Origin of the sequence: Gordonia sputi NBRC 100414 (genome assembly GCF_000248055.1) — a bacterium.
GTDB lineage: Bacteria > Actinomycetota > Actinomycetes > Mycobacteriales > Mycobacteriaceae > Gordonia > Gordonia sputi.
In genome coordinates, this window is record NZ_BAFC01000097.1 from 1 (window position 1) to 56,748 (window position 56,748).

The following is a 56,748-nucleotide window of genomic DNA, read 5'->3' on the forward strand; positions in this document are numbered from 1 at the left end:
TCGATCAGCGGTGGGGGCTCGATCAGCGCGGGGTGATCTCGACAAGCTCGATCAGCGGTGGTAGCTCGATCAGCGGTGGGGGCTCGATCAGCGGGGGTAGCTCGATCAGCGGTGGGGAGCGCTCGATCAGCGGTAGGGGCGCTCGATCAGCGAGGGGCATACGATCGGAGCATGACCCGAATCACGCTCAACGGCTCGTCGGTTCTGCACGACGGCGGATTCCCCTACAGCGCTACGGTGAGCGCGGGGCCGCTGCTGTTCACCGCGGGAATCTCGCCGCTCGACGAAGAGGGGGTCGTCGTCGCGGCCAACGACGTTGTCGGGCAGACGCGTCGGTGCCTGCAGAACCTGTCGGCACTGCTGGCCGAGCGCGGCGCGACACCTGCCGATCTCGCCAAGCTGACGATCTATGTCGCCGAGCATCTGCAAGCCGACCTCGCCGTCGCGTGGGAGGCCGTCGTCGCAGAACTCGGCGAGTCGGTTCCGCCGGCCATGATGGTCGGCGTCACGGTGCTGCCGTACGACGAGCAGGTCGTCGAAATCGACGCTGTCGCTGCACTTCCCGCGTGATCGCGGCTCGATGAGCTCTGCGCTCCAGCCACACATCTCCGACGCCGAGCGTCGCGCGCGCCTGATGCGCAGGCACCGACTCGCCGACGACTCCGCGGCCGCGACGCCCGTCGACGTTGCCGAGTCGATGGTCGGGCTACACGCAACCACCTGGTCGACGGTCTACCTGTCGACGTGGGCGCGGATGCCCGACTTCGTGCCCGCCGACCTCGACGCCGCGCTCTACGACGACCGCAGCCTGGTTCGACAACTTGCCATGCGCCGCACCATGTTCGTGTTGCCGAGAGAGACCCTGCGCGACGCCGTCGGCGCTGTCGGCCCGCGCGTCGCGGCGTCGGAGCGTACCAACATGCTGCGAGACCTGCGGCGCAGCAGCGACTTTCCCGACCCTGACGGCTGGATTGACTCGGCGCGGGCGGCGGTGGCGCGGTTGGAGTCCGACGGCGTTCCGCGCAGCACTGCCCAACTGCGCGACGCGCTACCAGAACTCGAGGGTCGCGTGACTGTCGGTACGGGAAAGTCGTGGGGCGGAACGATTCCCATGGCACCGCGAGTGCTGAACATGATGAGCGCGGCAGGCGACATCGTCCGCGGCCCCAATGACGCTCCCTGGCATCGGTCCAAACCGCTGTGGGTCGGGATGGAGCAGTGGCTCGAAGAACCCCTCGATCCACCCGCCGTCGCGACCGGCCACGTCAAAATGATCGACCGGTGGCTGCGGGCCTTCGGTCCCGGCACCGAAACCGACCTCGTCTGGTGGCTCGGCAGTACCAAAACCGCTGTGCGTCAAGCGCTTACGCAGCTCGACGTCGTCGAGGTCAAGCTCGACGACGGATCGGTCGGCTACGTGCACGCCGACGACACCGAACAAGTTGGCGCAGTCGAGCCGCAGGCGGTGCTGCTCCCCGAGCTCGACCCGACGACGATGGGTCACAAGCAGCGCGCCTTCTATCTCGGTGAGCACGGCGCGCACGTCTTCGATTCCAATGGCAACGGCGGGCAAACCGCGTGGTGGGACGGTCGGATCGTCGGAGGTTGGTCGCGCCGGCCGGACGGATCGGTGCAGATCCACCCCTTCGAGCGGCTTCCGCGCGCCGCGACGCGAGCTTTGACATCGCGGGCGGACACACTGGCCGAATGGCTCGGTCACGTGAACCCGCGGCCCGCATACCCGGCGCCGTTCATGCGTGGGGCGCCTCGATGAAAACTGCGGGCCGCTGACCACGACGGGGTGGGTGCTCTCGAACTACACCCACTCGACGAACTGCACGATGATGCCGTTCGGGTCCTCGGTCTGGAAGTAGCGCTCGCCCCAGGGTTCGGTCTCGGGTTCGGTCACCACCTGCGCGCCCGCATCGCGGACGGTGCTGAACACGCCGTCGACGTCGTCGACCACGAATGCCAGGAGCAGTCCATCTCCCGCGCTCCCTGCGCGATGGGCGGGCTTGAAGGTCCCCAGACCGGTCTTGAGGAAGATGACGTTCGGTGTGCCCGCGGGGGCGTCGTCCGGTGCGGCGAGCGAGATGAAGCCGTCGGCCTGCATGGCGACGGTGTAGCCGACGTGGCGGGATAGGAAGTCGGCCGACGCCTGTGGGTTGGGCACGTTGAGGGAGATCGCGGTCGCTGTGACGGGCATGAGGGCCTTTCTCGTATGGGGTACGAGATCCAGTATCCGTATAGTGTACGAAAAGTCAAGGAACGGGAGATGCACTGGTGAGCACCATCGAACTGCTCTGGCGCAAGGTGGTCCCATTGCCTGCGCGGCAGGGAAGGCCGCCGCGATTCACCGCAGACGCTGTCGTCGACTCGGCGATCGTGGTTGCCGACCGAATCGGGTCGCGATTCACCCTTCGCGACGTCGCGCAGGAGCTGGGAGCACCGGTGATGTCGCTGTACTCCTACGTCGACAATCGCGAGCAGCTCGTCGAGCTCATGGTCGACCAGTGTCGTGCAGACATGACGCATTCTGAGTTGACCGGAACATGGCAGTCGCGACTACGACAGGTCGCGGCCGACAACCTGAGCTTGTTCGACCGCCACCCGTGGCTGGTCGACGTCGAGTCCGAACGCGCGATTCTCGGACCGGGAACCCTCGGCAAGTACGAGCGTGAACTCGGCGCCGTCGAGTCTCTCGAGCTCAGCGACGCGGCGAAAGATGCTGCGCTGCAACTGGTACTGAACTTCGTTCGGGCGTCGGCTCGTTCGCTGCATCATGCGATCGCGGAGAGGCGAGAAGAGACCCCCGAGCAGTGGTGGGAGCGGGAGGGCGCGCAGCTCGCGAAACTCGGTGTCGACGAGCGTTATCCGCTGGCATCCCGTATCGGCACGGCCGCGGGGCAAGCGACCGGGGCCGCCGAAAACGCCGATGCCGCTCGCGACTTCGGGTTGTCGGCGCTGATTCTCGGCATCGAGGCGATGGAGTCCTCGGGGGTGTGAATGCCGGGGTGTGAATGCAGCGAGGAGGCCCGAGCGCGACAAACTGCGTACACAATCCGGTCGTCAGCGCGAGGCCACGACAATAATTGTCGCGGCGCCCCGCTGACGTCACAGTTGTGTACGTACCCCATGGACATTCGGGTTCGTGTGTGGGCGTGACGATGAGTTTTCCCGGCCGCGGTGGTCGGTCTCTGTGACCGGACTTCTGCTCGGCCGAACTCGGCTGAAATTCGAGAACAGGGGAACCCATGTCTGAAGCACTCCCACCCGTCGTCGATGCCGACACCTGGCGTCGCGAGCTCGACGACCTGCGCACCCGTGAGAAGGCGGCAACTCGCGAACTCGATGCGATCGCGGCACAGCGTCGTCGAATGCCGATGGTCGAGGTCACCGATCACACGCTCACCGGTCCGGACGGGCCGATCGCGCTCTCGGACATCTTCAACGGTCGCTCGCAGTTGATCGTCTACAACCACATGTGGACCGACGGTGCCACCTTTCAATGCGGCGGTTGCACCGGGTACACCTCGCAGTTCACCCGGCTGGACTTCCTGGACAACTACGATGCGCGTTTCGTGATCGTCACCAACGGACCGATCGACGAGGCGCTGGACTACAAGCGGGCGGGTCGGTAACCAGATGGACTGGTACTCGGCGGCGGGCACGACCTTCGGCGCAGAGTTCGACGCGGCACCCGGCGAGGGCTTCGCCGTCAACGTCTTCCTCCGCGATGGGCAACGGGTCTTCCGTACCTGGCACACCGCCGGTCGCGGCACCGAGCAACTCGGTCATAGCTTCTCGCTCCTCGACATCCTGCCGTGGGGCAGGCAGGAGGAGTGGCAGGACGTGCCCGACGGCTGGCCGCAACGCCCGACGTACTCGGGGTGGGCCGGTTCGGCCGATATCGCGCGCCTCTACGGCGAGGCGTAGGCGAAAGCTCAGGCCGCTCGGCGCTCGGGCGCGGGGTGGATGCGCCTGAACGTGCAGGTCATCGCTCACAGGGAACTGCCAGCCTGTCTCCAGATCGATGGCAGAATCCTGGGGGAAGGTGTATCTGTGAACGAGATGGGTCAGGGAACACACCAGTTGATCAGCAAAGGCACCGGAACCGGGCCGCGAGTGCTCGTCGTCGACGACGAGACCAATATCCGCGAGCTGCTCTCGGTTTCGTTGAAATTCCAAGGGTACGACGTCGAGGTCGCCGCCGGTGGCCCCGAGGCCATCGACAGGTGCCGAACCTACAAACCCGACGTGCTCATCCTCGACGTGATGATGCCCGGCATGGACGGATTCGGCCTGCTGCGCCGGTTGCGTGCCGACGGCGTCGACGCCCCCGCACTGTTCCTGTCGGCGCGCGACAGCGTCGAGGACAAGATCAACGGCCTGACGATCGGCGGAGACGACTACGTCACCAAGCCGTTCAGCCTTGAAGAAGTCGTCGCACGCTTGCAGGTGTTGTTGCGACGCAGCGGATTCGACGCGCGGGCAAAAGAGGCGTCGCGGGTCACGTTCGCTGACATCGAACTCGACGACGAGACACACGAGGTCTGGAAGGCGGGCAAGCTGGTCTCGCTGTCGCCGACGGAGTTCACGTTGCTCCGCTACTTCATGGTGAACGCGGGCACGGTGCTGTCGAAGCCTCGTATTCTCGACCACGTGTGGAACTACGACTTCGGTGGTGAGGTGAACGTCGTCGAATCGTATGTCTCGTACCTGCGTCGCAAACTCGACTTCGGCGAGAAGCCGCTCATCCATACGCTGCGCGGCGTCGGATATGTGATGCGAGAGCCGCGTACCTGATGGTGGCAACGCACCCGCACTCTGCAGCGGCACGCTCCGCTCCGCGGGACGCCGAGTCTGTGGGCGGACTGTCCGCTGCGGTCGTCAGCCGCGCGAAACGCGGTGTACCGCTGCGCATCTCGTTGGTTGCGCTGACCGTTCTGCTGATGGCCATCGGCCTGCTGGTGTCCGGGATCGCCGTGACGTCGGCGATGAAGAGCGACCTGATGTCGCGCACCGACTCCGGCCTCGTCTCGGCCGTCGACACCTGGGCCAAGCCGCGCACACACGTCAGCGACCTGCCCGGTCCTCCGCCTGGGCCGCGCAGGCCGCCGTCGGCCTACTTCGTGGAGAACACGCTGACGAACGGGACGGTGATCTTCAGCAATGACTTCGACGACCAGCCCGCGATCTCCGGGCTGCCCCAAGGTGACTACGGGCCGGTGACGGTCAACTCCGCGGACGGCAACGGGCCGCAGTGGCGGGTGATCAAGCGTTCGAGTCCGGAGGGGCAGTCGATCGTCGCGCTCCCGCTGACGGATGTGAACAAGACCATCTCGCGTCTGCAGTGGCTCGAGTTCGGGATCGGCGCGGCGATCGTCCTCGTCATCGGGGTGCTGAGCTACCTACTCGTCCGCTCCTCGCTGCGGCCGTTGCGTCGCGTCGAGGAGACCGCGCATGCGATCGCGGCGGGCAACCTCAACATGCGTGTACCGTCCGCCGCGCCGAACACCGAGGTCGGCAGCCTGTCGTCGTCGCTGAACACCATGCTCGGCCAGATTCAGCACGCGTTCGCCAAGACCGCCGCATCCGAGCAGCAGGCCAGGGCCTCCGAAGAACAGGCGCGCGCATCCGAGGAGAAGATGCGACGTTTCGTTGCCGACGCCTCCCACGAACTACGCACACCGCTGACTTCCATCAAGGGGTTCGCCGAGTTGTCGCGCAGCGGCGCGCTCCCCGACACCGGAGACGCACTTGCACGCATCGACGACGAGGCAGGCCGAATGGCTCTGCTCGTCGAGGATCTGCTGGTGCTCGCACGTCTCGACGCACACCGGCCGCTGAACTCCGAGCCGGTCGACGTGTTGTCGCTCGCCGCCGACGCCGTGCAGTCGGCCCGCGTCGCGGCACCCGAGCGGAGTATCCGGCTCGAGATCGGCGAGTCCGACGAGCCACCGATGGTCATGGGCGACTCGCCGCGCCTGATGCAGGTGATCCGCAATCTGGTGAACAACGCGGTGGTCCACACACCGAAGGACGCGTCGATCACCGTCGGAGTCGCCGTCGACCGCTCCGGCACTCAGAGCAACGGCACGCCCGTCGACGACGTGGTGATCAGCGTCGCCGACACCGGTCAGGGCCTCGAAGCCGGCGAACTCGAGCACGTATTCGAGCGGTTCTACCGCGGCGACTCCTCGCGCTACCGCGGTGAAGGCGGCGGCAGCGGACTGGGCCTCTCGATCGTGGCAGCTCTCGTCGGTGCTCACGGCGGCCGCGTCGGCGTCGAGTCGACACCCGGCCAGGGCGCACGCTTCTGGGTGCGCCTACCCCGGCTCGCGGCCTGAGCCGCGCCTCGACTGGGCGTTCCGGACCGTCGACTGGGCGCTCGAGCGTGTCGACTGTGCGCTCGGGACTGCCGACTGTGCGCTCGAGACTGCCGACTGTGCGCTCGGGACCGTCGACTGTGCGCTCGAGACTGCCGACTGTGCGTCAGACGAGCCGGTGCAGCCGCGCGAACTCGGCGAGGTCGTCGCGGAATGTGTCGAGCGTTGCGAGCGTGTACATCCCGTCGATCTGGCGGTCGGCCCATAGCTGGTGGATGCGGCGGAGGTCGGACTGCCGCGACTTCCAGCCGATTCCGTCGATGACCGCCAGAACCACCTGGCGCGGAAGCCGAACTTCGGCCATCTCCTCGATCTCGCGCACGGCGTCGGTCAGCTTGCTGCCGGTCGAGTCGAAACCCTTTGCGGCGACGACGATGTCGGCGGCTCCCTCGTGTCCGACGATCAGGTCGGCGGGGGCGTCGCGCCCGCCTCGTCCGGAAAATCGGGAGCGGGTCACGTAGGGGAGTCCGAGATCGCGGGCGATCGCCTCGATCTCGTCCTCGATGTGTCTGCCCGACGCTCCCGCACGTGTGGCCGTCGCGCGCGTACCCGACCGCGCGACGAGGATGTCGGCAAACGTGTACGTCCGTGCCATCTGCACTCGCAGCATTCGGACCAGGTCGAACTCCCGGTCCATCCAACTGACCAGCTCGTACGGCTGTGTGCGCGCAACCTTCTGCCACGACGACGTCCCGAACTCGTGCCGCAGGTTGTTGCGCAACTTCTCCTGCGAGAGGCCGACGGCCAGCCGCAGGATGCTGTCTTCATCGGCATGATCGCGCGCCCAGACGGCGAGTCCCGTGAGGTCGGTGTCGAGTACCTCGGTCAGCGTCTCGACGGCGTCGACGATCTTCTCCGCATCCGGGGTCGACGCCGTCGGGTCGACATGAGCGGTCAGCCGACCCAGCGTCGACAAATAGTCGTCGAACTCTCCCGCGTCACTCATCGTCGTCGATCCCTGCGTGTGTCAAAGATGTTGTATTTCAATGATTTTCAGTCTCGACCGATGAACAGGTACTCGCTCACGTCGCGACGGGTCGCGGCGGCGTGGGTGCCGAAGCTGTACCTGTGGTCGATCGCGATGACCTCGACCGACGGCTTGACCTTGCCCAACAGGTCGACGATGCGGTCGGCGCCGGGCAGGGCGTTCGACGAATAGGACAGCACGATCGCGCCTGCGTCCTCGAAGTGCTCGAATGTGCGGACCAGAGCGTCGTCGATGGTTCGCTTGTAGGCGAACGGGGTGAACCGCTTCGGCAACTTCTTGGTCTTGGTGTTCTCCATGATGCTCATGCCCTCCCAGTAGACCGAGAGGCCTTCGAGAAAGTGGTAGCGCTTGATGTAGTCGTTGTCGTCGGTGGGCGGTGCGTAGGGAGGGTCGAGGTAGACGAGGTCGGGTGCGGCGTCGAACAGCGGTGTGACGTCGAGCTCGAAGACGTCGCCGCAACTGCTGCGATGTTTGCGTCCGTTGCTGAAGACCGTCGAGTTGTACTCCGACGCCGCGCGCAGCCGGAAGTGGTCGCGCAGCGACATGCGCAGGTCGCGGCGGCCGTCGGCGTAGCGGGTGGAGTCGGTGAACGTGAAGACGCCGCGTGGCTGCTTACGTGCTGCGGAGAGGACGAGGGCGGAGATGGCGAGGTCGCGGCGGTACCCACGCAGCCGCGCTATGTGTGACCACGCGGAATCGAGGAAGGCGCGGTCGGCGGCGTCGAAGTAGAGGCCGTCGAACGTGCTGCGGATGAAGTCGCGGTCGTCGAGGGGCGGTCCGCAGATCTCGTCGATCAACTCGGGCTCGAGGCGCACCGACGAATTCGCGACCGTCGCGCGGGCGATGATGCTCGGAAAGTTCAGAAAGTCGTTGCTCGCAACGGAGAAGCCCTGAGCTTTCAGCAGATACGACACCACGCCCGACCCGGAGAACGCGTCGACAGCGGTGGTTCCGCCAATCTCGGCAAACGTCCGCTCGAGGTGCGGCACGAGCCGGTACTTGGAGCCCATGTACCGCAAGCGGGGGAAGCGCTGCGCGCGCGCCACCACCTCTGCGGAACCGACCGGCCGCGTCCCGGACGACGATGCAGACTGCGTCGGGGGCGCGGCGTCGGTGAACTCTCGACGACTCACAGGAAAAGAATGTCACGGCCCACCGACAAGATCGCAGGCAACACGACCCGATCCCCGACAACACCCGCAGGATTGCCGACAACACCCGCAGGATTGCCGCCCGACCGCCATAGACTGTCCTCATGGCATCGGTATTCACCAAGATCATCAACGGAGAACTGCCCGGTCGATTCGTGTGGAAGGACGGCCAGGCGGTCGCATTCCTCACCATCGAGCCGGTGACCGAGGGCCACGTCCTGGTCGTGCCGCGCAAGGAGGTCGATCACTGGGAGCAGATGGACACGGCGTCGTTCACTCATCTGGCCGACGTCGCGCAGCAGGTCGGCCGCGCAGTCAAAGCCGCGTTCGACGCTCCGCGCATGGGTCTGCTCATCGCCGGGCTCGAGATCCCGCACGTCCACCTCCATGTGTTCCCCGCCAAGAGCATGGAGACGTTCGACCTCAGCAAGGCTCGCAAAGACATCACGCCCGAGGAACTCGACGCCGACGCGGAGAAGATCCGCGCCGCGCTCCGGGCCACCGGCTACGGCGAGTACGTCGCCGACTGAGCGTCCGCAGCGCACACTCGACACTCTCGAGCGCCCGCTCGGCAGTCTCGAGCGCCCAGTCGGCAGTCTCGAGCGCACACTCGACACTCTCGAGCGCCCAGTCGGCAGTCTCGAGCGCCCAGTCGGCAGTCTCGAGCGCCCGGTCGGCACCGGCCGGCCGGTCAGACGCTCCGGTGGATCAGCAGCGGCATGACCGCGGTGGCGCCAGCCTCACGCAGTGTGGCGGCGGCGAGTGTGATCGCCCACCCCGACCGCGACTCGTCGACGACGAGCAGCACGTTCTGACCCGCGACCTCCGGGGGCGGTTCGCCGAGGTGGTCGCGCCAGTAGGCGGCCTCGACGGCGCCGGGTGCGTCGCGATCGGGTGGGTTGCCCTGTCGCACCGGTAGATGTCCGCCCGGCCGCTTGCCGACGACGCGTAAATGTTCGGCGAGTTGATCGGCCAGGTTGGTGCCGGTCAGGCGCAGCGACATGATGATGTCGGGTCGCACTCCCGACTGCCGCACCCACGACGACAGTGTCGCCACGGCGGCGTCGCCGAGGTCGGCCAGTGCCTGCGGATCGGCGGCGCGAGCGGCGGTGAGGAGGTCGGTCCACTCCGGGGCGTCGGCGTGTGCCAGCACTCGTCCCGGTTCGGCGGCGAGGTCGGCGGCGATGCGGCCGCGACGTCCGAAATCGCCACCTGGCCACATCTTTCGTGGTTCGAGAATCTGCGCGGAACGTCGGAGGTCGCCGGTGATCGCCCGCACGATGGCGGGATCGACGTCGGCGGTCAGCGGCGGGGTCAGAGCTCCCGTGCACACGGAGCAACGTCCGCACGGTTGCGCCTGCGGGTCGTCGAGCGACTCGGTGAGCAACTGCATCAGACATTGTCGGCCTGCGATGTAGCTGCGCATGATGTCGGCTTCGCGACGTCGAACCGCGACGACGCCGTCGTAGTGGGCGGCGTCGAACGTCCACGGCGTACTCGTCGCCGACCATCCGTCCGGCCCGCGTTCGGTGGCGCCGTCGACCGCAAGCTGCTTGAGCATCAACTCGATTCGACCTCGACGCTGCCCGGTCGCCGCCTCCAGGGCAGGCACCGACATCGGCCCGTCGGCCTCGCGCAACGCCGAGAGCACGGACTCCATCTTCACCGGATCAGGGATGGTGGCGGTCGCGAAGTAGTCCCACACCGAGTTGTCGGTGGCCGACGCCAACAGCATCACGACGGCGTCGTCGAGTGCGCGGCCCGCACGCCCGACCTGCTGGTAGTACGACACCGGCGACGGCGGCGATCCGACATGCACCACGAACCCGAGATCTGGCTTGTCGTAACCCATTCCGAGCGCAGACGTCGCGACGAGCGCCTTGACCTCGTTGCGCAGCAGGGCGTCTTCGAGATGGTGCCTGCGGTCGGCGTCGAGCTGCCCGGTGTATGCCTCGACGGCCAGCGAATCGCCGTGTATCGCGCGAATCGCGTCGACGAGGCGCTCGGCGTCGGCGACGGTGAGCACGTACACGATGCCTGAACCGGGGAGTTCCGGCAGGTGCTGTGCGACCCATCCATACCGCCCGATCGGTGACAGTCCGTCGATCACGTTCAGGTGCAACGATTTTCGCGCGAGCGGACCGCGCAGCACCAGCGTCTCGGACTGCTCGCCGCCTGCGCTGAGTTGCGCGGCGACGTCGTCGGTGACCCGACTGTTCGCCGTGGCCGTGGTCGCGAGGACAGGAGTCTGCGGGTTGAGCGACTGCAGGACATCGGAGACCCGGCGGTAGTCGGGGCGAAAATCGTGACCCCAGTCGGAGATCGCGTGCGCCTCGTCGATGACGAGCAGGCCCAGTTCGCCCGACAGCGCGTCGAGCACACGCCTTCCGAATCCCGGATTGGCGAGACGTTCCGGCGAGACGAGCAGAACGTCGAGCTCGCCGGAGCGCAACGACGCCTCGATCGCCGACCAGTCGTCGACGTTCGACGAATTGAGCGTCGCCGCCCGCAGTCCCGCGCGCTCTGCCGCCGACACCTGATCGCGCATCAGCGACAACAGTGGCGACACGATCAACGTCGGACCCCGCCGGTGAGACCGCAGGATCGCCGTCGCAGTCCAATACACCGCCGACTTTCCCCACCCCGTCGCCTGCACCACGAGTACGCGCGGCCCGCTCGCTTCGCTCCCGGCCCCCGAACTCCCGACCAACCCGACCACCGCGCTGAGCTGGTCGTCGCGCAGGCGCGCGCCGTCGCCCGCGAGGCTGGTGATGACCGCGTCGGCGACGGCTTGGTCGTCGTCGGACAGTCCTACCGATGTTCCCGTCATGCCCGCCAATCTAGTGACGTCCACCGACGAGGTTCTTTTCGCAGGCCAGACGCTCACAGGAAGCTGGCAGGTTCGACGCAGAGTTGCTGCAGTTTGGCACCCGAATCTGTACTCATGACGACAGAAGCCCTCCCGCAGGCCGCGGCACCCGTGACGATCGTCGCCGACACATCGGTCACCGCTCCGGTACTCGACATCGTCGTGCCGGTCTACAACGAAGAGAACGACATCGCGCGGTGCCTGCGCCGCCTCCACGACCACCTGCGCGCACACGTCCCGTTCACTGCGCGCATCACCGTCGCCGACAACGCGAGCACCGACGCGACCGTCGCGATCGCAGCGGAACTCGCGGGTGAACTCGGCGACATCCGGGTGGCGCACCTCGACGAGAAGGGTCGCGGTAGGGCACTCAAGACAGTGTGGACACGCAGCGACGCACGGATCGTCGCCTACTGCGATGTGGATCTGTCCACCGACCTCAACGCGCTGATGCCACTCATCGCGCCGCTGGAGTCCGGGCACTCCGACATCTCGATCGGCTCCCGACTATCCCGCGGCTCACGCGTGGTACGTGGCACCAAACGCGAATTCGTCTCGCGCTCATACAATCTCATTCTTCGTACGACGATGCGCGCCAAGTTCTCCGACGCCCAGTGCGGCTTCAAGGCGATGCGCACCGACATCGCCCGTCAGGTGTTGCCCTACGTCGAGGACACGGGCTGGTTCTTCGACACCGAACTGCTCGTGCTCGGTGAGCGAATCGGGCTGCGGATCGCCGAGGTCCCCGTCGATTGGGTCGACGACCCGAACAGCACCGTCGACATCGTGTCCACCGCGGTCGACGATCTCAAGGGCTGCGCCCGCGTGGGCTACGCGCTGGCCCGGGGCCGACTGCCCATCGCCGAACTGCGTTCGACGGTCGGCCGTGAGCGCGCGGCCGGTCCCGACATCGCGGGTGTGCCGCCGGGCATGGTCGGTCAGCTCGTCCGGTTCTGCGTCGTCGGGGTGGCGTCGACGGCCGCGTATACGGTGCTCTACCTGCTGCTGCACTCGATCCTCGGTGCGCAGGTCTCCAACTTCGTCGCACTCGCGGTGACCGCGGTGCTCAACACCGCGGCCAACCGCAAGTTCAGCTTCGGTGTGCACGGCCGCGAGGATGCTCTCAAACATCAGCTCTTCGGGTTCGGCGTGTTCCTGTTCGGCTGGGCGGTCACCGCGGGGGCACTCGCAGGGCTGCACGCCTACGCGCCGGGAGCGTCGAAGCATGTCGAACTCGTCGTGCTGATCGTCGCCAATCTGGTCGCCACGGCGACCCGCTTCGTCGGATTGCGGTGGGTGTTCCGTGCTCACCTGCGACGCACCGCAGAGGCAACGGAATGACGTCCCACCGCATTCACGAGGCCGGTCACACTGAGGTCAGACACACCGGGGTCAAACGCACCGGGGCCAGCCGCTCCACCGAGCAAGAATCGAGACGATGACCACCACAGCAGAATCGGCGACGGCCCCGGACTCCCGGGGCCGTGCGCCTGTCGACACCACGGCCGGTTCGACGGTACGCACGACGCTCTGGGAGCGCGGATCGCTCGCCGTCCTACTGATCGCGACGACGATCATCAACCTCTGGAACCTCTCGGCGAACGGTTGGGCCAACTCGTTCTACTCCGCGGCGATCCAGGCCGGGTCGCAGTCGTGGAAGGCATGGTTCTTCGGGTCGTCGGATATGGCGAACTCGATCACGGTCGACAAACCGCCTGCGTCGCTGTGGATTCCGGCGCTGTCGGTGCGGATCTTCGGATTGAACTCGTGGGCGATCCTGGTGCCCAACGCCTTGATGGGCGTGGCTTCGGTGGCATTGCTCTACTGGATGACGCGCAGGTACTTCGGGCACTGGGCAGGCATCCTCGCCGGTGCGACGTTGGCGCTCACCCCTGTCGCCGCGATGATGTTCCGGTTCAACAATCCCGAGGCGCTGCTCATCCTGTTGATGATCGCCGCGGTCTGGGCGTGTCTGAAAGCCGTTGAGACAGGCCGGCTTCGGTGGATGATCCTGGTCGGCGTGTTCGTCGGGTTCGGCTTCCTCACCAAGCAGTTGCAGGTGATGCTGATCGTGCCGGGACTTGCGATCACCTACTTCGCATTCGGTCCCGGCGGGTGGGGCAGGCGCCTCGCGCACTGCTTCGCCGCACTCGGTGCGATGATTGTCAGCGCGGGTTGGTGGCTGCTCGCCGTCGCGCTGTGGCCGGTGTCGTCGCGACCGTGGATCGGCGGATCACAGAACAACTCCGTGATGGAATTGACGTTGGGCTACAACGGTTTCGGACGCCTCAGTGGCAACGAGACCGGTAGCGTCGGGCCGGGCATGGGACGCGGTTCCTACGGTGGTTCGGCAGCGGGGCCCGGCGGAATGGGTGCCGATTTCGCGGGACCGGGCGCGCCCGGTGGCCGCGGTGGCATGTGGGGACAGCCCGGACTACTGCGAATGTTCCAGCCCGAGCAGGGTGGTCAGATCGCCTGGCTGATTCCGTCGGCACTGGTGCTCGGTATCGCTGCGCTGATCATCATCGGTCGGGCCAAGCGCACCGACACGCGACGCGCCTACCTCGTCGTGTGGGGGCTCTGGCTGCTCGTGACGATGGCCGTGTTCAGCTTCATGGCGGGCATCTTCCTTAGCTACTACACCGCTGCCCTCGCGCCGGCCGTCGCCGCCGTGCTCGCCGGTGGCGCCGCGGTGGCCTGGCGTGCACGCGACAAGGTGTGGGTCCGGTGTGTGCTTGCCGCCGCAGTGTGGATTGCTGCGATCTGGGGCTTCGCACTCCTCGCGCGGTCGTCGGACTTCGTGCCGTGGCTGCGCTACGTGGTGCTGTTCCTCGGGATCGTCGGGGGTGCTGCGATGTTGTTCGCGCAACGCGCCTACCTCGGTGCGCTCGCGATCGCGATGTCGGTGATCGCCGCACTCGCAGGCCCGTTCGCCTACACCGTCGACACCATCACCACGGCCAAGCAGGGCTCGATCATCAGCGCCGGACCGCGGGTCGAGGGCGGATTCGGTCCCGGAATGCGCGGCGGACCGGGCGGAATGCGCGGCGGCGGAGCCGGATTCGGCGGACAGCGTGGAGGCAGCCAGGGCGGATTCGGCGGCCCGGGTATGGGCGGGCAAGGCCATGGCCAAGGTCACGGCATGGGCCAAGGTCAAGGCCAGAGCATGGGTATGCCGCCCGGCATGGCCGCGGGCGCCGGGTACGCGGGAATGCGTGGCGGAATGGGTGGGCCGGGTGGCGGTCTGCTGATGGGATCGAAGCCAAGCGCCGAGATGCTCGCGCTGTTGAAATCCGACGCCGAGAAGTACACGTGGGTCGCCGCGGCGGTCGGATCGAACACCGCGTCGGGCTACCAGCTCGAATCGGGCTACTCGGTGATGCCGATCGGCGGCTTCAACGGCACCGATCCGTCGCCGACGCTCGCACAGTTCCAGAAGCTGGTGGAGCAGAAGAAGATCCACTACTTCATCGGTGGCGGTGGATTCGGTGGTGGCGGATTCGGTGGGGGTTCGGACAGCAGCAGGCCGTCGAGTCAGATCACCACGTGGGTGGAGCAGAACTTCACCGCGAAGACGGTCGACGGTGTGACGGTGTACGACCTGACCGCTCCCAAGTAGTCGCCCGGCGTCGACGTCGGGAACTCGAAAGGCGGGAGTGAATAGACAACCAGGCGTTGCGATTGCTCCGGTCTGGTTTGAGTGACCTGACGTCGACGCCCCTCGACGTTAAGGTTCTGATCGTGGCATTGACGATCGGACATCGACTGAGTCGGATGACGGGCCGGGACCCGCACGAGGAACGACGCTCGGCGACCAACCTCGAGTTGTTCTTCGACCTCGTTTTCGTGGTGATCTTCTCGGTGCCGGGTACGCAGGTGGCCCACTACCTCGCGGAAGGTCACTGGCGCACCGCCTTCTTCGGATACGTCCTGTGCACGTTCGCCGCGATCTGGGCGTGGATCAACTTCAGTTGGTTCGCCTCCGCATTCGACACCGACGACTGGTTCTTCCGTGTCATGGTGCTGGTGCAGATGGTCGGCGTCGCGATCCTCGCGTTGGGGGTCGCGCCGGTGTTCAGCTCGATCGACAACAACCAGCACGTCGACATCCGCGTCGTCGTCATCGGGTACGTGGTCATGCGTCTGGGGTTGGTCACCCAGTGGCTGCGCGCGGCGTCGCAGAGTCCGCGATACCGCAAGACCTGTCTGACCTATGCGTTGATGATCCTCATCGCTCAGATCCTGTGGGTGATCGTCGCGATCGTCGACCTGTCGCTGTGGCCGACGATCATCGCGATCGCAGTGTGCGCGTTCGTCGAATATCTCGGGCCGTACGTGGCGGAGACGCGTTTCACCTCGACGCCGTGGCATCCACATCACATCGCCGAGCGCTATTCGGCACTGACCATCGTCACCCTCGGCGAAGGTGTCGTCGGCACCGTGGCGATCTTGCAGGCGGTGGTCGAGGAAGAGGGTTGGACGACCGAGTCGGCGGTCTTCGGCCTCTCCGCGATGGTCATGATCTTCGCGATGTGGTGGATCTATTTCACCGTCCCGGTCGGCGACGCGCTGCATCTCAACCAGAGCAAGTGCTTTCAGTGGGGCTATGGACACACCGTGATCTTCATGTCGGCCGCGGCAACCGGAGCAGGCCTCGAGGTGGCAGCACTCTGGACCGAGCACGAGGCGAAGATCAGCGCGGGTGCCGTCGTGGCATGCGTCGCGGTGCCATTGGGTATCTACTGTCTGTCTGTTCTCGGCATGTACGACTACCTGGTGAAATTCGACCCGGTCTCGCTGCTGTGCGCGGTCGGGGCCGTTGCGCTACTCGTCGCCGGGGTGTGGATGGCCTTCGCCGGGGTCTCGCTGACGATCTCCGTCGTGGTGGTCGCGTTGGCGCCGGTCTTCATCGTGATCGTCGACGAGGCGTTTCGCGTGCCGCGGCGCGCGCAAGCGCTCGTCGACATGGGACTCGACGTCGTGGTGTCGTGACGTTGCTCGGCCGCGTCGACGCCGCCCCACCTGTGCTGCTTCGCGGGCACTGCAACCACTAGAGTCGTGGGCGTGCGCGTACTAGTCATCGGCTCGGGCGGCCGTGAACACGCCCTGCTCCTCGGCCTGTCCCGCGATCCGTCGGTCACCGAACTGCACGTCGCGCCCGGCAACGCGGGGACTGCGTCGATCGCCACCAATCACGCCGTCGACGTCGTGTCGTCCGACGGTGTGCTGGCCCTCGCGCGTCAGCTCGACGCCGATCTCGTCGTCATCGGCCCCGAGGTGCCGCTGGTTCTCGGTGTGGCCGACGCGCTGCGTGACGCCGGGTTCGCGACGTTCGGCCCCGGTGCACGAGCGGCACAGATCGAGGGATCGAAGGCCTTCGCCAAAGACGTCATGGCCGCGGCCGGGGTCCGTACCGCGCACAGCGAGGTCGTCGACAACCCTGCCAAACTCGACGCCGCTCTTGATCGCTTCGGCCCGACCTGGGTGGTCAAGGACGACGGTTTGGCCGCGGGCAAGGGCGTCGTCGTGACCACCGACCGCGCGGCCGCGCGCAGCCACGCGGCCGAATGCCTCGAGATCGGCCACCCGGTCCTGCTCGAGAGCTTCCTCGACGGGCCGGAGGTCTCGCTGTTCTGCCTGGTCGACGGCGAGACCGTGGTACCGCTGATCCCCGCACAGGACCATAAGCGCGTCGGCGACAACGACACCGGACCCAACACCGGTGGCATGGGTGCCTACACGCCGCTGCCGTGGCTACCCGACGAGATGACCACGCAGATCGTCGACGACGTGGTCAAACCTGTTGCCGCAGAGTTGGTTCGACGCGGCACGCCGTTCTCCGGATTGCTCTATGCCGGACTCGCGATCGGCAACGACGGACCGGCCGTCGTCGAATTCAATTGCCGCTTTGGCGATCCCGAGACCCAGGCGGTGCTCGCACTGCTGAAATCGCCTCTGGGACAAGCGCTCAACGCGACGGCAACCGGCACCCTGGCCGATCTGCCCCCACTGGAGTGGGAAGACGGCGCGGCGGTCATTGTGGTGGTCGCAGCGGAGAACTATCCCGGCAAGCCACGCACGGGCGACGTGATCATCGGCGCAGGCGGCGAGGGCGTGCTGCACGCGGGGACGGCAATCGACGCTTCGGGTGCGGTGGTCTCGGCGGGAGGTCGGGTACTCGGGGTGCTCGGTGTGGGTGCCGACCTCGCCGAGGCGCGCGCCCAGGCGTACGAGCGAATCGACGCGATCAAGCTGCCGGGCTCGCATCATCGCACCGACATCGGCAGGGCCGCGCTCGAAGGTGAGATCAGTATCTGATCTCACCGGTGCTCTAACGGGCCAGTTCGCGCCCGAGGAACGCCACCTGATCGGGAAGAACGCTGCGCCAGTAGCGATTTGTGTGTCCACCCGCCGCCGTGCCGAATGCTGCGGGTGGGTGCAGGCCCGCCGCCCACTGGCGTGTGTAGGTGAAGAACTGATCGCTCGACCCGATGGTGATCAGTAGGGGGATCTTGTCGAACGCGCGCTGCTGGCCGAACAGCGAGTTGCGCTGATAGTCGTCGAAGCTGTCGAAGGCCCGCTGCGGAAAATTGTTCGGATCTGCCCACAGCGCAGGCGAACTCACCGCGATCGCGGCCACGCGAGGTGCGCCGAGCAGCGCTCCGAGGCGCAGCGCCCCGTAACCGCCCATCGACCAGCCGAAAAGTCCGAGTCGCTCGGTGGACAGGTCGAGTTCGGGGTTGCTCGCCAGCATCGGGATGAACTCGTCGAGAACCATTGCGCCGCCATCGGTTCCGTCGACGCGCGCATGCCAGTAGTTGCGCGCGCCGTCGACAGCGGCAATCGCAAACGGTGCATTGCCCGCGTCGACGTACTCCTGCAGCACGGTCTGGATGCTGAGCTTGCTGGTGAAGATCGACTGCTCGTTGGTGTTCAACGCGTGCAGGACCACCACGACGGGAAGCGTCCCGGTCACACCCGAGGGACGTGCGACCGCCCAACGCGTCGGCCGACCACCCATCTTGGCGGAGACGAAGCTCCCGGTGATCAGCTTCGGGCCCTCGGCGATCGGCGCGGGCGAGGTCTCGACGGGCAGCTCGTCGTCGGCCGAACGAGGGGCCGCCGCTCGACGCTCGTCGACCGTCACCGCATCCGACCGCGAGCACGCCGACAGCGACAACGCAGACAGGGCTCCGATAGCTGAGACGCCCAGTGCGGACGCGAGAACAGCCCGGCGGTTGGGCTGCGCCGACGGTGCGTCGGAGGCGGTGTCGGCGCGCGAGGTTCGCTCGGTGGCCGGGTGATCGGTGCTCATCGAGTTCACAGGATAGTGGGCACCGGCTAGATTGCGGCGATCGCCGCCTTCAGTTTCGTCGACGCCTCGGCGGCCACGTCGGGCAGCCCCGGTGCATCGGCGACCGCGACCATGATGTCGGGGTTCATCGCTTCGACGATCACCTCGCCCGTGACCTCGGGATTTGCCCGGACGACCACATTGCACGGCAGCAGCAGACCGATCTGCCGTTCGACGCCGAGCGCGCGATGTGCGAGACCGGGATTACACGCACCGAGGATCAGGTACGGCTCGATGTCTTCGTCGAGCTTCTTCTTCAACGTCGCGGTGACGTCGATCTCGGTCAGCACCCCGAATCCCTGCTCGCCCAGTGCCTCGCGAGTGCGGGCGACGGCGTCGTCGAAGTCGGTGGTGAGGGTGGTGGAGTAGCCGAGTTGCATGGCGCTTCCTTTCTGTGTTGCTGATCTCAGGCCAGGGCGAGGAAGAGCTTCTCGAGCTGCTCTTCGGTCATGGGTTCCGTCGTCGCCTCGTCGCCCGTGAGGCATTCACGCAGGCCCGTGGCGACGATCTTGAACCCGGCGCGATCGAGTGCACGCGAGACCGCGGCGAGCTGCGTGACGACGTCCTTGCAGTCGCGGCCCTGCTCGATCATCGAGATCACGCCCGCGAGCTGCCCGTGCGCACGGCGCAATCTGTTGAGTACGACGGTGATTGCTTCGTCGTCGCCGACCATGTGCGCCTCCTCGGGTGGCTGGGTATGCCTTTCACTATACCCCTGGGGGTATCCAAGTAATCGTGGACCACCATACTCGACGGTGCACTGCGCAACGCTGTTACGGCCGCTGAACGGTGGATTCGCCTGCCACGCTTCGCAACTCGCCGACTGTGTCGAGGACGAGTGTGCCGAGTTCCGCATCGCTGCCGTCTGCGAGCCAGCGGTCGAACGCCGCGGTGAATGCCGCAATCGCCATGTCGGACGCCAGCCGTGCGCGCACGGGGCCGTGGCCGCGGGTTTCCAGTGCCACGGTCAGTGCGTCTGCGAGCGCGGTCATCTTGAGTAGTTCCCGTTCGTGTAGCTCGGGAGTCGCGTCGATGATTCGCTGCCGGGTTCGAGCGTGGTCGAGCCTGTCGACGAAGAACCGGCTGCTCGCCGCTGCGAGAGCGTGGGCTGCGGCGTCGAGCGGACCAACGCCCGCGGGAGTATCGGAGACCGCTTCGATCGTCGCCCGCTCGAGGGTGCGCTCGCGGTCGAACAGCACCTCGCGTTTGTCCCCGAAGTGCCGATAGAAGGTCCGCTCGGTGACGTCGGCACGCTCGGTGATGTCGGCGACCGAGGTCTCGTCGAAACCCTTCTCGAGGAACAACTCGATCGCGGCAGTCTGCATCCGCTCCCGCGATCCTTTCGGCCATCGACCCATCCGGCCAGGATAGCGCGATGACAGAATCTGACATCAGGCGTACCGTGAGTGATGTCAGATCATGTCATCACAACGAAGAGGCTTGTCATGCGCGTTTTTCTCACCGGTGCGTCGGGACATATCGGGTCCGCACTCATACCTGAGCTCATTGCGGCAGGCCACAGCGTCGTCGGACTTGCTCGCTCTGACGACGCGGCCGCGCTGGTGGCCGACCGCGGGGCGGAGGTCGTCCGTGGTGGACTCGACGACCTCGATGTCTTGAGTGCCGCCGCGTCGGACTCCGACGGTGTCATCCACCTCGCCTTCCGTCACGACCTCATGCAGGTCGGCGACATGGCAGGCGCCGCAGACTCCGACCTCGCGGCTCTCACGGCCATCGGCGACGCCGTGCGCGGCACCGGCAAACCCCTGGTGGGTACATCCGGAACACTTCTCTTGGCCGCTTTCGGCATCACCGGACGCCCCGGCACCGAGGAGGATGCGTTTCCTTCGGGGTACCGGATCGACTCCGAGAACTTCGTGATCGGACTCGCCGACGACGATGTGCGGTCGTCGGTGGTGCGGCTACCTCCGACCGTGCACTCCGACCTCGACCGCCACGGCTTCGTCCCCGGATTGATCGGATTCGCGCGTACCGCGGGCTCGTCGGGATACCTGGGTGACGGACACAACCGGTGGCCCGCGGTGCACACCCGCGACGCGGCGCGTGTCTATCGCCGTGCGCTCGAATCCGCGCCGGCGGGCACCCGGCTGCACGCGGTAGCCGATGAGGGTGTGCCGTTCCGGGAGATCGCCGCGGCCATCGGGCGGGGACTCGACGTCCCGGTGGTGTCGGTTCCCGCGGACAGGGCTGCTGACGTATTCGGTTATCTCGCAGGCTTCGTCGGCGTTGACAATCCGACGTCGTCGACGCTGACGCGTGAACTGCTCGGCTGGGAGCCGGAGTTCCCGGGTCTGCTCAGCGACCTCGCCGATGGGCACTACTTCACCTGATACGCAATGTGTGGCCAACGCGTGTGATCACGAGGTCGAGATTTGCGAAAGCCAACCGCGTAGTGAGATCGCTTGGCAGCATGGGGGCCATGACGGCGGCGACTACTCCCAAGGGAGAGCGCAGGCGGTCGCGTCTCATCGCGGCTGCCGGAGAGTTGTTGCTGGAAGGCGGCTTCGACGCCGTGCGTCACCGAGCAGTTGCCGATCGTGCGCAATTGCCACTCGCGTCGACCACGTACTACTTCGGCTCACTCGAAGACCTGATGGCCGAGGCCGCGGCGTTCGTCTCGCGGGCCGACGAACAGGCGATCGTCGATCGGGGCGAAGCGGTTGCGCGGCGTCGTCGAGGAGGGCACGCGACCGCGGAGATCCTCGCCGATGTCTTCGTCGGCGAGGACACCCCGCACGACGAGCTGGCGGCCCGCTACGAGATGATCGCGCTCACACCGAGATACCCACGGCTCTACGACGTCGTGGCCGCGCGACGTGCGACGCTCGCCTCGACACACCTCGTCGTGCTCGACAGATCGGGACGGTTGGCGCGGGCGGCGCACATCGAGAATCTCATCGCCATCGAAGACGGGGCCGTTCTCGGTGCACTCGGTAATGGATCGTCGCCGGTCGACGCGACGCGCGATGCGCTCGGTGAGGTCGTCGACGTACTGGCCCCGCGATTGGAGGATTCACAGTGACGGATCGGCAGACTGCCGCAGCGTGGCACCGCGTGATCGGTCGGGTTGTGGCGACCGTCGTCGTCGCGGTCGGCGTACTCGTCGGAGCGTTGTCGGCGCAGGGTGCGGCGTCGGCCGACCCGGTCCAGGCGCCCGATCCGGGAGTTCCGTTCTCATCGGTGGTCTACGGAACCGGATGCACGTATTGGCTGACGGGACTGGTGAACTCGCGCGGGACGGTCACGTTCTGGGAGGGCAGGAAGGGCTACACGCCACGGCTCATCGGGAGCGCCGAGCCCGCGGGTGGACAGGCCACGGTGAAGTGGATTCCGCGGCGGATCGGCGACAGATACCTCTACACGAAACAGAACAATGTGCGGTCGAAGCTGACGCTGGCACGGGTGCATCAGGGCTACGGCTCCGGTGGGACGTGCATCGCGATCTGAGCCGGTGCCCGTGGCCGGTGCGCGGCCATACGCCCGTGGACGGCGACTGCCGACCGCACGACTAGACTGTTGGCGTGTCGAAACCTGCCATCACCAATGTTCTGGCCAGTCGATATGCGTCTGCTGACCTCGCCGAGATCTGGTCGGCGACCAACAAGATCGCGCTCGAACGCCGCCTGTGGCTGGCCGTTCTGAAGGCGCAGCAGGATCTGGGGATCGACGTCCCCGCCGGTGCGGTCGCCGACTACGAGGCCGTCATCGACCAGATCGACCTCGCGTCGATCGCCGAACGTGAGCGCGTCACCCGCCACGACGTGAAGGCGCGTATCGAAGAGTTCAACGCGCTCGCCGGGCACGAGCAGATCCACAAGGGCATGACGAGCCGCGACCTCACCGAGAACGTCGAGCAGTTGCAGATCCTGCAGTCGCTGCGTCACGTGTACGCGCACGGCATCACGGTGCTCGCACGACTCGTCGAGCATGCTGCGCAGTACAGCTCGACGGTGATGGCCGGACGCAGTCACAACGTCGCCGCGCAGGCCACCACGCTGGGCAAGAGGTTCGCCTCCGCTGCCGACGAGCTCATGATCGCGTTGCAGCGCGTCGACGAAACCATCGACCGCTATCCGCTGCGTGGCGTCAAGGGTCCGATGGGTACCAGCCAGGACATGCTCGACCTGTTGGGCGGCGACGCGTCGAAGCTCGCCGAACTCGAAACGCGTGTCGCCGGGCATCTCGGATTCGCGCGATCGCTGACATCTGTCGGCCAGATCTACCCGCGCTCGCTCGATCACGACGTCGTGTCTGCGCTGGTGCAGGTGGGTGCGGGGCCGTCGTCGTTGGCGCACACGATCCGGCTGATGGCGGGCCACGAGCTGGTCACCGAGGGCTTCCAGCCGGGTCAGGTCGGGTCGTCGGCGATGCCGCACAAGATGAACACGCGCAGCTGTGAGCGTGTCAACGGCCTGCAGGTGGTGCTGCGCGGTTATGGCTCGATGGCTGCCGAACTCGCAGGCGCGCAGTGGAACGAGGGCGACGTGTTCTGCTCGGTCGTCCGACGCGTCGCGCTGCCCGACGCCTTCTTCGCCATCGACGGCATGCTGGAGACCTTCCTGACCGTGCTCGCCGAGTTCGGCGCATACCCCGCGGTCATCGAGAAGGAATTGGCCCGCTACCTGCCGTTCCTGGCGACCACCAAGGTGTTGATGGCGTCGGTGCGGGCGGGCGTGGGGCGCGAGACCGCGTACGAGGCCATCAAGGGGAACGCCGTCGCGGTTGCGCTTGCGATGCGTGAGGAAGGTCGCGAGCCCGACCTGCTCGATCGCCTCGCCGCCGACGACCGCATCCCCCTCGACCGCGCTCAGCTCGACGCGCTACTCGACGACAAGGAGGCGTTCGTCGGAGCCGCAGGCCGCCAGGTCGCCGACGTCATCGCCGCCGCCGAGAAGCTCATCGCCGACAACCCCGAGGCCGCCAACTACGTGCCCGCCCCCATCCTCTAGTCGCTAGTTGAGCTGCACCCCGCTGGTTGAGCTGTACCCCGCTGGTTGAGCTTGTCGAAACCACTCACTTCTTCTCGGAGTGCCCGAGTTGCCAGTCGGGCAGCGCGGTGTCGCGCAGGCGGCGCTTGAGTTCGGCGGCGTCGGGGAACCCGCCGTCGGCCTTGCGTTCCCACAGCTGCGTCCCGTCAACGTCGATGCGGAAGATGCCGCCGGTGCCGGGGACCAGGGTGACCGAGCCGAGGTCGGTGCCGAAGGTGCTCAGCAGCTCCGACGCCATCCAGCTCGCCCGCAGCAGCCAGTTGCACTGCGTGCAGTAGGTGATGGTGATCGCGGGAGAGGTCATCTGCCTACGGTCCCACATGATGTGCCGGGGGTCCGATGTCTCGGCCACCAACCCGAACATGTCTCCGCGCAGGCGCAGCATCTAAGGTCGAAGCATGCGTCCAGCTCTCGATTCGTACACCTTTGTGGCCTCGGGCAAGGTGCGCGAGATCTATCAGATCGATTCCGACACCCTTCTCATGGTCGCCAGCGACCGCATCTCGGCGTACGACTTCGTGCTCTCGCCCGAGATACCCGACAAGGGCCGCATCCTCACCGCGATGAGCTTCTTCTGGTTCGACGCGCTCGGCGTGCCCAACCATCTCGCCGGTGGCCCCGACGACGAGCGCATACCCGCCGAACTCGTCGGCCGTTCGATGGTGGTGCACAAGCTGCCCATGGTGCCCGTCGAATGCGTCGCCCGCGGCTATCTCACCGGGTCCGGTCTCATCGACTACAACAAGACCGGCGCGGTGTGCGGCGTCGTGCTCCCGTCGGGTCTGCGCGAGGCCGACAAGCTGCCGCAGCCGATCTTCACTCCCGCGACCAAGGCGGAGCAGGGTGATCACGACGAGAACATCACCTTTGAGCAAGCGGCAGATGTCGTCGGAGCCGAGCTCGCCGACTCCCTGCGTAGCGCGACGCTCGACATCTACGGCAGGGCAGCCGATCTCGCCGCGGATCGCGGAATCATATTGGCCGACACCAAGTTCGAGTTCGGGCAAACCCCCGACGGCTCGCTCGTCCTTGCCGACGAGGTGTTGACCCCCGACTCGTCCCGGTACTGGGACGCCGCCTCGTACACGCCGGGACATGTCCAACCCAGCTTCGACAAGCAGATCGTCCGCAACTGGCTGACCTCGGCGGCGTCGGGTTGGGACCGATCGTCCGACAATCCACCACCCAGCCTGCCCGCCGACGTCGTCGAGCGGACCCGCGCACGTTATATCGAAGCCTACGAACTGATTTCGCAGAAGTCGTTCGACGACTGGCCCGACCACGCATAGGAGACCTGTGACCGACGCACAACCCGGCAACGCTGCCACCCCGATCGCATCCGACACGGCGGTACCGCCGGTCGCGAAGAAGGTTCGTACCGAGCGCACCCACCACGGCGACACCTTCGTCGACGAGTACGAGTGGCTGCGCGACAAGGACGACGCCGAGGTGATCGCCTTCCTCGAAGCCGAGAATGCCTACACGGAGGCGAATACGGCGCAGCTCGCAGACCTGCGCGCCACCATCTTCGGCGAGATCAAGTCGCGCACCAAGGAAACCGACATGTCGGTGCCTGGCCGACGCGGCGGCTACTGGTACTACGGCCGCACGCAGGAGGGCAAGCAGTACGGCATCCAATGTCGTTGCCCCATCGTCGATGTCGACAACTGGACACCACCCGAGGTCTCCGACGACGCCCCGCTGCCTGGCGAAGAGATCCTGCTCGACGCCAACGTCGAAGCCGAGGGACACGAGTTCTTCAGCCTCGGGGCGCTCGCCATCAGCCACGACGGCAAGTGGCTCGCATACAGCACCGATGTCGTCGGTGACGAGCGATACACGTTGCGGTTCAAGAACCTCGAGACCGGCGACCTGCTTCCCGACGTCATCACCGACACCGCGGGCGGGGCGTCGTGGTCGCTCGACGCCAAGCACGTGTTCTATCAGACGGTCGACGCCGCGTGGCGTCCGGATACGGTGTGGCGCCACGACATCGGTGCGGGCACCGACGACGTCAAGGTGTTCCACGAGCCCGACGAGCGGTACTGGGTCGGCATGGGTTCCACGCGCAGCGACAAGTACCTGATGATCGTGACGGGATCGAAGATCACGTCCGAGTGCTTCGTGCTCGACGCCGCCGATCCGACGGGTGAATTCCGCAGTGTCGCACCGCGCGTCGAGGGCGTCGAATACTCGGTGGAGCACGCCGAGATCTCCGGTCGCGATTACTTCTTGATCGTGCACAACGACATTCGCGACGGCGAGAAGGCCGAGGACTTCGCGATCGACATCGCGCCCGTCGACGACCCCTCTGCCCGAACCGAATTCATCGGCCACTGCCGCGGCGTCCGCATCGAGGACATCGACGCCTTCCGCGACTACCTCGTCCTGTCGTATCGCGCCGACGCGCTGCCGCGGGTCTCGATCGCGGATCTCCGTCGGATCGACGGGATGCCGGTGGCGGAGGACTTCATCGAAGTCGCAGTCGCGCAGGAGTTGTTCTCGCTGGGACTCGCGGGCAACCGCGAATGGGCAACGCCCCGTCTGCGTTTCGGGTACGGCAGCTTCATCGAGCCCGCAGAACTGTTCGAGCTCGACGTCGAAACCGGTGAACGCACGCTACTCAAGCGGCAGCCGGTTCTCGGCGGCTACGACCCCGACGAGTACGAGCAGTCGCGCGAATGGGCAACGGCCGCAGACGGAACGCAGATCCCGCTGTCGATCGTCCGACGCAAGGGCGTCGGCGTGGACGACAGTGGGAATCCGTCGCCCGCACCGTTGCTGCTCTACGGCTACGGCTCGTACGAGGCCAGTTTCGACCCGGGCTTCTCGGTGTCACGGTTGTCGATGCTCGACCGCGGCGTCGTGTTCGTGCTCGCACACGTGCGTGGCGGTGGCGAGATGGGCCGTCATTGGTATGAGAACGGCAAGACGCTCACCAAGAAGAACACCTTCACCGACTTCGTCGATTCGGCGCGGTACCTGGTCGACAAGGGCTGGACAACACCGAAACTGATGGTCGCAGAGGGCGGTTCGGCAGGCGGACTGTTGATGGGTGCGGTCGCCAACCTCGCGCCCGAGTTGTTCAACGGCATCCTGGCGTCGGTGCCGTTCGTCGATGCGCTGAACTCGATCCTCGACCCGTCGTTGCCGCTGACGGTCATCGAATGGGACGAGTGGGGCGATCCGCTGCACGACGCGGACGTCTACGAGTACATGAAGTCGTACTCGCCCTACGAGAACGTCACCGCGCAGCCGTATCCGTCGATCCTGGCTGAGACGTCACTCAACGACACCCGCGTGATGTACACCGAAGCGGCGAAGTGGGTTGCGAAGCTTCAGGCGTTGAGCACCTCCGACGCTCCGATCCTGCTGAAGACGGAGATGTCGGCCGGCCACGGCGGCGTCAGCGGTCGTTACAAGCAGTGGGAAGAGGTTGCATTCGAACTGGCCTGGATTCTCCAGCAGACCGGCGCACTGACGAAGTAGCCGACTGAAGAAGAATTGCCCCTGGTTGCGATCTCCGCAACCAGGGGCAATCTCTTTGTGACCAGCCGATCAGGTCAGTGCATGATGATCGGCGCGCGGTCCATATCCTCTTCGACGAGCGGCGACGCGATCTTCTTGCGCGGCAGGAAGAACGCCGGGATCAAGGTCACGACGATGAGGACGAGCGCGACGATGAACGTCGCACCGAACGCTTCCGCGGTCCAGGAGAACCACTGGTGTGGCGGTTCTGCCGGTGCCTGGCCTGCCTTCACCAGTCCGTCGTACTTCTCCGGTGCGGCATTGAAGCCCATGGCCAGACCAGCCTCCAGATGCGTCTTGAGGTTGGTTGCGAGAATCACCGAGATCACGGCGGTACCGATCGACGATGCCGTCTGCTGAACGACGTTCATCAGCGTCGAGCCGTCCGGGACCTGCTTGTTGTTCAGGGTCGCCAGTGCTGCCGACATGATCGGCATCATCGTCATACCCATGCCGAGGCCCTGGACGAACAGCGCGCCGCAGAGCAGCCAGTACGGAGTGTCGGCGCCGAGGAACACGAAGGTGCCCATACCGATCGCCATCAGGACGATGCCGCCGAGAACGAACTTGCCGGGGCCGATCTTGTCGGTCATCTTGCCCGCGATGGGCATGGTGATCATGGCGCCGATACCCTGCGGTGCCAGCAGCAGACCCGCCGCGAGCGTGCTCTCGCCGCGCACGCCGATGAAGTACTGCGGGTAGAGCAGCGCCGCGCCGAAGAAGGCGATCATGAAGAACGTCATGGTGATCACCGCGATGGCGAGCACCTTGTTCTTGAACAGTCGCAGGTCGAGGAGCGGGTGGTCGGTATGCAGTGCGTGCCAGACGAATCCGACGATTAGGATCAGACCGATGATCGACGTCGTCAGGACCTTGGCGTCGATGAAGGTGCCTGCCTCCGTGCTCGACGAGATGCCGTAGAGGAACAACGCGAGGCCGGGGGAGAGCAACAGCAGGCCCACGATGTCGATCTTCGGCTTCGACTTCTCGTCGTCGTTGCGCAGAGCGAACCACGAATAGACAAGCGCGACAATGCCGATGGGCACGTTGATGAGGAACACCCAGTGCCAGCTCGCCTTTTCGATGAGCAGGCCGCCGAGGATCGGTCCCGCGATGGGGCCGAGCAGCATGGGGATACCGAGTACAGCCATGACCGAACCGACGCGCTCGGGACCTGCTGCCTTGGTGAGGATCATCATGCCGATCGGCATGAGCAGGCCGCCGCCGAGTCCCTGGATCACGCGGAACAGCACGAGCATGCCGATGTTGCTGGCCAACGCGCACAGCGCCGATCCGATCGTGAACAGGACGAGCGACGCCATGTACACGTTCTTGGTGCCGAAACGTGCTGCGGCCCAACTCGATAGCGGAATCACGGCGGCGAGCGCCAACGTGTAGCCGGTCATCGTCCACGCGGCGCCTGCGGCGTCGGTGTTGAACTCGTTCTGGAAGGTCGGCTGCGCGACCGAGACCACGGTGACGTCGAGGATCGACATGATCGCGCCGAGCACGACCACACCGGCGACGATCAGCACATGGCGATCGAGCTTGGTGTCCGGAGGGCCGGCGTGCGCGTGCGCGCCGGCAGAGGAACTCGTCATGAGGGATCTTTCGGTTCGGAGGTGGACGGTGTCGCAGTGCGGGTCCTCGAGGACTCGCGGTCGAGCGTGAAGTAGTCGACGTCGGCGTCGACGATGTTCCGTAGTGCAGACGTCAGCGCGGCCCGGAATTCATCGGGCAGTCCATCGATGAATCGTCCGACGAGGTCTCGCTTGATGTCCAACTGTTTTTCGACGGTCTCGCGGCCCTGGTCGGTCAGCGTCACGAGCTTGACCCGACGATCGCCCGGATCCTCGCGACGATCGACCAAACCCGCCTGCACGAGTCGGTCGACGGTGCGACCCGCGGTCGCAATCGAGAGGTCGACGCACTCGGCGATCTCGTGGACGGGCATCGGGGCGTCGTGCATCGATACGACGAACAGTGCGCGGAACTGCGTGAACGTCAGCTCCGACGCCGCGAGAGTATCCATCGCCTCGGCTGTACCGAGGCAGGAGAGTCGCTCCAGAAAACTGCTGAGCGCATCACATGCGGCGTCGTTCTGGAGCGGAGCGGGAGCGGACACTGTGAAACACTAACGCCCCTGCAACTATCTCACCAACGCAAATGTATGTGAGATGTAACCAGGATCTGCGCCGAATGTGATCTGTGGCATAGGCGTCTACGTGTCGGCCTGCGTGACTACGCTCGAATCCATGTCGGAAACCAACATCAAGAACATCCCGGTCACCGCGCTCGACGGTTCGGCGCTGAGTCTCGCGGACTTCTCCGGGCCGCTGCTCGTGGTCAACGTCGCGAGCAAGTGCGGCCTCACGCCGCAGTACGCGGGCCTCGAGGAGGTCGCCGAGAAGTACGCCGACCGCGGACTGACCGTCGTCGGCGTGCCCTGCAACCAGTTCATGGGCCAGGAGCCGGGCAGTGCCGAGGAGATCGCCACCTTCTGCTCGACCACCTACGGCGTGACCTTCCCGCTGCTGGAGAAGACCGACGTCAACGGCGACGACCGGCATCCGCTGTACGCCGAGCTCACCAAGACCGAAGACGCCAGCGGCGAGGCAGGCGACGTGCAGTGGAACTTCGAGAAGTTCGTCGTCGACGCCGACGGCCACGTGACCACTCGCATCCGCCCGCGCACCGAGCCGACCGACCCCGTCGTGATCGAGGCCATCGAAGCGGTGCTCTGACCGGGTCGACTCCACGACCGGGCCAACTGCACGCCAGGTCAATCCAGAACCGGCAAACCGCGACCGGAGAGTGCAGGTTGCGGGTTGAACGGTAAGGTGAGAGCCGTCGAAAATCCGTCGGCGTCTCGTCGAGCGGATGTCACGTGAGAAGAGGAGCGCTAGCCGATGGCACGAGTGGTGGTCGACGTGATGCCCAAGGCCGAAATCCTCGATCCGCAGGGGCAGGCCATCGTCGGAGCCCTCGGTCGGCTCGGATTCGACGGCGTCTCCGAGGTGCGGCAGGGCAAGCGGTTCGAGCTCGAGGTCGACGACTCGGTCGACGACGTGACCCTGGGCCGCATCGCAGAAGAACTGCTCACCAACACGGTGATCGAGAACTTCACCGTCTCCCGCATCGCCGACTGACGGCACGAGATCGAGTCGAGTAGGACCACATGACTGCACGTATCGGTGTCATCACCTTCCCCGGAACCCTCGACGACGTCGACGCATCGCGTGCGGTGCGCATCGCGGGCGCCGAGGCCGTCGAACTCTGGCACGGCGACGCCGACCTCAAGGGGGTCGACGCCGTGATCGTTCCCGGCGGCTTTTCCTACGGCGACTATCTGCGTGCGGGCGCGATCGCCAAGTTCGCTCCCGTGATGGGCGCGGTGATCGAGGCGGCCGAGCGCGGAATGCCGGTTCTGGGGATCTGCAACGGTTTTCAGATCCTGTGCGAGGCAGGACTGCTGCCCGGCGCGCTCACCCGCAACGAGGGTCTGCACTTCATCTGCCAGGACCAGTGGCTCAAGGTCGAGAACAACACGACGGCATGGACGTCGCGGTTCGACGCAGGCGCCGAGATCCTCATCCCGCTGAAGTCGGGCGAGGGTCGCTACGTCGCGCCGGAACGTAAGCTCGAAGAACTCAAGGGTGAGGGCCTCGTCGTATTCACTTACGCCGGAAGCAATCCCAACGGCTCCGTCCTCGACATCGCGGGCATCTCCAGCCCCAACGGACGCATCGTCGGACTCATGCCGCACCCCGAGCATGCGACCGAAGCGCTGACCGGCCCCAGCGACGACGGCCTCGGCTTGTTCTACTCCGCGATCGACGCCGTACTCGCCAACGCCTGATCCCGATGCCCACCCCGTCGCTGGCAACGTCCGCCACAGCCGAGGGGCTCGGTGAGTTCATCGACGCCTCGCCGTCACCTTTCCACGTGTGCGCGACGGTCGCCGCCGAACTCGAATCCGCGGGATTCCAACGCCTTTTCGAGGATCAGGACTGGTCGACGGAGGAGAGCGATGCCTTCGAGGGCTTTGTCGACGACGCGGGCCGTCGGTTCTATGTCATTCGTGGTGGGTCGATCATCGCGTGGGATCTCGGCGACGGCGACGGTTTCCGGATCGTCGGCGGCCACACCGACAGCCCCAATCTGCGGCTGAAGCAGAACCCCGACCGTGAATCAGCCGGGCTGGCAACGGTTGCGCTCGAACCCTACGGCGGCGCGTGGCTCAACTCGTGGCTCGATCGCGACCTCGGACTCTCGGGTCGCCTGGCTTACCGCGCGGACAGTGGTGTCAGCAGTGTGCTGGTCAACGTCACCGAGCCGGTACTTCGCGTGCCCCAGTTGGCGATTCACCTCTCCGAGGACCGCAAGGGCGTCACACTGAACCCCCAGCGACACGTCGACGCGATCTGGGGCGTCGACGCCGCGACCCCGATCCTGCAGTGGGTTGCCGAGTACGCGGGTATCGACGCCGACGCACTGCTCGGATGGGAGTTGATGACGCACGACGTCACGCCCTCGAGGCTGATCGGACCCGAAGACGAATTGCTCAGCGCCCCAAGGCTCGACAACCAGGGCACCTGCTACGCGGGACTGCACGCGCTGCTCGACGGCGAGCCCACGATCCACACGAGAGTGCTCGCACTGTTCGACCACGAAGAGGTGGGCAGCGGGTCGGAGCGCGGCGCGGCGTCGGACTTCTTGGCGACGACGTTGGAGCGAATCGTGCTGTCGCAGGGTGGTTCTCGCGACGATTATCTACGCGCCATGGCGTCGAGCGTGTGCGTCTCGGGCGACATGGCGCACGCCACCCACCCGAACTACCCGGACCGGCACGAGCCGACGCACCGGATCGCGATCAACGGCGGACCGGTCCTCAAGGTCAATCAGAATCTGCGGTATGCATCGGATGCGTTGGGGGAGGCCATATTCGCTCTCGCCTGCGACACCGCCGGTGTGCCGATGCAGCGCTACATCCACCGCGCCGACCTGCCGTGCGGCTCGACGATCGGACCGATCACGGCGACGCGGACGGGACTGCTCACCATCGACGTCGGCGCTCCGCAACTGGCCATGCACAGCGCACGTGAACTGATGGGCGCCGCCGACGTTCCGATGTATTCCGCTGCGCTGCAGGCGTTTCTGAGTTCGGTGGCCTAATCCCGCCGGCCAAATCCAACCCGCCGGGGCCACCCCTCACGCTCCGGCGGACGGTCGGTGCGCGCGATCAGTAGCTACGCGCGAAGCCGAGGACGTTGTTCACGTAGTCCATCGAGTTGTTATACCGCAGAACAGCTGTCGCCTCGGACGCCTGGTTGCGCATGTCGAGGTGGCCGTCGCACAGGTACCGCGCGGTCGTCAGCGCGGCGTCGAAGAGGTTCTGCGGGTCGATCTTGCCGTCGCCGTTGCCGTCGGCGCCATACTTCTCCCACGTGGCGGGGATGAACTGCATCGGTCCGACGGCGCGGTCGTGCACGGAGTCGCCGTCGAGGCGTCCACCGTCGGTGTCGGTGATGACCTGATTGCCTGCGAGCGAACCGTCGAGGACAGGTCCGAAGATCGGATTCTTCAGCGTGCCGTCGGGTGTGGCGTCACCCTCGTTGGCGTGGTGCGATTCCACCTTGCCCATCCCGGCGATGAGCGTCCACGGGATACCGCAGGTCGGCTGGTCGTGGGCCATGGTGTCGGCGGCGTGGCGGTACGCCTCGAAGGCGACCTGCGGGACGGCGCCGTCGGTGACGCTGGCAGGAAGTGGTGGGGGAGGCGGCGGCGTCGCGGTCACCTTCTGGGTCGCGACGACCGGCTGCGCGGGTGCGGGTGCCTTCTTCGACGCCTCAGCGTCCTTCTGCGCGCTCGGAGCGGCAGCGGACTGGGTGTGGTGGGTCGGGCTCGATGTGGGGGCGCCCAGAGCGCCCTGGTCGGCATTGGCTCCCGCGGCAACAGTCAGGGCTCCGACGACGGGGATCAACGCGGCCCCGATCAGCGGTGCCCGCGACTTGGTGAACGCGTGCGGCAGAATGGTCTGCCGCGGCTTCGAATGCTTACCCAAAACTGAACCTCGCACGTACGTCGGTGGATGTGCCGAAAGAGACCGTACATGCGGACGTGTCCTTACCGTTATCGCAGCGTTATCGAAAACTGAGTTGTCACTGAATGCCGGCTGCGACGTTGCTGGTCGTTACGGGGATGTTTCGTCGAGTGTGACGTCTGGCACACAGGGGCTTTGGACCCTTGTCGATGCAAGGATTTCGGCCCTGCGTGAAACCCCTAGTTGGGTCGCAACACCGACAGCGAGGTGCCCTCGGTGAGCACGATGTAGCCGTCCACGTCGGCTGCTCGCCCGAGGATCGGGCGGGTCCAGGCGACCTTGCCCGCGGGGACGTCGAATGCGGTCAGTTGGCCGCTGCTGCCGAACGCCAGATGATCGCCGGACGAGCCGACACAGTTCAACAGGTCGAGGTTGGTGTCGGGATCGTCGATGCTCGGCACGGGAAGGGTCCCCAGGCGCTCGCCGTCGTCGAGTCGGTAGATCACTCGAGAGCGGTCCATTCGCGCGAAGGCGACCATCGATCCGCACGGTCGGGTGTTGGATTTCGACAGGTTCGGGTCGGTGATCTGCCAGAGCGCATCCCCGCGCGCCGGGTCACGTACCTGGTAGAAGCCCTGCGTCGCCTGCATGGAGGCGTCGCCGACCGTCGTGAGCACAGGAAGGGTCGACGGCCCATCGAGCACCTGGGCTTCGGCGGACTGTGATGTCGGCCGTCGGGTCGGGGTGCCGCCGACCACGGCGTAGGTGTCGACGGACTGCTGATCCCCGTCGCGGCGAATGACGGCGAGACCCGTCGAGTACGTCAGGATGTCGCACTGACGGCAGCGCAGCGAGTCCTTGCCGCGCGAATCGACGACGAATCGGCTGCCGTCGGCGGTCGAGATGATGAGCATGTCGTGGTCGAAGGTCGCGTGCGCCGCCGACGCGAAGGTGCGACCCCAGACCCGCTTGCCCGTCGCGGTGCGCATCGAGACCTCATAACCCGCCTGATCGATGCGCACGAAGTTCGCGCCGACCCCGACCACCTGCGCGGTGTCGTCGAGTGCCGACTGCGCACCGACGCTGCCCGAATCGTCGACAAGATAGAAGCCGTCCGGTTGATTACCGAGCTTGATGGCGCACCCGACGTTCCCCGTGGCGTCGAACGCACACGAACCGAGCCCCGCGACGACGGGCTGCGACCACAGTGCGCGCCCGCTGTGGCGATCGACGAGTTCATAGGCGCGTCCGATGCCGCGCGGATACGAGAGCAACCACTGGTCACCGCTGGTGTCGGCGACCTCGATACTGCCGGTCTGGTTGTAGCCGGGCAGCGTCTCCGCCGACGCCGTCCACGCGACCTCTGGCTGATGCGTGTATCCGCGGAGCTGGGCATTCTCGTACGTCCGTGCCACCGTGGGGGTTCCGATGGACAACACGATCCCGACGGTCGCGACGAGCAGTGCGATCAACACCAGGGTGACCGTGCCGATACCAAACGGCATGCGTTGCGCAACGCGCCTCACAGCGGAGCGGGCAGACATGGGCAACAGTCAATCACGGTCGCGTTGTGTGCCCACCGGTCGACCGGCTCCGCGTGAGGTCACGCTCTCCCGAGTCAGGCGCCAGTCGCGGAAAGTGCGCCGCTGATCACGTCGGCGAGCGGCGTCGAGGGGTGGCCTGCGAGGGTCTCGAGGTCGGTGGAATCGGAGTCGAGCTCACCGCGCGCGATGCCCGCATCCGAGTCCGCGAGGACCTTCGCGAAGGCCTCGGGGACACCGTTGCTGGTCAAAGCTGCTGCGAAGTCGGACTCGGGGAGGTCCTGGTAGTGCACATGACGGCCGCTCACCTTCGCCAGCGTTGCGGCGATGTCGCTGAGCGTCAGATGTTCCGAACCCGCGAGCTCGTAGATCTCGCCACCCTTGGCGTTGATCAGGGCCGACGCCGCTGCGTCTGCGTAGTCCGAACGCGCCGCGCCCGCCACCTTGCCGTCGCCTGCGCTGCCGTAGAGGTTTCCCGAGTCGATCGCGGCCGACGCGCCCGCGAGGTAGTTCTCCCAATACCAACCGTTGCGCAGGAGCACGGTGGGGATTCCGCTCTCGGTGAGCAGTTGCTCGGTGGCCTGATGTTCCTCGGCGAGCGCCAACGTGCTGGTGTCGGCGCGCAGGATGGAGGTGTAGGCGATCAGTCCGACCCCGGCTTCCTTGGCTGCGTCGATCACGTTGCGGTGCTGCGGGATTCGACGACCCACCTCGCTGCCGGACACCAGCAGCAGGCGGTCGACGCCTGCAAGTGCCGCGCGCAGTGTCTCGGGGGATTCGTAGTCGGCGACGCGGACGTTCACTCCCGCGTTCGACAGCGTGCTCGCCTTCTTCTCGTCGCGCACGATCGCCACGATGTCGGCGACGTCGACGCCTGCGGCGCGCAAGCTCTCGGCGGCGAGTCCGCCGAGCTGGCCCGTTGCTCCGGTGATTGCGTAGGTGGTCATGTGATCTCCTGGTGTTCTGGTGGATCAAGCTGTCCATCTCATCGTGCACTTACTTTTCGTATAGTGCAACAGCTTCTGGAAGCGCTGGCTGTAATGTGCAGTACACTGAGACCATGACCAGGGCAGAAGACCGCTCGGCGCGTGACTCCGACATCGATCCCGCTTCAGAAGACTCGCAGCTAGAAGATCCGGCGCTAGAAGCCGACGTGTTCGCGCGGGATTGCGGATCGCGCGAAGTGCTGCAGGACGTGACGAGTCGCTGGGGCCTGCTCGCGCTCGGGGCCCTCTACGACGGCGACCTGCGGTTCAGTGCCCTGCGGCGTCGGGTGCAGGGTGTCAGCGAGCGGATGCTCTCGGTGACGCTGCAGACGCTGGAGCGCGACGGATTCGTCAACCGCACTGTGCTGCAATCGATCCCGCCGAAGGTGGAGTACTCCCTGACCGATCTGGGGCGTGAGGTGGCCACTCGCCTGGTGGGTGTCATCGAACTGGTCGAGGGACACCTACCCGACGTCGAGCAGGCGCGCGAGCGCTACGACAGCCGCTGACGAAAAAGTTGCGTGGGACCTACGGGGGCATTTTTGTACCCGTGGGTCCCACGCAACTGTCCGGTTGGTCGCCTCAGAAGAGCTGACCGAGGTAGAACTGCGCTCCCTGGTCGTCGGCGCACAGTGCCACGACTCCGTACGCCGCGCGGTCGGGCTCGGAGATCACCGCGCCTCCCGCTGCGCGGACCCGCTCGACTGCGGCGTCGACGTCGTCGACGTTCCACATCGGGACCGCAACGTCGGAATCCGCTCCGCCCGCAATCCCGATCTGCGGGTGCGCGTCGTCGACCTCCCAGCCGTCGGCGATGCGTCCTGGCGTGAACGTCCAGCCCAGCGCGGTCCCGTAGAACTCGCGCAACCGTGCGCTGTCGCGGGTGTGCACCGTCAGGTATGACATCTCGCCGACGCCGCGCGGATGCTGAGCCGCGCGCGGTTCGTCGGGGGCTGCGACGTACACCGCGAACTCGACGCCCTGATCGTCGACGCAGTCGAGGCCGTGCCGGTCGTCGCGTGTCGTCCCGCCCGCTGCTTCGATTCGACGCCGCGCGGCGTCGAGGTCGTCGACCGCGTAGGCGCAGAAGATCGTCTGCGGCCCAGACGTTTCCACCACCGCGGTGGGGTGACTCGTGGTGGTCACCATGCGTAGCTCGTCGTCGAACTCCCAACCGAGGACCGCGCCGTAGAACGCGCGGGCGCGGGCGGCGTCGTGGGTGTTGACAGAGATGAAACCGATGTCGCCCTGAAGGATTCGCGCGGCAGGCGGCTCGCTCGTCGACGCCCGCGCCGCGAGCGTCGGACCGGTCAGCATCCATCGGTGCCCGAAGGGGTCGACGATGGTCGCGGTGCGAGTTCCGTACGCCTCGTAGGGTTCTCGGGTCACTGCGGCTCCGCCCGCCGCGGTACGACGCAGAGCCTCGTCGGTGTCGTCGACGGCCAGCATGAGGCTGACCGATACCGCTCCGGGCTGCGGTCCACGCAACCCCATGTCGGGGAACTCCTCGGCCAGGTAGATCACTCCACCCCCGACCTCGAGTTCGGCATGTCCGATCGTGTTGTCGTCCATGAGGATCGGCTCACCACGCACGGTGGCGCCGAGGCGTTCGACGTACCAGTCGAGCGCCGAGCGCGCGTCGCGCACGGTGAGATAGGGCAGCGCACCCGGGCGTTCGACGAGCACCTGCGGTGCGGCCGCGTCGGCCTCGGTGGCGGTCAGTTCGTGTTCGAGTTGGGCGGTGTCCATGTCGACTCCTTCGGGTAGAGACACTCCGCGCTCGAGTCGCCTGCGCAGTGCTTCGGCGAAATCGTGTGCGGGAGCGAGGGGTTCGTTCCAGCCCGGCGTCGTGGCGGCGCTCAGGACGCTGAGTGGGTCATGCGACGTCGTGTTCGCGTCATCGGCGTTCATGCGATCACCCCTTCGCGGACTGGTTGAGCGGATAGGCCTCGCGGAATGCTCGCTTGGCCCTGGTGAGCAGCGCCTCGGTGGCGCCGACCGTACGACCGAGGATGTGCGCACAGTCGGCGACCGTGAGGTCGTCGACGTAGCGCAACGTCAACACCGAGCGGTTGATCGGTGAGAGTTGCGTCAGCGTCGCGTGCGCGACCATGCGGTCGAGGTGTGCATCCCACTCGTCGTCGGCGAGTTCGGGGAGGTCGTCGACGGGTTCGGGTGTGCGCTGCGCCCGCCGCCAGTGATCGGCGAGCTTGTGCCGCGCGACGCCGATCAACCAGCTGACACTCGGCGAGGCAGTCCGGTCGCGGCGCATCGTGTCCATCGCGGCCAGGAACGTCTCCGAGGTCACGTCTTCGGCGATCCGCCGATCCGAGCAGCGTCGAAAGACGTACCCGTAGACAGCGGGTAGCGCCTCGTCGTAGACCTCGAGTATGGCCTCGGGGCCGGTGTGTTCGCCGCTCACACCATCATCATCGTTCGCCGCCACCGAAACCCGACGGTCGTTGGGAGAACTTTCTTCGCACAGCACACCGCCCCGCAGCGCGAACGCAGCGGGGCGGTGGTCGGGTCGGGCGGTCTGGGGGTTTTCAGGGGCGCGGCGGGAATTGTCCGATGCGGACGATGTGGGTGCCGACGGTGTACGCCGTGACGAACGTCGGTCCGCCGCTGGCGCAGCACAACGGGTCCGACTGCTTGAGCCAGCGGTAGCGGACCGTCACCGAGTTCTTGGTGTACTTCGCCACCCAGGTGTAGCCGTACGGCCTCGGATCGACGGTTCCGATGAATCGACCGTGCTTGAACAGCAGGACGCGCGATTGATACGTCGCATCGCCGATTCCGTTGCCGTTGACCAACATCCAGTCGAGGTTGCACCCGTTCCTCAACGGATTGTTGCTCGCGCGGTACGGCGACCAGCCGCCACCGTTGGAGTCACGCCCGATCTTCGAGAGCGACGACTTCGCCAGCGGGGAATTGATGTCGAAACAGAGGCCGTGGCCGCTGCCGTACGGCGGTGCGGCCGACGCGGAGCCCGAGCCGAGCGTGGTCGCCCCCAGCGTTCCCGCGACCAGGCCCGCGAGGGTCAGTGCGAGGACGATGAGACGTCGCGTTCGGAGGGAAAGCCGGGTTCGGGTGGCGAATGAGTGCATGAGGGGTGCCTTCCGCTCGGGGAACCAGTGGACGCTGGCCGCCGGCCGTGCGATCGGCCCGCTGTTGAGGTGATCGGTCGGCGTCGGGGCAGTCGTTAGCAGGAGTCATTCATCGATGGGACACCACCTCGGCCAGGTTGCGTCCGGGGATCTGAGTTGCGTGGGATCCACGGGGGCATTTTTGCACCCCGCTGTCCCACGCAACTCCGATGAGTTTTCGACTGCGGGCCGGTCAGCACCTACATGGCAACCGCAACCATTTCCTCCATGCTCCTGTCCTCCGACGATCCGCAGCAGCTCGCGCGCTGGTACGCGACCGCATTCGAAGCCGAACCGATGTCGGCACCGGGCGGTCCTGACGGACCGGGCTACACAATCGTCGAGCTCGACGGCTTCTACCTGATGTTCGACAAGCGCGACGACGTCTCGGGGCGCAACCCGCAGGGAGCGCGCACGCTGCTCAACGTCGAGGTCGACGATGCAGCCGCGACGGCCGCACGCCTCGACGCCCTCGGCGCCACCTGGATCAGCCCGCTCGAAAACCGCGACGGCAACCAGTTCGCGACGGTCGAGGACCCCGACGGCAACTGGCTGCAACTCGTATCGCTCTCCGACGAGCACGAGGCGCAGATGAGTTATCCGACGTCGCCGTACTCCGGCTTCGCGGTTCGCGACACCGCAACGACCGGGCAGTTCTATCGTGACGTACTCGGCATGCGAGTCTTGCGATTCCCCATGGGGGACAACGACATTCTGGGTATCCGCATCAACCGCGGTACCACTGTCCTCGCCTATCCGAAGCCCGATCACCAACCCGCGACCTTCACCGTGCTCAACATCCCGGTGTCCGACCTGGCCAAGAGCATCGACGACCTGACCGCGCGCGGCGTCGAGTTCCTGCGCTACGACGGCTTTGAGCATGACGAGCGCGGCATCGTGCACGGCAACGGTGTCGGACCCGACATCGCCTGGTTCACCGACCCCTCGGGCAACGTGATTGCACTTGCGCAACGAGGCGAGCAATGATGTCGGGCTCGACGTCGGCGGACTCGTACCCTTCCCCCATGCGCCCACTGCGGTATTCCATCAACATCACGATCGACGGCTGTGTCGACCACACGGCCGTGACCCCGACCGAGGCGATGCATCGGCACTCGGCACAGCTGCTCGCCGACGCCGACGCGCTGCTCTTCGGCCGGGTGATCTACGAGATGATGGAAGCCGGATGGCGAGAGGTCGCCAGAAACGACGAGATGCCCGACGGCAGGCCCGAGTGGATGGTGCCCTTCGCCCACGTCATCGACCGCGCGCCGAAGTATGTCGTCTCCGACTCGCTCACCAGCGTCGACTGGAACGCAGAACTGATCCGTCGCGACGACCTCGAGTCGACGGTCCGCGAGCTCAAGGCCCAACCCGGCAACGGGCTGGCCACCGGAGGCGTCACGCTGCCGCTCGCCCTCGCCGAGCTCGACCTCATCGACTCCTACGAGTTCATCGTCCATCCGAGGATCGTCGGCCACGGCCCACGGATCTTCGAAGGGATCTCGCAGCACGTCGACCTGCGTCTCGTCGAGCGATCCGAGCTCGACACCGACATCGTCGTGCTCCGTTATGAGCCGGTCCGGTAATCCACAGAACCTCGTTCGCTCTCGGCGTAGCCCACGTCACCATTTGCCGGAACATGCCCGTGTCCTGCGGAGTTGTAGCTGTCAGATCCCCGCCGACACCTGTTTTCGTTGCGACCTGTGCAGACGTTAAGTGCAGGTGCACTCCTGTTGACCACTACAGTGGAAGCCAGGCTGGTCGTCGTATATCGACACCACCGCAGTTGTCGCCAAGAGGCTTGAAGACATCGACGGCCGGGGCGCTAGCAATGTGAGGGAGAACAATGTTCGAACGGTTCACCGACCGCGCACGCCGGGTTGTGGTTCTGGCCCAAGAAGAGGCGCGGATGCTCAACCACAACTACATCGGCACCGAGCACATCCTCCTGGGGCTGATCCACGAGGGTGAGGGCGTTGCCGCCAAGGCACTGGAGTCGTTGGGGATCTCCCTCGAGGGCGTCCGCAGCCAGGTCGAGGAGATCATCGGCCAGGGTCAGCAGGCGCCGTCGGGGCACATCCCGTTCACGCCGCGTGCCAAGAAGGTCCTCGAGTTGTCGCTGCGTGAAGCGCTGCAGCTCGGCCACAACTACATCGGCACCGAGCACATCCTGCTCGGCCTCATCCGCGAGGGCGAGGGCGTTGCCGCGCAGGTCCTGGTCAAGCTCGGCGCCGACCTCAACCGGGTCCGCCAGCAGGTCATCCAGCTCCTGTCCGGCTACCAGGGCAAGGAGCCGCAGGAGGCGGGCACCGGCGGTCGTTCCAGCGAGGCAGGCACTCCGTCGACCTCCCTGGTCCTCGACCAGTTCGGCAGAAACCTGACCGCGGCCGCCGCCGAGGGCAAACTCGACCCCGTCATCGGGCGCGAGAAAGAGATCGAGCGGGTCATGCAGGTGCTCAGCCGCCGCACCAAGAACAATCCTGTTCTGATCGGCGAGCCCGGCGTCGGCAAGACCGCCGTCGTCGAGGGTCTCGCGCAGGCCATCGTCAACGGCCAGGTGCCCGAGACGCTCAAGGACAAGCAGCTCTACACGCTCGACCTCGGTTCGCTTGTCGCAGGCAGCCGTTACCGCGGCGACTTCGAGGAGCGCCTCAAGAAGGTGCTCAAGGAGATCAACACCCGCGGCGACATCATCCTGTTCATCGACGAGCTGCACACGCTGGTCGGTGCGGGTGCCGCCGAGGGCGCGATCGACGCGGCGAGCATCCTCAAGCCGAAGCTGGCCCGTGGCGAGCTGCAGACGATCGGCGCCACCACGCTCGACGAGTACCGCAAGTACATCGAGAAGGACGCCGCACTCGAGCGTCGCTTCCAGCCGGTGCAGGTCGGCGAGCCGTCGGTGGAGCACACCATCGAGATCCTCAAGGGTCTGCGCGACCGCTACGAGACGCACCACCGCGTGTCCATCACCGACGGAGCTCTCGTCGCTGCGGCAACCCTGGCCGATCGGTACATCAACGACCGCTTCCTGCCCGACAAGGCGATCGACCTCATCGACGAGGCGGGCGCGCGCATGCGCATCCGCCGGATGACCGCGCCGCCAGACCTGCGTGAGTTCGACGAGCGCATCGCCGACGCGCGCAAGGAGAAGGAAAGCGCGATCGACGCGCAGGACTTCGAGAAGGCCGCGAGCCTGCGCGACAAGGAGAAGCAACTCGTCAACGAGCGTGCCGAGCGTGAAAAGCAGTGGCGCAGTGGCGATATGGACGTCGTGGCCGAGGTCAACGACGAGCAGATCGCCGAGGTTCTCGGTAACTGGACCGGCATCCCGGTGTTCAAGCTCACCGAGGAGGAGACCACCCGTCTGCTCCGCATGGAGGAGGAGCTGCACAAGCGGATCATCGGTCAGGAAGACGCGGTCAAGGCCGTGTCGAAGGCGATCCGTCGTACCCGCGCCGGGTTGAAGGACCCGAAGCGCCCGTCGGGCTCGTTCATCTTCGCCGGCCCGTCCGGTGTCGGTAAGACCGAGCTGTCCAAGGCGCTCGCCAACTTCCTGTTCGGCGAGGACGACGCACTGATCCAGATCGACATGGGCGAGTTCCACGACCGCTTCACCGCGTCGCGCCTGTTCGGTGCGCCTCCCGGATACGTCGGCTACGAAGAGGGCGGCCAGCTCACCGAGAAGGTGCGCCGCAAGCCGTTCTCGGTGGTTCTGTTCGACGAGATCGAGAAGGCCCACTCGGAGATCTACAACACCCTGTTGCAGGTCCTCGAGGACGGACGTCTCACCGACGGCCAGGGTCGCACCGTCGACTTCAAGAACACGGTGCTGATCTTCACCTCGAACCTCGGTACCTCCGACATCTCGAAGGCAGTCGGCCTCGGGTTCTCGAAGACCGGCTCCGACGGCTCGCAGTACGAGCGGATGAAGCAGAAGGTCAACGACGAGCTCAAGAAGCACTTCCGGCCAGAGTTCCTCAACCGCATCGACGACATCGTCGTGTTCCACCAGCTCACCCAGGACGAGATCATCCAGATGGTCGACCTGATGCTGGCACGCGTCGAGACCGCACTGCGCAACAAGGACATGGCGATCGAGGTCACGGACAAGGCCAAGTCGCTGCTGGCCAAGCGTGGGTTCGATCCGGTGCTCGGTGCGCGCCCGCTGCGTCGCACCATCCAGCGTGAGATCGAGGATCAGCTCTCGGAGAAGATCCTGTTCGGCGAGGTCGAGCCGGGCCAGATCGTGCTGATCGACGTCGAGAACTGGGATGGCGAAGGCGAAGGCGAGGACGCGAAGTTCACCTTCGTCGGCTCGGAGAAGCCTCGCGAGCTGCCCGACGCTCCCGTCGAGCTGACGAAGGCAGGCGAGGGCAAGAGCGACGCCTGAGTCGAAGGACCGACAAGTCAATAGATCGACAAGTGCAGGGGCGCAACAGTAATAGCTGTTGCGCCCCTGCGCTTTATCCTCTCGGATAGTTGCCGCAGCGTCTGTCAGAAGGGCAGCGTCTGCCGAAGGGGCAGAGCGTGCCGAAAGGACATCGGGATGTTTCGACGTGGGCCCAATGCGCCGACCGCGCTGTATGAGGTCGGAGCGCAACTCGGATGGGCCACGGCCACGTCGGTGGATCTCTCGGCCATCCAGCCACCGACCCACGCCGGCGTCGATGTCCACGATCTCCGGCGACGTCACGCCCGGTGGCAGGCATGGGCGATCGAGAGTCCCGTCGGTGTGCTGGCCTCACACCTCGAGGTGTTCAACGACGAGTACGACCAGCCGGTGTACGACGTCGTTGGTCGCGCGGCTCCCGATCACACACGTGTTGCGTTGCCGCATGTCGAGATCGGATGGCGGCTGGTGCCGTACGGCAATCACCGGCTGGCCGGCCGGTTCGGGTCGCCGGGGTCGCGCAAGGTGTCGTCGAAGGGCACCGGCATGGCGGTGCGAGTGTCACGGGATTGCGACGAGGCCGCCGTCGATTCGTTGCTCGTCGACTCACGATGGACCGAGATAGGCCGTCGCGCACAAGCGATTTCGCGAACCGGACTGGCGGTGGAGATTGTCGGCAGCCGTGCGGTGGTGTTCACCACGACGGCCACGGCGCCACGCGGCACCGAGCGATGGCGTGAGCTGATCGCCGCCGAAGAGGTGCTGCACACCATTCTCGACGAGCACTGCAGATGACCGATCAGGGCTGACGTGCACGTGTCTATAGGTTGAGTCGTCGAAAAAAAATCTCGATGCGGGGAACATGTCGGTGCTGTGGCCGCATCCAATGTAATGACAACGCAGAAAGCGTTGACGACCACCGGAGATCCACTCCTCGAAAGGACCATGATCATGGCGACTGCAAGCTACGACACCAACGGCGACGGCTACGTGGACGTTCAGCTCACCGACACCAACGGTGACGGTTACGCCGACGTCGAACTCCAGGACACCAACGGCGACGGCTACGCCGACGTGCGGTACACCGACACCAACGGTGACGGCTACGCAGACGTGCAGGACAACGACACCAATGGCGATGGGTACGTCGACACGCAGTACGCCGACACGACCGGTGACGGTTACGCCGATGTCGAGAACTACGACACCAATGGCGACGGCTACGTCGACACGCAGTACACCGACACGACCGGTGACGGCTACGTCGAAACCGCCAATTACGACACCAACGGCGACGGATACGTCGACGCCAGCTACGGCGCCTAGTTGACATCACACCTAGTGCGCACACGCAGCCGCTGACTCGGTGGCGCCTACCATCGGCGGGATGAAACGAATCGCGCTCGGCGCCACTGATGTCACCGTGCCCAACGTCGTCCTCGGGATGATGCGTATCCAGGATCGCTCCGACGACGAGATCCGCGAGCTCGTCGCAGCGGCCCGCGACGCGGGCATCGACTTCTTCGACCACGCCGACATCTACGGCACAGCGCCCGCGCACGGATGTGAACAACGGTTCGCGGAGGCCCTGCGGTTCTCGTCATCGGAGCGTGAGCAGATCACGATCCAGTCGAAGGCGGGCATCGTCAAAGACGGCCCCTACTACGACTTCTCGTACGACCACATCGTCGGGGCCGTCGACGGATCATTGCAGGCACTCGACACCGACCACCTCGACATCCTGCTCCTGCATCGACCCGACGCCCTCGTCGAGCCCGACGAGGTGGCGCGCGCCTTCGACGACCTTGCGCAGGCGGGCAAGGTGCGCCACTTCGGGGTCTCCAATCACACGCCACGCCAGATCGAACTGCTGAAAAAGTCTGTGACACAACCGATCGTCGCCAATCAGCTACAACTGTCGATAACCCACGCACCGATCATCGCGCAGGGTGTTGCCGCGAACATGGCGGGCGAGGAGCAGGCGCAGACCCTCGACGGCGGAGGCGTCCTCGACTACTGCCGACTCAACGACATCACCGTGCAGGCCTGGTCGCCGTTCCAGGCGACATTCTTCGACGGAGTCTTCCTCGGTTCCGACCGCTACCCGGAACTCAATGCCGTGATCGATGCGCTCGCAGACAAGTACGACGTCGCACCGATCTCGATCGCCACGGCCTGGATCACGCGACATCCCGCCCAGATGCAGGTGGTGCTCGGCGCCACCACCCCCGCACGCGTCGTCGCAGCATCGCAGGGTTCCGACATCCAGCTGACCCGTCCGGAGTGGTACGAACTCTTCCTTGCCGCCGGACACCGCGTCCCGTAGCCGCAGGCGACTGGCACCCGAATACTAGGATGTGCAACTATTTGGGAGAAGGTAGGCGAGACAGCGAGGAGTGGCACCCATGACGGATCAGCCGACGGTTCTCATCGATGTGGTCGGACGGATCGGGCAGGTAACGCTCAATCGGCCCGCGTCGATCAATGCGCTCGACCATTCGATGGCGCTCGCGATGCACGACGCGCTTCGCGCGTGGGCGAACGACCCTGCCATCGAGGCCGTCGTCGTCGCAGGTGCGGGTGAACGTGGACTCTGTGTGGGAGGCGACATCGCGGCCATCCATCGCGACGCGTCGAAGCTCTCGTCGGGTGGCGGAGATGATGCCGCGGCCGCGGAAAGCCCGTCGGGGCGCTTCTGGGCAGACGAATACCGCCTCAACCTCGACATCTCGACCTATCCCAAGCCGTATGTCGCGATCATGGACGGGATCGTGATGGGCGGCGGTGTCGGGATTTCCGCGCATGGCAACACACGCGTCGTGACCGATAGGACTCGTCTGGGCATGCCGGAGGTCGGTATCGGCTTCGTTCCCGACGTCGGCGGGACATTTCTCCTTTCCGGTGTGCCAGACGAACTCGGCACCTTCGCGGCGCTGACCGGCGGAACGCTGTCCGGTGCCGACGCGATCGTCATGGGCCTCGCCGATCACTACGTCCCGGCCGAGAATCTCGACGCCTTCCGCGACGCGATCGTCTCCGATGGCGTCGACGCCGCGGTGGCTCGGTACGCAGTGACGCCGCCGGCATCGGCGCTGGACTCCGAAAGAGACTGGATACGTGAGGCTTTCGCGGCCGACACCGTGTCGGAGATCATCGAGAGGTGCCGAGCAGTCGGCGTCGAGTCGGCCGATCGCGCCGCGGATCGAATTGCATCGAAGAGTCCTGCCTCCCTGGCCGCAACCCTGTACGCGCTGCGCCACAGGGACTCTGACCTCGCAGCGGCGCTGCGTCGTGAATACCGTGTCTCCCTGCGCTTCCTGCAGCACTCCGACATGGCTGAAGGGATTCGCGCCCAGGTGATCGACAAGGATCGCGCCCCGGCGTGGACCTCGGATCATGCGTCGGCGGCAGCGACGCTCGACGCCGTGTTCGCCCCGCTGCCCGCACGGTATGAACTTTCGCTCGACACCACAACGGTCCAGGAGGAATCGAATGTCTGACCACGAGACGATCATCGTCACCAGTGCCGACGGAGTCGGTGTGATCACACTGAACCGACCGAAAGCGCTCAACGCGCTGAACACCACGCTGATGAACGAAGTCGTGTCTGCGGCAGAGCAATTCGACGCTGACCCGGGGATCGGCGCCATCGTCATCACCGGTTCCGAGCGTGCCTTCGCGGCAGGCGCCGACATCAAGGAAATGGCCGACAAGACCTTCAGTGAAGTGGTCAGCGAGTCGTTCTTCGGTGCCTGGGACAACCTGTCGCGGCTGCGCACCCCGACCATCGCCGCGGTGACCGGCTATGCACTCGGCGGTGGCTGCGAACTCGCGATGCTCTGCGACATCCTCATCGCAGGCGACAACGCGGTGTTCGGGCAACCGGAGATCACCCTGGGCGTCATCCCCGGTATCGGCGGTTCGCAACGCCTGACGCGCGCCGTCGGCAAGGCCAAGGCGATGGATCTGATCCTCACGGGTCGCCAGATGAAGGTCGACGAGGCCGAGCGCGCGGGACTCGTCTCCCGTGTCGTCCCCGCCGCCGAATGCCTCGCGACCGCGAAAGAGGTCGCCGCGACGATCGCGGGCACGTCGTCGATCGCTGCGGGACTCGCCAAGGAGGCGGTGAACCGTGCTTTCGAGACCACGCTGACCGAGGGCGTGCGCGCCGAACGCGGCTTGTTCTACTCGACGTTCGCCACCGACGACCAGACCGAGGGTATGGCGGCATTCGTGGCCAAGCGCAAGCCGGAGTTCCGTAACAGCTGAGAAGGGTCCCGTCGCCTCGAGTGTGCCCTCCGTCATGACGGTCGACGGGTGTGGTCGCGGTGGTCTGCGCGAGGAGTATGGGAAGATCGCAGTCGTGTCTCGACGCCTGTTCCGCCGTGTGGGTATTGCCGCGGGTGCGCTTCTCGCTGCTGCCGCAGTGGTCGTGCCAGGTGTCGGCGGCGGAGACAGCACGTCCCAGGGGCCGACGATCAAGCCTGCCGTCCGCGCCTCCGCTGAGACGCCACCCGCGTACGTGGCACTCGGAAGTTCGTATGCCGCAGGCCCCGACGCCGTACCGACGCGACTGAACGTCTGCTTCCGTAGCCCGGACAATTACCCCAATCGGGTGGCCAGGGCGATGCGCCTGCGGTTGGTCGACGTGACGTGTTCGGGCGCGACGACAGAGAACATCGTCGACAAGCCGCAACGATTCCTCGCGCACAAGCAGATCGACGCCGTCACCCGCAACACCGCACTCGTGACCGTCACCAGCGGCGGAAACGACATCGACTACATCGGCCGACTACTCGCGATGAGCTGCAACAACGTCGCGAGCGGCGTCGACAAGGCGTTGGGGCCTGCCGCCAGGAGTTGTCACACCGGGCATCGGATTGCCGCAGAGCCCACGGACGCCGACTACGCGAAGGTTCAGCGCAAGTTGATCCAGACGGTCCTCGAGATCAAGCTGCGTGCCCCACGTGCGCGAGTGGTCATCGTCGACTATCCGCCACTCACCGTCGCAGGCGAGGCGGCGTGCGATCTGCTGCCACTCACGCCTGAACAGGTCGCGCAGACGGTGCGTATCTTCGACAGGCTCGCGGGCGCCACGGCGCTGGCGGCACACGAGACCGGCGTCGACCTGGTCCAGGCGTCCGTCGCCGGGGCCGACCACACCGTGTGCTCTGCGGAGCCGTGGCTGCGGGGGTTCGCTCCGCCGATTCCGTATCACCCGACGACGCGTGGCAAGGCGGGCGTCGCCGACCTCGTCGTCGCATCTCTCGGCGGTCCGGTCGCCTGACTGACGTCCCGTCCCCTGAAAGTCGATTGCCCTGAGAGTCGATGGCCCAGAGAGTCGATGGCCCAGAAAGTTGGGGCATGTGCGGATGATGGGGTCGCTCTAGGGTTTCTTCATGGCCCCGGTATCTCCGGGGTCAGGTCGGGGCCAATCCGTCATCGTCGTGCGATGTCATCGTGGATGGAGATCTCGTGGGTGCAGGTTCATGTGACTGTTGCCGGCGCTGTTGTCTGCCGAGTTCGGGTGCTCTGGGGAGGGGGCCGCGATCTCGGCAGCGTCTGCATCCGACTGTGACATTTCGACGACAGGGGACATCCCGACAGGGGACATCCCGACAGGGGTGGACGCCTCCGCCCACGACGGTCACCGAGAAGGACTTTCCGTCACCTCGGTGATTCTATGAATCCCAGGTCGGTAACACCCATCTCGGTGACTGTCGTGCGAACGCGGCCGTCGGTGTCGACTCCGATCCACTCGCATCGGTCGTCGGCCTCGGCGACCACGCTGACAGCAAATGTTCGGTGTTGCGGCAGCGCACGTATCCGGACCGCACCGTCCGCGGCTCGGCGGAGCGTGTCGATGATCAGGTCGCGCGTCGACTTGTCGAGGGGATCCGGGGCGTCACTGTCGGGGCGGTCGAGTCCGCGGTCGTCGAGCAGGCTGACCGTGACACCCCGACGTCGGGCAGCGTCGACCGCGGCGTTGATGTCCGGAGTGCACAATGCCCTGGAACGCAACAGATCTCGTAGTCGCGCCTCGGTGAGACCGCATTCGGTTCGGGTTGCGTCGTCGATGTATTCGCCGCTGCAGAGTCGCAGCAGGAGTGGCCGGGCGAGCGCGGTCACCGGTTCGAGTTGTCGAGCGCGTTCCTGGGCCGCCGCACGCGTCGCGGCGACATTGCCCGCAGCATCCGCGGTGCGTCGTCGACTGTCTGTCAGATCTCGCGCCAGCGTCCGATTGACCCGCGCGAACACGATGCCGATCGCGACGAAGCCGCCGGACGGGCCGATCAGCAGAATCCCGGGAAGTGCGTTGCCCGTCGCGGTACGACCACAGACCCGAAACGGCCAAGGCAACGGCGAAGCCGAGAATCGCAGCGGTCGGGCGTCCCCTCATCGCGAGCAACGCCGCCATCAGCGCCGGAGGGCCGGTGACCCACAGCGGGATCGTTTGCGTGGTGTCGGCGAGCGTGAGCAGGTAGGTGGCGCACATGAGCGCGGGCACCGCGGCGACGAAGAGCCCTGGCAGCGGTCGCAGCAGGTCTGCTGCACCGCCGACCAGGAACGCGACCGCGACCGCCATCATGGCGATGATCGCCACCGGGGCCCACCAGGGAACGGAACCCGGATTGAGGGCCGCAGACACAGCAAGGACGACGATGATCGTCGAAGCGAGCACCCGAGCGGTGGATGAGCGCAGCCGGAGGGGGTCGGGGTCGTCGACGGGGACGGGCTCGGCCGGTCTGCGCCAGCCTAGAGCCAAGGTGGTGCCCCTGCCGGGAACGGAGTCGACAGTTGCCTCACCGCCGACCCGGCGCAACCGTTCTTCGACCGACATCGCGAGTCCGAGCCGCTCACGCGGCACCGCCGAGCGGTCGAAGCCGGGTCCGTCATCGCCGATGGTGACCTCGATCCCATGATCTTCCACGAGTATTCGGCAGAACCGGGTGCATTCGGGCGGAACGTGTCGAAAGCAGTTGCGAGCGGCCTCCGCGGTTGCGCCCACCAGCGCGTCCACGGCCGATTGCGGATACGTCGATCCGGCGGATGCGCGTACGTCGCTGCTCACGGTCATGCCCGGATCGTTGCGCTGTGCGGCCTCGCTGAGCCTGCCCACGACCCCGGCGGGTTCGGGGTTGAGGCCCGATGTTGTCTCACGCAGAGCGTCATCCAGTGCGACCAGCGTTGCGGTTGCACGAGAGGGGAGTTCGGGCGACTCCGGGTCTCGCGAGGCCTCGAGCAGAGTGGACATGATCTCGTCGTGGGTGATCGCCCGCGCGAGCGCGCGTTGGGCCAACCGTGCACGGGTCGCAGCGGTCTGCTCGGCGAGGGCGATTTCGGCGGCAGAGTTGCGGTCGAGTGTGGCCGCGATGCTCAGCCCGGACACGCCCAGTGCGAACGGCACGATGGCGAATGCCGCACTGCACGCGGCGTCGGTGATCATCGTTGCCGGAGACGAAACCCCTTGTGCCACATTGCCGGTGACTTTGAAGGTGACCGCGCACACGATCAGATACAGAGCTGCCGGGGCGGGCTTCCACGCGATCATCGCGCAGATCGTGCCCAACACCACGAACGGCCCGAGCCAGTACACCGTGGCGTCGTCGAGCGGCGTTCCGTTCCACGCAGGCCACCAGAGGAACTCCGCCACGAGCACACCGAGGGCTCCGAGGGCGGCCCACCGTCGGAGCCGGACCGGATTGGCCGAGATCAGGCAATGAACTCCGACGAGGACGCCCGGGAGTGCCGCACAGATCAATGCCGTCGGAGTCCACCACCACGCCGATATCGAGCGTGCTTGCGCTACTGCGGGAATCAGAAATGGAATGAACACGCAGTAGGCCGCACCAGCAAACAACCCGTAGTAGCGAAGGGCTCGGGAGACAGCTGTTCGAGACGCAGCGAAGTCCGGGGTAGGCGATCGGAGCGCAGCATTCTTCGGCAGTCGGCCCGCATCAATCCGACGGGACTCGGACACCGACCGATATGGTCGGGGGAATCGCCGTGCGTTCACCGCCCGCATTATTCCCCTCAGCGCTCATGCTGTCTTGTAGAGAGAGTATTCCGACCACTTTCTGGAAGAAGGACTATCCCATGGTGAATTCGGAAGAATCCGAAAGCCACATCGTGGTGCGGCGAATTGGCGTCATCGACGATCACGATTCGGTGATCGAAGGCCTACGGGGCTTCTTCGCGGACACAGATGACCTGCACCTGGTGGTCGGCGCGCACACCGTCGGAGACCTCCTGGCTCAGCTCACATCCGACTCTCCTGACATGGGCCTTCCACTCGACCTTGTCGTCCTCGATCTCCGGCTCGGTGACGGGTCGACGCCCGCGGGCAATATCGCGGAGTTGTCGGAAGCGGGGGTATCGACACTCGTCTACACCTCGGGAGACGAACCGTATCTGGTCCGGGATGCGGCTGGTGCAGGGACTCTCGGCGTCGTCCGCAAGAACGCGACGAAGACCGAGGTGTGCGCGGCTGTCCGTACGGCAGCGTCGGGGTCGACCGTCGTATCGATGGATTGGGCTGCGGCGCTCGACTCGGACCCGCAATTCGTCGACCTTCCCACGCGACTGAGAGAAGTGTTGGAACTGTACGCAGCGGGCGGCTCCGGGCTCACGTCGCTCGTGTCATGGGGCTCTCTCCGGACACTGTCAACGAATACATCGAGCGCATTCGTAGTAAATACCGCGAGGTGCATCGCGACGCTCCGACGAAGACGGACCTCTACAAAAGAGCTGTCGAGGACGGCTGGCTTCCCATGCCGCGTCGGAATCCGCCGAAATAGCCGCCTCCGATACGGCAAATTGTGTCCCCAAATGATGGGGCTTTCCAGTGATCGCAGTAGTTGGAATCGTCTGGGGTGCGGGCGCGCGCCGCCCGCGCGTCGATTGCGCGCAACCCGACGCGAGGCTTCCCCATCACTGAGGAGTGGCAATGACCGAGGCAACACGATGACCGAGGCAACACGATGACCCAGACGAGATGCAGCGGTTCGACTCGAAGGGTGCGGGCGGCGGTGGCGGGTGCGGGGATCGGTGCTGTGTTGTGGTGGGGAGGGCAGGCCACGATCGCCTCGGTGGCACAGGCCGCGCCCCCTGACTCCTCTGCATCGACCGAAGGGCCGACCGGCTCGTCGGGCCCGACTGCCACACCACCGGACGCTCACTCGCAGGCCGCGCCCGCGGAGACACCGTCTTCGGATGCTGGTTCGCCGAGTCCTGGTTCCACTAGCCCTGGTTCCACAAGCCCTGGTTCCACAAGCCCTGGGTCGTCGGACGCTGGGTCGACGACGTCGCAGCCCACCGCGCCCCCCGCTACGCCGACCGAGACCGATCCGCCCGCGGACACGTCGACACCTTCACACGTCGACCAGCCGACAGGAGCGCCGTCTGCGCCGTCGATTCCCACAGTGACATCCGGTGCACCCTCAACGCCGGCCGCGGCGTCGTCGGGCGACACCCCAGACAGCGACACCCCAGGCAGCGACTCTCCACCCAGCGCCACACCACGCAGCGGCACCCGGACAGTGCGGCGGCCGTCGGCACCCAGACTTCCCGCGTGGCGTCTCTGTCGGTCGTGAACCCGTTGGCCGTTACCGCTGCCGACGCGTCTGCGACGCAGGTGGTCGTCGGTTCGGGTCCCGCGCCGGTGACGACGTCGGGTGGGGTGCGAGTGGTGAATGCGCCGACGAAGTTGATTGCGACGCTGTTCAGCGTGCTGGGGTTCAATCCGCTTGTGGCGCATGACCCAAGCGCCCCTGCGCCGGCGCCTGCACTGGTGTTCGCGTGGGCGGCGTGGCAGCAGGTCAATCGTCGGTTCTTCAATTCGTATCCGACGGTGTCGCCCTCGACGCCGCTGGTGGATGCGTCGACCGGTGTGGTCACCGGGTCAATCGGCGCCAGCGACCCCGACGGTGATGTGCTGACCTACACCGTCCTCACCCAACCCGAACACGGCACGGTGGTGATCAATCCGGACGGCACGTATACCTACACGCCCGACCCCGCATACGCCCATTCGCTCAGCGACACATCGAGTACCGCTGCGACGACCGACTCGTTCACCGTCTCGGTATCCGACGACACATCGTCGAATCCTGTTCACTGGCACTACTTGTCGGCGACGACAACGGAGGGTCAGACTGCCTCGGTCGTCGTGCCGATCACCCCGGAGAACCAAGCCCGGACGTTGTCGGTGACCTCGACCGCGCCGACTGCCGGCACGATTCAACTCACCTCGGGCAGTTGTCCCAACGGGGTGACGGTGAGCTCCGACGGCAAATATGCCTTTGTCGGCGAGACGCTTGCGAACACAGCCGTGATCCTCGACGCCGACCCCGCCAGCCCCACCTACAACCAGGTCATCGTGGAGGTGCCTGCGAACAGTGCGAGCGGGGTGGTCGCCACGCCGGACGGCAAGACGCTCTACGTCGCCGAATACAGCTCGAACAACGTGAACGTGATCGACCTCGATCCGGCGAGTCCTACCAAGGGTACCGTTGTTGCGAGTATCGCCATGCCAGGTGGGCTCGGCGACCTGACGATGAGCCCCGATGGCAACACGTTGTATGCGACCACCGGCGACGGTGTCGTTGCCATCGACGTCACGGGTGGCTCGACACAGGGGACGGTGATCGCGACTTATCCGACAGACAAGTCTCCGACCGGTGTGCTGGTCAGTCCGGACAACACACGTCTCTACGTGACCGGAAGTAGCGTCGTCCGAATCATCGACATCGATCCCGCCAGCAGCACCTACCAACAGGTGATCGGCACGATTGGCGCGCCTGTGGCGACCGGCGCTGCAGTCAGCGCAGACGGCAAGCTCCTCTACGTCAGCGAGCAAGATGCACAAGTCGTCTCGGTCATCGACGTCGATCCGCAGAGCCCGACCTACAAGCAGGTCCTCGGGACGTACGCGGTGAGCGCGCAGCCGTACGACGTCGCGCTCACCCCGGACGGCACGCGTCTGTACACCGCCAACTCCGATGACACCGTGAGTGTGATTCCAACCGGCGTCGTGACCGGAACAGCGCACGGCTCGGACGCTGACGGAGACACACTGGCCTATTCGGTCAGTGGTCAGCCGGCCCACGGCGCGGTGGTCATCGATCCGACGACTGGCGCATGGACCTATAGCCCCGACACTCCGGGCTCGACCACCCCTGACAGCTTCGTGATCACGGTCGACGACGGCCACGGCGGCGTTGTATCGCAGACGGTCGCGATCAACGCCCCCTCGGTCTCGGTGTGATGTGCCGATTCACCCCGCGGAATGTCATTCGCTCAGAGGGATTCGTGTCCTTGTGGACATCGGATCGTGGACAGGCCCCAATGTGTGACACACTAGAAGTCGGGTCGTCGAACTGACGGCTCAGCAAAACAGGAAGAGAAATTGCATGACTCAGGGCACCGTCAAATGGTTCAACGGCGAGAAGGGCTTCGGCTTCATTGCTCCCGATGACCAGAGCCAGGACGTGTTCGTTCACTACTCCGCCATCACGGGCAGCGGCTTCCGCAGCCTCGAGGAGCAGCAGCGCGTCGAGTTCGACGTCGAACAGGGCGCCAAAGGACTTCAGGCTACCAACGTGACCGCTCTCTGATTTTCATCAGACACCGGTAAAAAAGCCCCGACGATGTCGTCGGGGCTTTTTCGTGCACGCTGGTTTTTTAGACCGGCTGTTCGGTGAACTCGTCGTCGCGGTTGCGCCACTGATGCCACGCGACGATCAACTCCGAGAGGGCGAGCAGCGCTCCGGTCGCGGCGAAGAGGTAGCCGGCCCAGACGTCGAACACCTCTGAGGCGATCACTCCGCCGACGATCGCCACCGCCGCGACGGCCAGCGATCGGCCGACATTCTGCGATCGCCAATCGAGGCGATTACGACCGGTGGTGATCAGACTGATGGGGCTGCGTCGAAGCACTTCGACCACGAAGATGGTTGCCGCAACGGTGGCCGCGTAGGCAAAGACCACGCGCGGAACACCGGGCCACGACGCCGGCGCGATGGTGGGCAGCAGTGCACTCAGTGCAAGGGGATGCGCGAGGTAGATACCGAACGATCTGTCCGACGCCGTGCGGAGAATCTTGTCGGGGACCGACCCCGGTGTTCGACGCTGCTGCCAGATCGTGCCGAGGCAATACAGCATCATGATGATCGCGATGAACGCGTAGACGTTGTGCGGCAGGAACACGTTGGTGGCGCGTGCGACGGAAGTGCCGGTCGACGTGATGTGCAGGTAGTACGCCAGCGTGGCGCCGATCGTCGCGACACACGCCGCGAGAAGTGCCCAGCGCCAACGGATCACGAACGCCTGGAACGCCTCGTAGTGCATGGCGGCGACACATCCCGCGAGGATGAAGAACTGATACGGGAAGATCGTGATGACCAGGTGCGTCCAGATCACGCCGCCGACGCCGTCGGCGAAAATGTCGAGCGGCGGACGGACCATGAGGTACATCAACGTCACCTGGATCGCGAAGCTCACGATCAACTGGTAACGGTGAAAACCCCACGTGCGCTTGAGGATCGCGAGGATGAGCGGGAAGAACAGGTAGATCTGCATGCTCACCGACAAGAAGTACAGGTGATACATGGCGTTGCCGGTGATGAGGTCGTAGCCGATGCTCTTGGCTGCGGTCACCATCGAATGTTGGTCGGCGACAATACCTTTCAATGTCTCCATGCCGCCGATACGGTATCGCCCGTACAGCCAGTAGAACAGTGTCCACGTCACGAAGGGCAGCCCGATGAGCTTGAATCGACGGCGCCAGAAGCTGATCGGCTCGAGACTGCGGTGGCGGTACTGGTAGGTCAGCACGAAGCCGGTGAGCGCGAAGAATCCGTACCGGGTGTAGCGAAGAAAGACCTCGATGGAGCCTGCCGCAATACTTGTCGCGGCGGTGATGCCGATCATGACGTGATCGAGGATCACGCCTCCGAACGTCACAAGCCGGACCAGGTCGATCTGATACAGATGCTTGTCGCGGCGGGGCTTCTCGGTCAGCGTCGGCTTCTCGGTAAGCGTCGGCTTTTCGGCCAGCACCGTCGTGTCTGCTTTGTCGCTTTCGGGGGAACCTTCGGGTTCTGGCAGTCGCGGCGTCGTCTGCTGGCTTACGATTGCTCACCCTCCGTTAACCCGGCGCCCGTAGATCCTGAGTCGCCCTAAATGGTGTGTTGCATCGAGGAACGGTACTCCCCGATCCTGTGATTCTTGCTGTGAGACAGCTGTCTGGCCTAATCGACGTCCGGTTTGCGCCGAATCGGGTAATTGCTGGTCAGCGGGTGCGCCGCCACACCACGAGACCGATCGCCGCTGCCACGAAGCACGACGCCGC

General features: G+C 65.8%; 54 protein-coding genes and 2 pseudogenes (1 of these 56 only partly in view). 34 read left to right on the forward strand and 22 right to left on the reverse strand.

Going from position 1 to position 56,748, the window contains the following annotated elements; translation table 11 throughout:
• Window positions 1–22: 22 nt before the first annotated feature.
• Entirely contained in the window at window positions 23–160 is a 138-nt protein-coding gene (locus tag GOSPT_RS23925) for a hypothetical protein (RefSeq protein WP_156527335.1), read from the reverse strand.
• Between the two features lie 11 nt (window positions 161–171).
• On the opposite strand from GOSPT_RS23925, the gene GOSPT_RS15820 reads away from it, so the two are divergent.
• Both GOSPT_RS15820 and GOSPT_RS15825 read left to right on the forward strand, forming a co-directional pair.
• Complete coding sequence (locus tag GOSPT_RS15820; protein WP_005207413.1) at window positions 172–570, forward strand: RidA family protein; 399 nt, start codon at window positions 172–174, stop codon at window positions 568–570.
• A 10-nt stretch (window positions 571–580) separates the two neighbouring features.
• The gene (locus tag GOSPT_RS15825) at window positions 581–1,774 is read left to right on the forward strand and encodes a winged helix DNA-binding domain-containing protein (RefSeq protein WP_005207414.1); all 1,194 of its coding nucleotides are present in this window, start codon (window positions 581–583) and stop codon (window positions 1,772–1,774) included.
• Between the two features lie 42 nt (window positions 1,775–1,816).
• Here the strand turns inward: GOSPT_RS15825 and GOSPT_RS15830 are convergent, their stop codons facing one another.
• Window positions 1,817–2,206 carry a VOC family protein gene (locus tag GOSPT_RS15830; protein WP_005207415.1) on the reverse strand — a complete coding sequence of 130 codons (390 nt, stop codon included), beginning with the start codon at window positions 2,204–2,206 and terminating at the stop codon, window positions 1,817–1,819.
• 77 nt (window positions 2,207–2,283) lie between these two features.
• On the opposite strand from GOSPT_RS15830, the gene GOSPT_RS15835 reads away from it, so the two are divergent.
• The 4 genes and pseudogenes from GOSPT_RS15835 to GOSPT_RS15850 all read left to right on the forward strand — a co-directional run bounded on the left by GOSPT_RS15835 (window position 2,284) and on the right by GOSPT_RS15850 (window position 6,350).
• Window positions 2,284–3,006, forward strand: a complete 723-nt coding sequence (locus tag GOSPT_RS15835) for a TetR/AcrR family transcriptional regulator (RefSeq protein WP_005207416.1) — start codon at window positions 2,284–2,286, stop codon at window positions 3,004–3,006.
• Window positions 3,007–3,254: 248 nt separating this feature from the next.
• A pseudogene (locus tag GOSPT_RS15840) lies at window positions 3,255–3,936 on the forward strand (DUF899 domain-containing protein).
• 135 nt (window positions 3,937–4,071) lie between these two features.
• Entirely contained in the window at window positions 4,072–4,806 is a 735-nt protein-coding gene (locus GOSPT_RS15845) for a response regulator transcription factor (RefSeq protein WP_039856290.1), read from the forward strand.
• Window positions 4,806–6,350 (forward strand): sensor histidine kinase, encoded by a 1,545-nt coding sequence (locus tag GOSPT_RS15850; RefSeq protein ID WP_005207420.1) that lies wholly within the window; start codon window positions 4,806–4,808, stop codon window positions 6,348–6,350. The genes GOSPT_RS15845 and GOSPT_RS15850 overlap by 1 nt, the downstream gene beginning before the upstream one ends.
• 145 nt (window positions 6,351–6,495) lie before the next feature.
• On the opposite strand, the gene GOSPT_RS15855 is transcribed toward GOSPT_RS15850, so the two are convergent.
• Both GOSPT_RS15855 and GOSPT_RS15860 read right to left on the reverse strand, forming a co-directional pair.
• Window positions 6,496–7,335 carry a hypothetical protein gene (locus GOSPT_RS15855; RefSeq protein ID WP_005207421.1) on the reverse strand — a complete coding sequence of 280 codons (840 nt, stop codon included), beginning with the start codon at window positions 7,333–7,335 and terminating at the stop codon, window positions 6,496–6,498.
• Window positions 7,336–7,382: 47 nt separating this feature from the next.
• Complete coding sequence (locus tag GOSPT_RS15860) at window positions 7,383–8,510, reverse strand: DNA adenine methylase (RefSeq protein WP_005207422.1); 1,128 nt, start codon at window positions 8,508–8,510, stop codon at window positions 7,383–7,385.
• Window positions 8,511–8,632: 122 nt separating this feature from the next.
• Here GOSPT_RS15860 and GOSPT_RS15865 point away from each other — a divergent pair, with 122 nt between their 5' ends.
• Window positions 8,633–9,058: an HIT family protein gene (locus tag GOSPT_RS15865; RefSeq protein ID WP_005207423.1), complete on the forward strand. Its 426-nt coding sequence runs from the start codon at window positions 8,633–8,635 to the stop codon at window positions 9,056–9,058.
• A 161-nt stretch (window positions 9,059–9,219) separates the two neighbouring features.
• Here GOSPT_RS15865 and GOSPT_RS15870 read toward each other — a convergent pair whose 3' ends face one another.
• Window positions 9,220–11,358, reverse strand: a complete 2,139-nt coding sequence (locus GOSPT_RS15870) for a RecQ family ATP-dependent DNA helicase (RefSeq protein WP_039856274.1) — start codon at window positions 11,356–11,358, stop codon at window positions 9,220–9,222.
• 114 nt (window positions 11,359–11,472) lie between these two features.
• Between GOSPT_RS15870 and GOSPT_RS15875 the strand changes: the two genes are divergently transcribed.
• The 4 genes from GOSPT_RS15875 to purD all read left to right on the forward strand — a co-directional run bounded on the left by GOSPT_RS15875 (window position 11,473) and on the right by purD (window position 17,715).
• Window positions 11,473–12,738, forward strand: a complete 1,266-nt coding sequence (locus GOSPT_RS15875) for a bifunctional glycosyltransferase family 2/GtrA family protein (RefSeq protein ID WP_005207425.1) — start codon at window positions 11,473–11,475, stop codon at window positions 12,736–12,738.
• Between the two features lie 97 nt (window positions 12,739–12,835).
• Window positions 12,836–15,016: an ArnT family glycosyltransferase gene (locus GOSPT_RS15880; RefSeq protein ID WP_005207426.1), complete on the forward strand. Its 2,181-nt coding sequence runs from the start codon at window positions 12,836–12,838 to the stop codon at window positions 15,014–15,016.
• Between the two features lie 155 nt (window positions 15,017–15,171).
• Window positions 15,172–16,389 carry a low temperature requirement protein A gene (locus tag GOSPT_RS15885; RefSeq protein ID WP_039856294.1) on the forward strand — a complete coding sequence of 406 codons (1,218 nt, stop codon included), beginning with the start codon at window positions 15,172–15,174 and terminating at the stop codon, window positions 16,387–16,389.
• A 72-nt stretch (window positions 16,390–16,461) separates the two neighbouring features.
• A complete protein-coding gene (purD, locus tag GOSPT_RS15890) occupies window positions 16,462–17,715 on the forward strand; it encodes a phosphoribosylamine--glycine ligase (RefSeq protein ID WP_174273066.1) in 1,254 nt (417 codons plus the stop codon).
• A gap of 13 nt (window positions 17,716–17,728) precedes the next feature.
• Here the strand turns inward: purD and GOSPT_RS15895 are convergent, their stop codons facing one another.
• The 4 genes from GOSPT_RS15895 to GOSPT_RS15910 form a co-directional block, all read right to left on the reverse strand.
• A complete protein-coding gene (locus tag GOSPT_RS15895; RefSeq protein ID WP_005207429.1) occupies window positions 17,729–18,712 on the reverse strand; it encodes an alpha/beta hydrolase in 984 nt (327 codons plus the stop codon).
• A 26-nt stretch (window positions 18,713–18,738) separates the two neighbouring features.
• A complete protein-coding gene (locus GOSPT_RS15900; protein ID WP_005207430.1) occupies window positions 18,739–19,131 on the reverse strand; it encodes a DUF302 domain-containing protein in 393 nt (130 codons plus the stop codon).
• A gap of 26 nt (window positions 19,132–19,157) precedes the next feature.
• Window positions 19,158–19,424 (reverse strand): metal-sensitive transcriptional regulator, encoded by a 267-nt coding sequence (locus tag GOSPT_RS15905; protein ID WP_005207431.1) that lies wholly within the window; start codon window positions 19,422–19,424, stop codon window positions 19,158–19,160.
• Window positions 19,425–19,524: 100 nt separating this feature from the next.
• Window positions 19,525–20,076, reverse strand: a complete 552-nt coding sequence (locus tag GOSPT_RS15910) for a TetR family transcriptional regulator (protein WP_005207432.1) — start codon at window positions 20,074–20,076, stop codon at window positions 19,525–19,527.
• A 120-nt stretch (window positions 20,077–20,196) separates the two neighbouring features.
• Here GOSPT_RS15910 and GOSPT_RS15915 point away from each other — a divergent pair, with 120 nt between their 5' ends.
• The 4 genes from GOSPT_RS15915 to purB all read left to right on the forward strand — a co-directional run bounded on the left by GOSPT_RS15915 (window position 20,197) and on the right by purB (window position 23,721).
• Complete coding sequence (locus tag GOSPT_RS15915; protein WP_005207433.1) at window positions 20,197–21,102, forward strand: SDR family oxidoreductase; 906 nt, start codon at window positions 20,197–20,199, stop codon at window positions 21,100–21,102.
• An 80-nt stretch (window positions 21,103–21,182) separates the two neighbouring features.
• The gene (locus tag GOSPT_RS15920; RefSeq protein WP_005207434.1) at window positions 21,183–21,794 is read left to right on the forward strand and encodes a TetR/AcrR family transcriptional regulator; all 612 of its coding nucleotides are present in this window, start codon (window positions 21,183–21,185) and stop codon (window positions 21,792–21,794) included.
• The gene (locus GOSPT_RS15925) at window positions 21,791–22,219 is read left to right on the forward strand and encodes a hypothetical protein (protein ID WP_005207435.1); all 429 of its coding nucleotides are present in this window, start codon (window positions 21,791–21,793) and stop codon (window positions 22,217–22,219) included. The genes GOSPT_RS15920 and GOSPT_RS15925 overlap by 4 nt, the downstream gene beginning before the upstream one ends.
• Window positions 22,220–22,293: 74 nt before the next feature.
• A complete protein-coding gene (purB, locus tag GOSPT_RS15930; RefSeq protein ID WP_005207436.1) occupies window positions 22,294–23,721 on the forward strand; it encodes an adenylosuccinate lyase in 1,428 nt (475 codons plus the stop codon).
• 64 nt (window positions 23,722–23,785) lie between these two features.
• Here the strand turns inward: purB and GOSPT_RS15935 are convergent, their stop codons facing one another.
• Window positions 23,786–24,064, reverse strand: a complete 279-nt coding sequence (locus GOSPT_RS15935) for an Rdx family protein (RefSeq protein WP_039856296.1) — start codon at window positions 24,062–24,064, stop codon at window positions 23,786–23,788.
• Between the two features lie 94 nt (window positions 24,065–24,158).
• On the opposite strand from GOSPT_RS15935, the gene GOSPT_RS15940 reads away from it, so the two are divergent.
• On the forward strand, window positions 24,159–25,049 hold the full coding sequence (locus GOSPT_RS15940; RefSeq protein ID WP_005207438.1) for a phosphoribosylaminoimidazolesuccinocarboxamide synthase: 891 nt from the start codon (window positions 24,159–24,161) through the stop codon (window positions 25,047–25,049).
• Between the two features lie 7 nt (window positions 25,050–25,056).
• Entirely contained in the window at window positions 25,057–27,249 is a 2,193-nt protein-coding gene (locus GOSPT_RS15945; RefSeq protein ID WP_005207439.1) for a S9 family peptidase, read from the forward strand.
• A gap of 74 nt (window positions 27,250–27,323) precedes the next feature.
• On the opposite strand, the gene GOSPT_RS15950 is transcribed toward GOSPT_RS15945, so the two are convergent.
• Together GOSPT_RS15950 and GOSPT_RS15955 are read right to left on the reverse strand one after the other, a co-directional pair.
• The gene (locus GOSPT_RS15950; protein ID WP_005207440.1) at window positions 27,324–28,889 is read right to left on the reverse strand and encodes a DHA2 family efflux MFS transporter permease subunit; all 1,566 of its coding nucleotides are present in this window, start codon (window positions 28,887–28,889) and stop codon (window positions 27,324–27,326) included.
• Window positions 28,886–29,413, reverse strand: a complete 528-nt coding sequence (locus tag GOSPT_RS15955) for a MarR family winged helix-turn-helix transcriptional regulator (protein WP_005207441.1) — start codon at window positions 29,411–29,413, stop codon at window positions 28,886–28,888. Before GOSPT_RS15955 ends, GOSPT_RS15950 begins: the two co-directional genes overlap by 4 nt.
• 130 nt (window positions 29,414–29,543) lie before the next feature.
• Here GOSPT_RS15955 and GOSPT_RS15960 point away from each other — a divergent pair, with 130 nt between their 5' ends.
• The 4 genes from GOSPT_RS15960 (at window position 29,544) to GOSPT_RS15975 (ending at window position 32,463) form a co-directional block, all read left to right on the forward strand.
• Window positions 29,544–30,032, forward strand: coding sequence for a glutathione peroxidase (locus tag GOSPT_RS15960; RefSeq protein ID WP_039856279.1), 489 nt, complete (start codon window positions 29,544–29,546; stop codon window positions 30,030–30,032).
• Window positions 30,033–30,197: 165 nt separating this feature from the next.
• Window positions 30,198–30,437, forward strand: a complete 240-nt coding sequence (gene purS / locus GOSPT_RS15965; RefSeq protein ID WP_005207443.1) for a phosphoribosylformylglycinamidine synthase subunit PurS — start codon at window positions 30,198–30,200, stop codon at window positions 30,435–30,437.
• Between the two features lie 29 nt (window positions 30,438–30,466).
• Window positions 30,467–31,147, forward strand: a complete 681-nt coding sequence (gene purQ / locus GOSPT_RS15970; protein WP_005207444.1) for a phosphoribosylformylglycinamidine synthase subunit PurQ — start codon at window positions 30,467–30,469, stop codon at window positions 31,145–31,147.
• A 5-nt stretch (window positions 31,148–31,152) separates the two neighbouring features.
• On the forward strand, window positions 31,153–32,463 hold the full coding sequence (locus GOSPT_RS15975) for a M18 family aminopeptidase (protein ID WP_005207445.1): 1,311 nt from the start codon (window positions 31,153–31,155) through the stop codon (window positions 32,461–32,463).
• Between the two features lie 67 nt (window positions 32,464–32,530).
• On the opposite strand, the gene GOSPT_RS15980 is transcribed toward GOSPT_RS15975, so the two are convergent.
• The 3 genes from GOSPT_RS15980 to GOSPT_RS15990 all read right to left on the reverse strand — a co-directional run bounded on the left by GOSPT_RS15980 (window position 32,531) and on the right by GOSPT_RS15990 (window position 35,819).
• Window positions 32,531–33,352 carry a lytic transglycosylase domain-containing protein gene (locus tag GOSPT_RS15980; protein WP_005207446.1) on the reverse strand — a complete coding sequence of 274 codons (822 nt, stop codon included), beginning with the start codon at window positions 33,350–33,352 and terminating at the stop codon, window positions 32,531–32,533.
• Between the two features lie 218 nt (window positions 33,353–33,570).
• Window positions 33,571–34,875, reverse strand: a complete 1,305-nt coding sequence (locus GOSPT_RS15985) for a hypothetical protein (RefSeq protein ID WP_039856281.1) — start codon at window positions 34,873–34,875, stop codon at window positions 33,571–33,573.
• A gap of 74 nt (window positions 34,876–34,949) precedes the next feature.
• Complete coding sequence (locus GOSPT_RS15990; RefSeq protein ID WP_005207448.1) at window positions 34,950–35,819, reverse strand: SDR family oxidoreductase; 870 nt, start codon at window positions 35,817–35,819, stop codon at window positions 34,950–34,952.
• A gap of 113 nt (window positions 35,820–35,932) precedes the next feature.
• Here GOSPT_RS15990 and GOSPT_RS15995 point away from each other — a divergent pair, with 113 nt between their 5' ends.
• Complete coding sequence (locus GOSPT_RS15995) at window positions 35,933–36,367, forward strand: winged helix-turn-helix transcriptional regulator (RefSeq protein WP_210734380.1); 435 nt, start codon at window positions 35,933–35,935, stop codon at window positions 36,365–36,367.
• Window positions 36,368–36,440: 73 nt separating this feature from the next.
• On the opposite strand, the gene GOSPT_RS16000 is transcribed toward GOSPT_RS15995, so the two are convergent.
• The 3 genes from GOSPT_RS16000 to GOSPT_RS16010 all read right to left on the reverse strand — a co-directional run bounded on the left by GOSPT_RS16000 (window position 36,441) and on the right by GOSPT_RS16010 (window position 38,965).
• A complete protein-coding gene (locus GOSPT_RS16000) occupies window positions 36,441–37,769 on the reverse strand; it encodes a VOC family protein (protein WP_005207450.1) in 1,329 nt (442 codons plus the stop codon).
• Window positions 37,770–37,773: 4 nt separating this feature from the next.
• Window positions 37,774–38,280 (reverse strand): RNA polymerase sigma factor, encoded by a 507-nt coding sequence (locus tag GOSPT_RS16005; protein ID WP_005207451.1) that lies wholly within the window; start codon window positions 38,278–38,280, stop codon window positions 37,774–37,776.
• A gap of 124 nt (window positions 38,281–38,404) precedes the next feature.
• Window positions 38,405–38,965, reverse strand: a complete 561-nt coding sequence (locus GOSPT_RS16010) for an LppP/LprE family lipoprotein (protein ID WP_005207452.1) — start codon at window positions 38,963–38,965, stop codon at window positions 38,405–38,407.
• Window positions 38,966–39,208: 243 nt separating this feature from the next.
• On the opposite strand from GOSPT_RS16010, the gene GOSPT_RS16015 reads away from it, so the two are divergent.
• From GOSPT_RS16015 to GOSPT_RS16055, 9 genes are all read left to right on the forward strand, one after another.
• Window positions 39,209–39,991 carry a VOC family protein gene (locus GOSPT_RS16015; RefSeq protein ID WP_005207453.1) on the forward strand — a complete coding sequence of 261 codons (783 nt, stop codon included), beginning with the start codon at window positions 39,209–39,211 and terminating at the stop codon, window positions 39,989–39,991.
• 38 nt (window positions 39,992–40,029) lie between these two features.
• On the forward strand, window positions 40,030–40,593 hold the full coding sequence (locus GOSPT_RS16020; RefSeq protein ID WP_039856284.1) for a dihydrofolate reductase family protein: 564 nt from the start codon (window positions 40,030–40,032) through the stop codon (window positions 40,591–40,593).
• Window positions 40,594–40,853: 260 nt separating this feature from the next.
• Window positions 40,854–43,397 (forward strand): ATP-dependent Clp protease ATP-binding subunit, encoded by a 2,544-nt coding sequence (locus tag GOSPT_RS16025; RefSeq protein WP_005207455.1) that lies wholly within the window; start codon window positions 40,854–40,856, stop codon window positions 43,395–43,397.
• Window positions 43,398–43,553: 156 nt separating this feature from the next.
• Complete coding sequence (locus GOSPT_RS16030) at window positions 43,554–44,192, forward strand: hypothetical protein (protein WP_005207456.1); 639 nt, start codon at window positions 43,554–43,556, stop codon at window positions 44,190–44,192.
• A 156-nt stretch (window positions 44,193–44,348) separates the two neighbouring features.
• On the forward strand, window positions 44,349–44,723 hold the full coding sequence (locus GOSPT_RS16035; protein ID WP_005207457.1) for a hypothetical protein: 375 nt from the start codon (window positions 44,349–44,351) through the stop codon (window positions 44,721–44,723).
• Window positions 44,724–44,784: 61 nt separating this feature from the next.
• Window positions 44,785–45,723: an aldo/keto reductase gene (locus tag GOSPT_RS16040; protein ID WP_039856286.1), complete on the forward strand. Its 939-nt coding sequence runs from the start codon at window positions 44,785–44,787 to the stop codon at window positions 45,721–45,723.
• A 79-nt stretch (window positions 45,724–45,802) separates the two neighbouring features.
• On the forward strand, window positions 45,803–46,897 hold the full coding sequence (locus GOSPT_RS16045; protein ID WP_005207459.1) for a 3-hydroxyisobutyryl-CoA hydrolase: 1,095 nt from the start codon (window positions 45,803–45,805) through the stop codon (window positions 46,895–46,897).
• Window positions 46,890–47,666 carry an enoyl-CoA hydratase gene (locus tag GOSPT_RS16050; RefSeq protein WP_005207460.1) on the forward strand — a complete coding sequence of 259 codons (777 nt, stop codon included), beginning with the start codon at window positions 46,890–46,892 and terminating at the stop codon, window positions 47,664–47,666. The genes GOSPT_RS16045 and GOSPT_RS16050 overlap by 8 nt, the downstream gene beginning before the upstream one ends.
• Before the next feature lie 94 nt (window positions 47,667–47,760).
• Complete coding sequence (locus tag GOSPT_RS16055) at window positions 47,761–48,684, forward strand: SGNH/GDSL hydrolase family protein (RefSeq protein WP_005207461.1); 924 nt, start codon at window positions 47,761–47,763, stop codon at window positions 48,682–48,684.
• Window positions 48,685–49,302: 618 nt separating this feature from the next.
• On the opposite strand, the gene GOSPT_RS22860 is transcribed toward GOSPT_RS16055, so the two are convergent.
• Window positions 49,303–51,234 carry a sensor histidine kinase gene (locus tag GOSPT_RS22860; RefSeq protein ID WP_141630909.1) on the reverse strand — a complete coding sequence of 644 codons (1,932 nt, stop codon included), beginning with the start codon at window positions 51,232–51,234 and terminating at the stop codon, window positions 49,303–49,305.
• Window positions 51,235–51,494: 260 nt separating this feature from the next.
• On the opposite strand from GOSPT_RS22860, the pseudogene GOSPT_RS24365 reads away from it, so the two are divergent.
• Window positions 51,495–52,195: pseudogene (locus tag GOSPT_RS24365) on the forward strand (LuxR C-terminal-related transcriptional regulator).
• A 377-nt stretch (window positions 52,196–52,572) separates the two neighbouring features.
• Here the strand turns inward: GOSPT_RS24365 and GOSPT_RS23930 are convergent.
• Complete coding sequence (locus GOSPT_RS23930; RefSeq protein WP_039856289.1) at window positions 52,573–52,929, reverse strand: hypothetical protein; 357 nt, start codon at window positions 52,927–52,929, stop codon at window positions 52,573–52,575.
• 39 nt (window positions 52,930–52,968) lie between these two features.
• On the opposite strand from GOSPT_RS23930, the gene GOSPT_RS16085 reads away from it, so the two are divergent.
• A complete protein-coding gene (locus GOSPT_RS16085) occupies window positions 52,969–54,663 on the forward strand; it encodes a cadherin-like domain-containing protein (protein ID WP_005207465.1) in 1,695 nt (564 codons plus the stop codon).
• A gap of 145 nt (window positions 54,664–54,808) precedes the next feature.
• Complete coding sequence (locus tag GOSPT_RS16090) at window positions 54,809–55,012, forward strand: cold-shock protein (protein WP_005207466.1); 204 nt, start codon at window positions 54,809–54,811, stop codon at window positions 55,010–55,012.
• A 67-nt stretch (window positions 55,013–55,079) separates the two neighbouring features.
• Here the strand turns inward: GOSPT_RS16090 and GOSPT_RS16095 are convergent, their stop codons facing one another.
• Window positions 55,080–56,456, reverse strand: coding sequence for an acyltransferase (locus GOSPT_RS16095; RefSeq protein WP_005207467.1), 1,377 nt, complete (start codon window positions 56,454–56,456; stop codon window positions 55,080–55,082).
• A 232-nt stretch (window positions 56,457–56,688) separates the two neighbouring features.
• Window positions 56,689–56,748: the 3' portion of an MFS transporter gene (locus GOSPT_RS16100; RefSeq protein WP_005207468.1), read on the reverse strand. It continues 1,167 nt past the right edge of the window; 60 of the gene's 1,227 nt are visible here — the last part of the coding sequence; its start codon lies off the right edge, out of view — the gene reads right to left on this strand; it ends in the stop codon at window positions 56,689–56,691.

Bases quoted from the DNA above. Each gene is read 5' to 3' on its own strand.
- GOSPT_RS15895 (WP_005207429.1), bottom strand. From the start codon at position 18,712: ATGAGCACCGATCACCCGGCCACCGAGCGAACCTCGCGCGCCGACACC.
- purS (WP_005207443.1), top strand. From the start codon at position 30,198: ATGGCACGAGTGGTGGTCGACGTGATGCCCAAGGCCGAAATCCTCGAT.
- GOSPT_RS15940 (WP_005207438.1), top strand. From the start codon at position 24,159: ATGCGTCCAGCTCTCGATTCGTACACCTTTGTGGCCTCGGGCAAGGTG.
- GOSPT_RS15915 (WP_005207433.1), top strand. From the start codon at position 20,197: ATGCGCGTTTTTCTCACCGGTGCGTCGGGACATATCGGGTCCGCACTC.
- GOSPT_RS15875 (WP_005207425.1), top strand. From the start codon at position 11,473: ATGACGACAGAAGCCCTCCCGCAGGCCGCGGCACCCGTGACGATCGTC.
- GOSPT_RS16050 (WP_005207460.1), top strand. From the start codon at position 46,890: ATGTCTGACCACGAGACGATCATCGTCACCAGTGCCGACGGAGTCGGT.
- GOSPT_RS16030 (WP_005207456.1), top strand. From the start codon at position 43,554: ATGTTTCGACGTGGGCCCAATGCGCCGACCGCGCTGTATGAGGTCGGA.
- GOSPT_RS16010 (WP_005207452.1), bottom strand. From the start codon at position 38,965: ATGCACTCATTCGCCACCCGAACCCGGCTTTCCCTCCGAACGCGACGT.
- GOSPT_RS15985 (WP_039856281.1), bottom strand. From the start codon at position 34,875: ATGTCTGCCCGCTCCGCTGTGAGGCGCGTTGCGCAACGCATGCCGTTT.
- GOSPT_RS15920 (WP_005207434.1), top strand. From the start codon at position 21,183: ATGGGGGCCATGACGGCGGCGACTACTCCCAAGGGAGAGCGCAGGCGG.
- GOSPT_RS15845 (WP_039856290.1), top strand. From the start codon at position 4,072: ATGGGTCAGGGAACACACCAGTTGATCAGCAAAGGCACCGGAACCGGG.
- GOSPT_RS15960 (WP_039856279.1), top strand. From the start codon at position 29,544: ATGTCGGAAACCAACATCAAGAACATCCCGGTCACCGCGCTCGACGGT.
- GOSPT_RS16090 (WP_005207466.1), top strand. From the start codon at position 54,809: ATGACTCAGGGCACCGTCAAATGGTTCAACGGCGAGAAGGGCTTCGGC.
- GOSPT_RS16015 (WP_005207453.1), top strand. From the start codon at position 39,209: ATGGCAACCGCAACCATTTCCTCCATGCTCCTGTCCTCCGACGATCCG.
- GOSPT_RS15820 (WP_005207413.1), top strand. From the start codon at position 172: ATGACCCGAATCACGCTCAACGGCTCGTCGGTTCTGCACGACGGCGGA.
- GOSPT_RS23925 (WP_156527335.1), bottom strand. From the start codon at position 160: ATGCCCCTCGCTGATCGAGCGCCCCTACCGCTGATCGAGCGCTCCCCA.
- GOSPT_RS15910 (WP_005207432.1), bottom strand. From the start codon at position 20,076: ATGCAGACTGCCGCGATCGAGTTGTTCCTCGAGAAGGGTTTCGACGAG.
- GOSPT_RS15885 (WP_039856294.1), top strand. From the start codon at position 15,172: ATGACGGGCCGGGACCCGCACGAGGAACGACGCTCGGCGACCAACCTC.
- GOSPT_RS15880 (WP_005207426.1), top strand. From the start codon at position 12,836: ATGACCACCACAGCAGAATCGGCGACGGCCCCGGACTCCCGGGGCCGT.
- GOSPT_RS15995 (WP_210734380.1), top strand. From the start codon at position 35,933: ATGACCAGGGCAGAAGACCGCTCGGCGCGTGACTCCGACATCGATCCC.
- GOSPT_RS15850 (WP_005207420.1), top strand. From the start codon at position 4,806: ATGGTGGCAACGCACCCGCACTCTGCAGCGGCACGCTCCGCTCCGCGG.
- GOSPT_RS16045 (WP_005207459.1), top strand. From the start codon at position 45,803: ATGACGGATCAGCCGACGGTTCTCATCGATGTGGTCGGACGGATCGGG.
- GOSPT_RS15990 (WP_005207448.1), bottom strand. From the start codon at position 35,819: ATGACCACCTACGCAATCACCGGAGCAACGGGCCAGCTCGGCGGACTC.
- GOSPT_RS15830 (WP_005207415.1), bottom strand. From the start codon at position 2,206: ATGCCCGTCACAGCGACCGCGATCTCCCTCAACGTGCCCAACCCACAG.
- GOSPT_RS15855 (WP_005207421.1), bottom strand. From the start codon at position 7,335: ATGAGTGACGCGGGAGAGTTCGACGACTATTTGTCGACGCTGGGTCGG.
- GOSPT_RS15975 (WP_005207445.1), top strand. From the start codon at position 31,153: ATGCCCACCCCGTCGCTGGCAACGTCCGCCACAGCCGAGGGGCTCGGT.
- GOSPT_RS15900 (WP_005207430.1), bottom strand. From the start codon at position 19,131: ATGCAACTCGGCTACTCCACCACCCTCACCACCGACTTCGACGACGCC.
- GOSPT_RS16020 (WP_039856284.1), top strand. From the start codon at position 40,030: ATGCGCCCACTGCGGTATTCCATCAACATCACGATCGACGGCTGTGTC.
- GOSPT_RS15950 (WP_005207440.1), bottom strand. From the start codon at position 28,889: ATGACGAGTTCCTCTGCCGGCGCGCACGCGCACGCCGGCCCTCCGGAC.
- GOSPT_RS16035 (WP_005207457.1), top strand. From the start codon at position 44,349: ATGGCGACTGCAAGCTACGACACCAACGGCGACGGCTACGTGGACGTT.
- GOSPT_RS16025 (WP_005207455.1), top strand. From the start codon at position 40,854: ATGTTCGAACGGTTCACCGACCGCGCACGCCGGGTTGTGGTTCTGGCC.
- GOSPT_RS15870 (WP_039856274.1), bottom strand. From the start codon at position 11,358: ATGACGGGAACATCGGTAGGACTGTCCGACGACGACCAAGCCGTCGCC.
- GOSPT_RS15825 (WP_005207414.1), top strand. From the start codon at position 581: ATGAGCTCTGCGCTCCAGCCACACATCTCCGACGCCGAGCGTCGCGCG.
- purQ (WP_005207444.1), top strand. From the start codon at position 30,467: ATGACTGCACGTATCGGTGTCATCACCTTCCCCGGAACCCTCGACGAC.
- GOSPT_RS15905 (WP_005207431.1), bottom strand. From the start codon at position 19,424: ATGGTCGGCGACGACGAAGCAATCACCGTCGTACTCAACAGATTGCGC.
- GOSPT_RS15935 (WP_039856296.1), bottom strand. From the start codon at position 24,064: ATGACCTCTCCCGCGATCACCATCACCTACTGCACGCAGTGCAACTGG.
- GOSPT_RS15865 (WP_005207423.1), top strand. From the start codon at position 8,633: ATGGCATCGGTATTCACCAAGATCATCAACGGAGAACTGCCCGGTCGA.
- GOSPT_RS16040 (WP_039856286.1), top strand. From the start codon at position 44,785: ATGAAACGAATCGCGCTCGGCGCCACTGATGTCACCGTGCCCAACGTC.
- GOSPT_RS16000 (WP_005207450.1), bottom strand. From the start codon at position 37,769: ATGAACGCCGATGACGCGAACACGACGTCGCATGACCCACTCAGCGTC.